This is a genomic window from Nocardiopsis sp. FIRDI 009, assembly GCF_003386285.1.
Classification (GTDB): domain Bacteria; phylum Actinomycetota; class Actinomycetes; order Streptosporangiales; family Streptosporangiaceae; genus Nocardiopsis.
In genome coordinates this window covers 56,700-110,476 of sequence record NZ_QPNC01000002.1, presented here as the reverse complement: position 1 = coordinate 110,476, position 53,777 = coordinate 56,700, and the positions used below count along the sequence as shown (strand labels likewise).

Annotated in this window: 47 protein-coding genes and 1 pseudogene; 30 read left to right on the top strand and 18 right to left on the bottom strand. The window is 72.8% G+C overall.

What is annotated here, in order from left to right:
* Nucleotides 1-138 (bottom strand): annotated as a pseudogene (locus tag DVR05_RS01975) (nucleotide sugar dehydrogenase); the annotation flags it as partial.
* A gap of 103 nt (nucleotides 139-241) precedes the next feature.
* Complete coding sequence (locus DVR05_RS01970) at nucleotides 242-1,990, bottom strand: glycosyltransferase family 4 protein (protein WP_232831927.1); 1,749 nt, start codon at nucleotides 1,988-1,990, stop codon at nucleotides 242-244.
* Between the two features lie 254 nt (nucleotides 1,991-2,244).
* On the opposite strand from DVR05_RS01970, the gene wecB reads away from it, so the two are divergent.
* The 3 genes from wecB (at nucleotide 2,245) to DVR05_RS01955 (ending at nucleotide 7,588) form a co-directional block, all read left to right on the top strand.
* Nucleotides 2,245-3,357 (top strand): non-hydrolyzing UDP-N-acetylglucosamine 2-epimerase, encoded by a 1,113-nt coding sequence (wecB, locus tag DVR05_RS01965; protein WP_116244057.1) that lies wholly within the window; start codon nucleotides 2,245-2,247, stop codon nucleotides 3,355-3,357.
* 192 nt (nucleotides 3,358-3,549) lie between these two features.
* On the top strand, nucleotides 3,550-5,322 hold the full coding sequence (locus tag DVR05_RS01960; RefSeq protein WP_116244056.1) for a hypothetical protein: 1,773 nt from the start codon (nucleotides 3,550-3,552) through the stop codon (nucleotides 5,320-5,322).
* Nucleotides 5,323-5,380: 58 nt separating this feature from the next.
* Nucleotides 5,381-7,588, top strand: a complete 2,208-nt coding sequence (locus tag DVR05_RS01955) for a glycosyltransferase (RefSeq protein WP_232831926.1) — start codon at nucleotides 5,381-5,383, stop codon at nucleotides 7,586-7,588.
* A gap of 242 nt (nucleotides 7,589-7,830) precedes the next feature.
* Here the strand turns inward: DVR05_RS01955 and DVR05_RS01950 are convergent, their stop codons facing one another.
* Nucleotides 7,831-9,117 carry a HAMP domain-containing sensor histidine kinase gene (locus DVR05_RS01950; RefSeq protein ID WP_116244055.1) on the bottom strand — a complete coding sequence of 429 codons (1,287 nt, stop codon included), beginning with the start codon at nucleotides 9,115-9,117 and terminating at the stop codon, nucleotides 7,831-7,833.
* A 62-nt stretch (nucleotides 9,118-9,179) separates the two neighbouring features.
* Nucleotides 9,180-9,848, bottom strand: a complete 669-nt coding sequence (locus DVR05_RS01945; protein ID WP_017570862.1) for a response regulator transcription factor — start codon at nucleotides 9,846-9,848, stop codon at nucleotides 9,180-9,182.
* Between the two features lie 369 nt (nucleotides 9,849-10,217).
* Between DVR05_RS01945 and DVR05_RS26875 the strand changes: the two genes are divergently transcribed.
* The gene (locus DVR05_RS26875; protein ID WP_198658996.1) at nucleotides 10,218-11,105 is read left to right on the top strand and encodes a hypothetical protein; all 888 of its coding nucleotides are present in this window, start codon (nucleotides 10,218-10,220) and stop codon (nucleotides 11,103-11,105) included.
* Nucleotides 11,106-11,282: 177 nt separating this feature from the next.
* On the top strand, nucleotides 11,283-11,705 hold the full coding sequence (locus tag DVR05_RS01930) for a hypothetical protein (protein ID WP_116244054.1): 423 nt from the start codon (nucleotides 11,283-11,285) through the stop codon (nucleotides 11,703-11,705).
* 95 nt (nucleotides 11,706-11,800) lie between these two features.
* Here the strand turns inward: DVR05_RS01930 and DVR05_RS01925 are convergent, their stop codons facing one another.
* Nucleotides 11,801-13,942: a bifunctional UDP-sugar hydrolase/5'-nucleotidase gene (locus tag DVR05_RS01925; protein ID WP_116244053.1), complete on the bottom strand. Its 2,142-nt coding sequence runs from the start codon at nucleotides 13,940-13,942 to the stop codon at nucleotides 11,801-11,803.
* Between the two features lie 254 nt (nucleotides 13,943-14,196).
* Here DVR05_RS01925 and DVR05_RS01920 point away from each other — a divergent pair, with 254 nt between their 5' ends.
* Nucleotides 14,197-14,760, top strand: coding sequence for a hypothetical protein (locus tag DVR05_RS01920; RefSeq protein ID WP_116244052.1), 564 nt, complete (start codon nucleotides 14,197-14,199; stop codon nucleotides 14,758-14,760).
* On the opposite strand, the gene DVR05_RS01915 is transcribed toward DVR05_RS01920, so the two are convergent.
* On the bottom strand, nucleotides 14,745-15,860 hold the full coding sequence (locus tag DVR05_RS01915; protein WP_116244051.1) for a serine/threonine-protein kinase: 1,116 nt from the start codon (nucleotides 15,858-15,860) through the stop codon (nucleotides 14,745-14,747). The two genes, DVR05_RS01920 and DVR05_RS01915, sit on opposite strands and share 16 nt — an antisense overlap.
* 197 nt (nucleotides 15,861-16,057) lie before the next feature.
* On the opposite strand from DVR05_RS01915, the gene DVR05_RS01910 reads away from it, so the two are divergent.
* From DVR05_RS01910 to DVR05_RS01875, 8 genes are all read left to right on the top strand, one after another.
* The gene (locus tag DVR05_RS01910) at nucleotides 16,058-17,266 is read left to right on the top strand and encodes a hypothetical protein (RefSeq protein WP_116244050.1); all 1,209 of its coding nucleotides are present in this window, start codon (nucleotides 16,058-16,060) and stop codon (nucleotides 17,264-17,266) included.
* 87 nt (nucleotides 17,267-17,353) lie between these two features.
* Nucleotides 17,354-17,758: an MmcQ/YjbR family DNA-binding protein gene (locus DVR05_RS01905; RefSeq protein WP_116244049.1), complete on the top strand. Its 405-nt coding sequence runs from the start codon at nucleotides 17,354-17,356 to the stop codon at nucleotides 17,756-17,758.
* A gap of 27 nt (nucleotides 17,759-17,785) precedes the next feature.
* Nucleotides 17,786-20,014 carry an ATP-dependent RecD-like DNA helicase gene (locus tag DVR05_RS01900; protein WP_116244048.1) on the top strand — a complete coding sequence of 743 codons (2,229 nt, stop codon included), beginning with the start codon at nucleotides 17,786-17,788 and terminating at the stop codon, nucleotides 20,012-20,014.
* Between the two features lie 2 nt (nucleotides 20,015-20,016).
* Complete coding sequence (locus tag DVR05_RS01895; protein ID WP_116244047.1) at nucleotides 20,017-20,433, top strand: (deoxy)nucleoside triphosphate pyrophosphohydrolase; 417 nt, start codon at nucleotides 20,017-20,019, stop codon at nucleotides 20,431-20,433.
* Nucleotides 20,434-20,545: 112 nt separating this feature from the next.
* Nucleotides 20,546-22,438, top strand: a complete 1,893-nt coding sequence (gene typA / locus DVR05_RS01890) for a translational GTPase TypA (protein ID WP_116244046.1) — start codon at nucleotides 20,546-20,548, stop codon at nucleotides 22,436-22,438.
* A gap of 95 nt (nucleotides 22,439-22,533) precedes the next feature.
* Nucleotides 22,534-23,190: a DUF6758 family protein gene (locus DVR05_RS01885; protein WP_116244045.1), complete on the top strand. Its 657-nt coding sequence runs from the start codon at nucleotides 22,534-22,536 to the stop codon at nucleotides 23,188-23,190.
* A gap of 63 nt (nucleotides 23,191-23,253) precedes the next feature.
* Nucleotides 23,254-24,129 (top strand): PHP domain-containing protein, encoded by an 876-nt coding sequence (locus DVR05_RS01880; protein WP_116244044.1) that lies wholly within the window; start codon nucleotides 23,254-23,256, stop codon nucleotides 24,127-24,129.
* A 282-nt stretch (nucleotides 24,130-24,411) separates the two neighbouring features.
* Entirely contained in the window at nucleotides 24,412-25,320 is a 909-nt protein-coding gene (locus tag DVR05_RS01875) for an MBL fold metallo-hydrolase (protein ID WP_116244043.1), read from the top strand.
* 138 nt (nucleotides 25,321-25,458) lie between these two features.
* On the opposite strand, the gene DVR05_RS01870 is transcribed toward DVR05_RS01875, so the two are convergent.
* On the bottom strand, nucleotides 25,459-26,367 hold the full coding sequence (locus DVR05_RS01870) for an alpha/beta fold hydrolase (protein WP_232831925.1): 909 nt from the start codon (nucleotides 26,365-26,367) through the stop codon (nucleotides 25,459-25,461).
* A 156-nt stretch (nucleotides 26,368-26,523) separates the two neighbouring features.
* Entirely contained in the window at nucleotides 26,524-28,050 is a 1,527-nt protein-coding gene (locus tag DVR05_RS01865; protein ID WP_116244042.1) for a DEAD/DEAH box helicase, read from the bottom strand.
* A 598-nt stretch (nucleotides 28,051-28,648) separates the two neighbouring features.
* Between DVR05_RS01865 and DVR05_RS01860 the strand changes: the two genes are divergently transcribed.
* From DVR05_RS01860 to DVR05_RS01850, 3 genes are all read left to right on the top strand, one after another.
* Entirely contained in the window at nucleotides 28,649-29,326 is a 678-nt protein-coding gene (locus DVR05_RS01860) for a ferritin-like fold-containing protein (RefSeq protein ID WP_116244041.1), read from the top strand.
* A 174-nt stretch (nucleotides 29,327-29,500) separates the two neighbouring features.
* Nucleotides 29,501-29,812 carry a DUF6401 family natural product biosynthesis protein gene (locus DVR05_RS01855; RefSeq protein WP_116244040.1) on the top strand — a complete coding sequence of 104 codons (312 nt, stop codon included), beginning with the start codon at nucleotides 29,501-29,503 and terminating at the stop codon, nucleotides 29,810-29,812.
* A gap of 261 nt (nucleotides 29,813-30,073) precedes the next feature.
* Entirely contained in the window at nucleotides 30,074-30,316 is a 243-nt protein-coding gene (locus DVR05_RS01850; protein ID WP_116244039.1) for a hypothetical protein, read from the top strand.
* A gap of 120 nt (nucleotides 30,317-30,436) precedes the next feature.
* Here the strand turns inward: DVR05_RS01850 and DVR05_RS01845 are convergent, their stop codons facing one another.
* The 3 genes from DVR05_RS01845 to DVR05_RS01835 all read right to left on the bottom strand — a co-directional run bounded on the left by DVR05_RS01845 (nucleotide 30,437) and on the right by DVR05_RS01835 (nucleotide 32,578).
* Complete coding sequence (locus tag DVR05_RS01845; protein WP_116244038.1) at nucleotides 30,437-31,225, bottom strand: hypothetical protein; 789 nt, start codon at nucleotides 31,223-31,225, stop codon at nucleotides 30,437-30,439.
* 325 nt (nucleotides 31,226-31,550) lie between these two features.
* Nucleotides 31,551-32,195 carry a TetR/AcrR family transcriptional regulator gene (locus DVR05_RS01840; RefSeq protein WP_116244037.1) on the bottom strand — a complete coding sequence of 215 codons (645 nt, stop codon included), beginning with the start codon at nucleotides 32,193-32,195 and terminating at the stop codon, nucleotides 31,551-31,553.
* Between the two features lie 155 nt (nucleotides 32,196-32,350).
* Nucleotides 32,351-32,578, bottom strand: coding sequence for a hypothetical protein (locus DVR05_RS01835; protein ID WP_116244036.1), 228 nt, complete (start codon nucleotides 32,576-32,578; stop codon nucleotides 32,351-32,353).
* Between the two features lie 282 nt (nucleotides 32,579-32,860).
* On the opposite strand from DVR05_RS01835, the gene moeZ reads away from it, so the two are divergent.
* From moeZ to DVR05_RS01810, 5 genes are all read left to right on the top strand, one after another.
* A complete protein-coding gene (moeZ, locus tag DVR05_RS01830) occupies nucleotides 32,861-34,021 on the top strand; it encodes an adenylyltransferase/sulfurtransferase MoeZ (protein WP_116244035.1) in 1,161 nt (386 codons plus the stop codon).
* A gap of 167 nt (nucleotides 34,022-34,188) precedes the next feature.
* Entirely contained in the window at nucleotides 34,189-34,602 is a 414-nt protein-coding gene (locus DVR05_RS01825; RefSeq protein ID WP_369974484.1) for an SPW repeat protein, read from the top strand.
* 92 nt (nucleotides 34,603-34,694) lie between these two features.
* Nucleotides 34,695-35,024 carry an MGMT family protein gene (locus DVR05_RS01820; protein ID WP_232831924.1) on the top strand — a complete coding sequence of 110 codons (330 nt, stop codon included), beginning with the start codon at nucleotides 34,695-34,697 and terminating at the stop codon, nucleotides 35,022-35,024.
* Between the two features lie 117 nt (nucleotides 35,025-35,141).
* A complete protein-coding gene (locus DVR05_RS01815) occupies nucleotides 35,142-38,321 on the top strand; it encodes an ATP-dependent DNA helicase (protein ID WP_198658997.1) in 3,180 nt (1,059 codons plus the stop codon).
* Nucleotides 38,322-38,387: 66 nt separating this feature from the next.
* A complete protein-coding gene (locus tag DVR05_RS01810) occupies nucleotides 38,388-41,822 on the top strand; it encodes an ATP-dependent DNA helicase (protein ID WP_116244034.1) in 3,435 nt (1,144 codons plus the stop codon).
* A gap of 48 nt (nucleotides 41,823-41,870) precedes the next feature.
* Here DVR05_RS01810 and DVR05_RS01805 read toward each other — a convergent pair whose 3' ends face one another.
* Nucleotides 41,871-42,419, bottom strand: a complete 549-nt coding sequence (locus tag DVR05_RS01805) for an EF-hand domain-containing protein (protein ID WP_116244033.1) — start codon at nucleotides 42,417-42,419, stop codon at nucleotides 41,871-41,873.
* A 191-nt stretch (nucleotides 42,420-42,610) separates the two neighbouring features.
* Here DVR05_RS01805 and DVR05_RS01800 point away from each other — a divergent pair, with 191 nt between their 5' ends.
* Both DVR05_RS01800 and nudC read left to right on the top strand, forming a co-directional pair.
* Nucleotides 42,611-43,993, top strand: coding sequence for a dipeptidase (locus DVR05_RS01800; RefSeq protein ID WP_116244032.1), 1,383 nt, complete (start codon nucleotides 42,611-42,613; stop codon nucleotides 43,991-43,993).
* Nucleotides 43,994-44,108: 115 nt separating this feature from the next.
* Nucleotides 44,109-45,059, top strand: coding sequence for an NAD(+) diphosphatase (gene nudC / locus DVR05_RS01795; protein ID WP_116244031.1), 951 nt, complete (start codon nucleotides 44,109-44,111; stop codon nucleotides 45,057-45,059).
* A gap of 312 nt (nucleotides 45,060-45,371) precedes the next feature.
* Here nudC and DVR05_RS01790 read toward each other — a convergent pair whose 3' ends face one another.
* Entirely contained in the window at nucleotides 45,372-45,827 is a 456-nt protein-coding gene (locus tag DVR05_RS01790) for an ANTAR domain-containing protein (RefSeq protein ID WP_116244061.1), read from the bottom strand.
* Nucleotides 45,828-45,988: 161 nt separating this feature from the next.
* Complete coding sequence (locus tag DVR05_RS01785; RefSeq protein WP_369974486.1) at nucleotides 45,989-46,249, bottom strand: mycoredoxin; 261 nt, start codon at nucleotides 46,247-46,249, stop codon at nucleotides 45,989-45,991.
* 326 nt (nucleotides 46,250-46,575) lie between these two features.
* Here DVR05_RS01785 and DVR05_RS01780 point away from each other — a divergent pair, with 326 nt between their 5' ends.
* Together DVR05_RS01780 and tesB are read left to right on the top strand one after the other, a co-directional pair.
* A complete protein-coding gene (locus DVR05_RS01780) occupies nucleotides 46,576-48,726 on the top strand; it encodes an ATP-dependent DNA helicase UvrD2 (protein WP_116244029.1) in 2,151 nt (716 codons plus the stop codon).
* On the top strand, nucleotides 48,719-49,609 hold the full coding sequence (tesB, locus tag DVR05_RS01775; protein WP_116244028.1) for an acyl-CoA thioesterase II: 891 nt from the start codon (nucleotides 48,719-48,721) through the stop codon (nucleotides 49,607-49,609). The genes DVR05_RS01780 and tesB overlap by 8 nt, the downstream gene beginning before the upstream one ends.
* A 19-nt stretch (nucleotides 49,610-49,628) precedes the next feature.
* Here tesB and DVR05_RS01770 read toward each other — a convergent pair whose 3' ends face one another.
* Nucleotides 49,629-49,955: a hypothetical protein gene (locus tag DVR05_RS01770; RefSeq protein WP_116244027.1), complete on the bottom strand. Its 327-nt coding sequence runs from the start codon at nucleotides 49,953-49,955 to the stop codon at nucleotides 49,629-49,631.
* A gap of 122 nt (nucleotides 49,956-50,077) precedes the next feature.
* Nucleotides 50,078-50,413 (bottom strand): hypothetical protein, encoded by a 336-nt coding sequence (locus DVR05_RS01765; RefSeq protein WP_116244026.1) that lies wholly within the window; start codon nucleotides 50,411-50,413, stop codon nucleotides 50,078-50,080.
* 323 nt (nucleotides 50,414-50,736) lie between these two features.
* Between DVR05_RS01765 and DVR05_RS01760 the strand changes: the two genes are divergently transcribed.
* The 4 genes from DVR05_RS01760 to DVR05_RS01750 all read left to right on the top strand — a co-directional run bounded on the left by DVR05_RS01760 (nucleotide 50,737) and on the right by DVR05_RS01750 (nucleotide 52,703).
* Nucleotides 50,737-51,117, top strand: a complete 381-nt coding sequence (locus DVR05_RS01760) for a hypothetical protein (RefSeq protein ID WP_116244025.1) — start codon at nucleotides 50,737-50,739, stop codon at nucleotides 51,115-51,117.
* A 207-nt stretch (nucleotides 51,118-51,324) separates the two neighbouring features.
* Entirely contained in the window at nucleotides 51,325-51,603 is a 279-nt protein-coding gene (locus tag DVR05_RS01755; protein ID WP_017596888.1) for a WhiB family transcriptional regulator, read from the top strand.
* A gap of 47 nt (nucleotides 51,604-51,650) precedes the next feature.
* Entirely contained in the window at nucleotides 51,651-51,815 is a 165-nt protein-coding gene (locus DVR05_RS26480) for a hypothetical protein (protein WP_157982373.1), read from the top strand.
* 318 nt (nucleotides 51,816-52,133) lie between these two features.
* A complete protein-coding gene (locus tag DVR05_RS01750; RefSeq protein WP_116244024.1) occupies nucleotides 52,134-52,703 on the top strand; it encodes a M48 family metallopeptidase in 570 nt (189 codons plus the stop codon).
* Nucleotides 52,704-52,762: 59 nt separating this feature from the next.
* On the opposite strand, the gene DVR05_RS01745 is transcribed toward DVR05_RS01750, so the two are convergent.
* A complete protein-coding gene (locus tag DVR05_RS01745; RefSeq protein WP_198658995.1) occupies nucleotides 52,763-52,933 on the bottom strand; it encodes a DUF397 domain-containing protein in 171 nt (56 codons plus the stop codon).
* Nucleotides 52,930-53,700, bottom strand: coding sequence for a helix-turn-helix transcriptional regulator (locus DVR05_RS01740; protein ID WP_116244022.1), 771 nt, complete (start codon nucleotides 53,698-53,700; stop codon nucleotides 52,930-52,932). Before DVR05_RS01740 ends, DVR05_RS01745 begins: the two co-directional genes overlap by 4 nt.
* Between the last annotated feature and the right edge of the window lie 77 nt (nucleotides 53,701-53,777).

The window sequence follows — 53,777 nt, the reverse complement described above, 5'->3', positions numbered from 1 at the left end:
GACCACCCGCAGCCCGGCGGACACGGCCTCGGCCGCCAGCGGCAGGCCCACATAGCCAAGACCCACGATGACGAGGTCACTGGCCCCGCCGGAGGACTGCTCGGGAACGGAGACTGGGTTGGAGGCTGCGGCATCCACGTGGCGGTCACACTCGCATTCGTTGGGTGAACGGGCGCACTGTCTCGGGAACGGCCTGGGAAGGGAAGGCGGGACCCCGAGTGTAGGCAGGTGTCGTCCCCGGTCACGGGATCTGGCCTGGTTCGGACATCTTCCGAATAAGAGCCCGGTACGCCTGGTTGTAGCGGTATGCGGCCTCCGCCCAGGTTCGGTCGGCGCTGATGCGCTTGCGACCGGCGAGGCCGTACGACATCCGTTTTTCCCGACTGTAGGCGAGTTCTGTCAGCACATCGGCGAGCCCCGCTGATTCGCCAGCCGGAATTAACTCACCGGTCACTCCCGGTTCCACGATCTCTCGCAGCGCGGGCAACGCGCTGGCCACGACCGGAAGCCCTCCCGCCATAGCCTCCACGGGTTTGAGCGGCGTCACCACGCGACACACCCGCTCGTCCCGACGCGGCACCACGAACACGTCCAGCGCCGCGTGGTACCGGCGCACGTCACCCGCGGGCACGCGCCCGGGGAAGTGCGCCGCCCCCGCCAGCCCCGCCGCCTCGGCGCGGGCGCGCAGCGCGGGCAGCTCCGGCCCGTCGCCGACCACCAGGGCGTGCACCCCCTCCCCGCGCTGGTGCATCAGGGCCACCGCGTCCAGCAGCACGTCCAGCCCCTCGTAGCCGAAACAGCTGGTCGTCGTGCCGACCACGTACTCGTCCGCGCCGATCCCCAGCGCCTCGCGCACCCCCTCGGGCGGCGGCAGCGGGTCGAGGAAGGACGCGTCCACCGCGTTGGGCACCACCAGCAACCGCTCCCGCGGCACCCCCCGGGCCTCGATGTCCTCCCGCATCGCCTCGCCCAGCGTCACCACCAGGTCGGCGGCCAGCATGCACTCCGTCTCGCTCGCCCGTTCGGCCTGGTAGAAGGCGTCCGACACGTTGCGCGAGGGATCCCGCGAGAGCCAGGACTCCTCCAGGAAGCCGCGCACCTCGTACACCACCGGAAGCCCGTGCCGGCGACCCAGCTCCAGGGCCAACCGCGCGTTGTGGTGGTTGCTCGCCGCGTGCAGCACGTTCGGCCGCAACGCCTCCACCAGCGGTTCCGCCAACCGCAGCCCCGCCGCCAGCTCCGAGGGCGGGTCGGCGGGCGCCGTCCACGGCAGCAGCCGGTGGTAGCCGATCCCGTCCACCCGGACCAGCGTGCGCGGGTCCGCGATCCCCTTGGTGAGCGGGTACCCGGCCCGGGTGACCACGTGCACGTCCATGCCCGCGTCCCGCTGCGCGACGGCGATGCGGTGCGTGCGCTGCGTGTACCCCGCGTTGGTGTGCGGTAGCGCGTTGGTGACCAGATGCAGCACCCGCAGTCCGGCCCCCGGCGCGGCCGGGTCCTCGGCCACACGCCACCGTTCACCGGCGGGGCGTGCCGGTCGCCGAGCGTTCACCGTGTCGTCGGACCGCGTTCGGTGACCACGGGTTAACGTGATCCGGTGATGGTCAGGCGATGTGGACGGGGACGCGGGAACAGCGCGTCCTGTCGCCAGAGCCGTCCGATACTCCGCCGCGTCCCGTCGCGGGCCCTCCGGGAGCTGTCCGATCAGCTCACGTGCGGTGTCCGCGTCGCCCGCGGCCAGGCTGGCGGACACCAGCCGGCCGACGCGGCGGGGGGAGGCGCCCTCCGCGGCGGCGAGCACCGCCGCGCGCGCCTCCCCGCGCAGGCCCCGGTCCCAGAGCGCGTAGGCCCGCGCCAGGCCGCCCCACCGGGTGGCCGCGGCCCGGACAGCGCGCCGCAGCGGACCGGGCGTCAACCGCAGCGCCAGCAGCGGCAACCGCGCGGGATCGGACCGCAGGTGTCGCCAGGCCAACGTGACGGTGAACGTCACCGCCCGCACCCAGCGGGTGCGTGGACGCGGGACGTGGGATTCGGAAGTCTGGGTGTCATGCACGGTCAGTCACACAACCACGCGGACGTGACCAGGTGGTGACACCACGGCGACACGGACGGGACGGCTCGGGCAAGGAATCCGGGCGGCCCGCCCCGGACTCGCACCGGTCACGGCGACCTCCACCAGGTCGGATCCGCCCCACCGACCCTCCCGGTGGGCACACCATCCCAACAGAAGGAAACGTGAGAGACGTGGCATCGAGCGCTCCCCTCGGGAGTCAGGACACCGGGATCGTGCACGTGGTCGGGGCACGACCCAACTTCGTCAAGGCCGCGCCCGTCGTCTCGGCTCTGCGCGGTCGCGGCGCGCACCAGGCGGTCGTCCACACCGGACAGCACTACGACGACCGCATGTCCGCCGTCTTCTTCCGCGACCTGGGCCTGCCCACCCCCGACGTCGACCTCGGCGTGGGCTCGGGTTCGCACGCCACCCAGACCGCCGCGCTCATGGTCGGACTGGAGAAGGAGTTCGCCCGGCGCCGACCCGGCATGGTCGTCGTCTACGGCGACGTCAACTCCACGGTGGCCGCCGCCCTGGTCGCCGCCAAGCTGCACATCCCCGTCGCGCACGTGGAGGCCGGGCTGCGGTCCTTCGACGACACGATGCCCGAGGAGATCAACCGTCGCGTCACCGACCAGCTCAGCGACCTGTGCTTCGCCACGAGCCCCGAGGCGGTCGGCCACCTGGCCGCGGAGGGCGTCCCGCCCAGCCGGGTCCACCTGGTCGGCAACCCCATGATCGACACCCTCCTGAGCAACCTCGACCGCTTCGACGCCGACGCGCTGCGCGCCCGCCTCGACCTGCCCGAGCGCTACGTGGCCGCCACGCTGCACCGGCCCGCCAACGTCGACGACCCCGGCACCGTGGCGCGCCTCGTCGCCCGTCTGCACGAGATCGCCGACACCACCGACGTGGTCATGCCCGTGCACCCGCGCGGCAAGGCCGCCTTCGACGCCGCCGGGCTCGGCGACCACCGGCGCGTCCACCTCCTCGAACCGCTCGGCTACCTCGACTTCGTCGCGCTCACCCGCGGCGCCGCCGCCGTGGTCACCGACTCCGGCGGTGTGCAGGAGGAGACCACCATCCTCGGTGTCCCCTGCCTCACCCTGCGTCCCAACACCGAACGACCGGTCACCATCACCCACGGGACCAACCAGCTCGTCACCGAGGCCGACCTCCGCCAGGCCCTCGGTAAGGTTCTGGACGGGCGCGGCCCGGAACGGCTCGGCGACGACGTCCCGCCGCTGTGGGACGGCCGCTCCGGAGAGCGGATCGCCGTCATCCTCACCCAGTGGACGAGGTGATCACCGTGCCACACTCCCACCGGCCGACCCCCGCCCCGCGCAGACGCCACGCGGGGTCCGCCACCCGCCCGACCACGGGCGTCCACGCCCGGCCCCGCGTACGCCCCCGGCACCGTCCGACCGTTCCAGCAGCCAGGCCCCCGAGGGACGCGGCACAGACGCCGATCCGATCAGAACACGAGGTGGCAGACCGTGAAACGGCGTGAACAGAGCCAGACCGAGCAGCTCAAGCAGGCGCTGGCCGAACGCGAGGCCCAGCTCCAGGAGGCGCGCGCACGCCTGGCCGCCGTGGAGGGGTCGACCTCCCTCCAGGTCGGCCGTGCGCTCACCGCCGCCGCCAAGAAGCCCGGCCGCTCCCTGGTCCGCCTCCCGCGCGACCTCTACCGCCTCTGGCGGCGCAGCGGCCAGACCAACCACAGCCAGCGGCGCCGCCCCGCCCACGAACCGGTCCGCTCCTTCGAGGCCGAACGCCAGGAGGCCCGGCTCCTCACCGGCGTCGTGGGCGGTCGCGAGGACCGGCTCATCGCCGCGACCGTCGTCGGCCCGGCCATCCAGTCCGCGATCGACCCCTACGTGCGCACGGTGCCGCTGCGCCCCCACGACGCGCAGATCGTCATGGACGGCGTGGACGTCGACCTCGTCCTGGTGTCCGCCTCGGCCGCCGCCCCGGGCTCGCCCTGGGCCCACGTGGGCGACCCCGCGGCCGCCGACCGCACCCGCGCCCTGCACTGGGTCCTGGAGTCGGCCGCCGCCCGCGGCATCCCCGCCGTCCTGCTCGACGACGCGCCCGCACCGCCCGCCCTGCGCGGGCTCAGCTTCGACCGCGTCCACACGGGCGACGCCGGGGTCCCCCTCCACCTGTTCAACCCGGTCGCCGCCGACCTCGCGCCCGGCCCCGCGGCGGTCTACGTCCGTGCCGCGCGCGACGAACCCGTCCCCGACGTCCTGGCCGACCTCGGCGTGCGCGTCGTCGACGCCGACGACGCCGACCTGCCCGACGCCCTGCGCGCGGCCAACGTCGCCGTGGTCCCCGAGACCTCGCCCGACACCGACGGTCTCCGCCGACGGGCCTGGGCCTGCGGCGCCCGCGTGGTCACCCACTCCCCGGTGCCCCGCCCCACGGGCGAGGACCTGGCGGTGTCCGTGCCGCGCCTGCGCGCCGAGCAGCCCACCGGCTCCGAACAGCGCGAACTCCTGCGCCGGGTGTTCCTCGACGAGGCCACCCCGGTCCGCCTGTCCGCGGTCCTGGAGGGGCTCGACTTCGCCTCCGGCACCTCCGGAGCCGACCTGCCGCTGCGCGGTCGCGCCGTGGCGGTCCTCGCCGATCCGGCGGGGGAGGCCGACGCCGACCAGCTCGCCACCGACCTGCTCACCGCCCGGCTCCGCCCCGCCGAGGTCGTCGTCCCCGGAACGGCCGCCAAGCTGGCCGGTGTCAGGCGGCTGCGGTCGGAGGGCGTGACCGTGCGCACCGTCCGCGTCAGCGCGCCCGACACCCCGGAGGAACTCACCCGGGAGGCCGATCCGGCCCCGGGCGACACGCACGGCGGACTCTCCCCCCAGCGCTGGGCCGCCCTGGCCGAACGCGCCGCCTCCCCCTGGGCGCACCCGTGGACCGGACCGCTCGGCGACCACCGGCTCGTCGACCTGGTGTGCGCCGCCGAGTGCTCCGGCGCCGACGCGGTCGGGACCGCGGACACCGGTCCGGCCACCGACGACCCGTTCACCGGGGCGGGGGAGCGCGGGTTCTTCGACCGCCCGGACACCGGCGGCCAGCAGTACGTGTTCGTCAGCGCCATCGTCCCGGAACTGGCCCGGACCGAACTCCTCCGCCGCGGCTGGCGGCCCAGGGAGTGGAACCGCCGCGGCAGCCGCCTCCTCGCCCTGGGCCCGGACCACGGCTCCGGCCCCGCCCCCGGCGGGGGCGGGTCCTCCCACTCCGCCGCCCAGACCGGCGCCGTCGGTTGACCCCCGACCGCGCCGACCGCCCCGCACGGGCAACCCGAAAGCATCCGAAGGGAAGAACGTGAGTACACCTCCTCCGCGCGCACTCCTGTACGGGGACGTGGACCTCAACATCATCGACGGTTCCGCGATCTGGGCGCAGTCGATGGCGCAGGCCCTGGCCGCCGCCGGATGCGAGGTCACCCTCCTGCTCAAGTCGCCCGTGCGCACCGACCGGTTGACCGCGCCCCTGACGGAGGTGCCCGGCGTCCGGCTGCTGCGGCCCTACGAGGACGGGCTCCTGCCCGACCTCGGCCCCAAGGGGCTCACCCCCGAACAGGCCGTCACCCTGATGACCAGGCAGGACGAGCGCAGGCGGTTCGACCTCGTGGTGGTGCGGGGCAGGCGCCTGGCGGGGCTGGCCGCCCAGGAGGAGTCCCTGTCCGGGCGGCTGTGGACCTACCTCACCGACTTCCCGCACGGCGTCGCGGAGTTCACCGCCACCGCCACCGCCGAACTCACCGAGATCGCGCTGGCCTCCCGGTTCCTGCTCTGTCAGACCGAGGAGCTGCGGGCCTTCCTGGAGTCGTCGGTACCCGCCGCCTGCGGGCGCTCGGTCCTGTTCCCGCCGGTGGTCGTGGTCCCCGACGACGTCCGCGCCGAGGGGGAGGTGCACGCCCGCGCCCGCCTCGCCTACACGGGCAAGTTCGCGCCCAGGTGGAACACCCTGGAGATGACCGAGCTCCCGGCCGAGCTGGCCCGGCTCGGCGTGGACGCCGAGGTGGTGATGATCGGCGACAAGATCCACTCCGACCCGCCGGACTGGGCCAAACGCATGCGCAGGGGGCTGGAGGACACCGAGGGCGTGGACTGGCGCGGCGGCATGTCGCGCGCCGACGCGCTCCGCCAGGCCGCCGAGTGCGACTTCGGGCTCTCCTGGCGCGACCCGTCCATGGACGCCAGCCTCGAACTGTCCACCAAGGTCCTCGAACTGGGCGCGCTCGGCCTGCCGGTGGTCCTCAACCGCACCCCGATGCACGAGACCATGCTGGGCGGGGACTATCCGCTCTTCGCCGGTACCGGGGTCGACTCGGTCGCCGCCGTCGTCGCCCGGGCGTACGCCGACCGCGCCGTCTACGCGGACGCGGCCGAGCGTTGCCGCCGGGCCGCGGCCGACCACACGCTGGAGCGCGCCGCCGAGCGGCTGCGCCGCTGCCTGACCGAGGCGCTCCCGCCGGCCCCCGCCGGGGCCGACCCGGAGCGTCCGCTCAAGGTGGTCGTGGCCGGGCACGACCTGAAGTTCTTCACCCGTCTGGCCGACTACCTCGACTCCCTGCCCGGGCTCGACGTGCGGATCGACCAGTGGGAGGGGCTGAGCACGCACGACCAGTACCGCTCCCGCGAACTGGCCGGGTGGGCGGACGTGGTGATCTGTGAGTGGTGCGGCCCCAACGCGCTGTTCTACGCCAAGTGGAAACGCCCCGACCAGCGGCTGGTCGTGCGCCTGCACCGGTTCGAGCTCTACGCCGAGTGGCCGCGCAGACTCGACGTCGACAAGGTGGACGCCGTGGTGTGCGTCAGCCCCCACTACGCCGACCTGACCCGTGAGATCACCGGATGGCCCGCCGACAAGGTGGTCGTGCTGCCCAACTGGGTGGACGACGAACAGCTGCGGCGGCCCAAGCTCGCGGGCGCGGAGTACTCCCTGGGCATGATCGGGATCGCGCCCTCGCGCAAGCGCCTGGACCGCGGGCTGGACGTGCTCGCGGAACTGCGGCGGATGGACCCCCGGTACACGCTGTCGATCAAGACCAAGCAGCCGTGGGACTACTGGTGGATCTGGAACCGACCCGAGGAACGCGCCTACTTCGAGGGCGTCTACCGGCGGATCCAGCGCGACGATCGCCTCGCGTCGGCCGTGGTCTTCGACCCGTTCGGTCCGGACGTGGCCACCTGGCTGCGGCGGGTGGGCATCACGCTCTCCACCAGTGACGACGAGTCGTTCCACCTGGCGCCCGCCGAGTGCGCCGCCTCGGGCGGGGTCCCCGCGCTGCTGCCCTGGCCGGGCGCGGACACCATCTACGACCCGCACTGGATCCACGCGGACGCGGTGGAGATGGCCGAGGCCATCCACACGGTGGTGTCCGAGGGGCGCTTCGAGGAGGAGGCCGAGCGGGCCCGCACGGAGGTGACCGGGGCCTACGGACTGGCGCGGGTGCGTTCGCTGTGGACCGACCTGGTGGTGCGCGGGAAGGTGCCCCGGACGGCGTCGACCCCGACGGTGGCGTAGCCGTGTCCTTTTGGGTCAAAGTGGGGCGGTCACCCCAGGGTGCCGCCGTTCGAGCGTCGGCAGGGTGCTCATGGATAGGGCCGCGCCGTAGGCGTCCGTTGAGGGTGGTGGAGGGAGACGGGCGGGCGAGGCGAGCCGCGTAGCGAGGAACGAGCGATAGGCGCCGCCGAGGATGAAGCATCCCTGCCTCTCGGGCGCGCGAACACGGTCCGAAGCGAAGCGGAGGACCACAGCAGACACGGTCAGACCGGGCCGGTCATCTTCGACAGACCGCCCGCCCCCGCGGGCAGGAACAGCGCGAAGGTGGTCGGCCGGGTCTGCACCAGCTCGATCCGGGCCCCCTCCGACTCGGCGATGTGCCGGGCCAGGGCCAGCCCCAGACCGGTGCCGCCGTCCCCGCTGACCTCGCGGTCGAAGATCCGTCCCGACAGGTGCTCGGGGACGCCGTCGCCCTCGTCGCTGACCTCGACGCGTACGGACTGGCCGGTGTCCAGACGGCGGATGGTCACCGTGCCCGCTCCGTGCTTGTAGGCGTTCTCGACCAGGGTGGCGAGGATCTGCGCGAGGTCGCTCGGCACGGTCATGGCGGTCAGCCCCGGATCGCCCGCGACGACCAGGTCGCGCTTCTCCTGTTGGAAGACCGGGGCCCACTCGGCCTGGAGGTGGTTGAGCACCGGGTCGAGTTCCACCGGTTCCACCTCGGGGTTCTGGCTCTTGCGCGCCCGCCCCAGCAGGCTCTCGACGGTCTCGACGAGGCGCTCGGTCTGGGCGAGGGCGGCCTCGCCCTCCTCCCGGACCGTCTCGGGGTCGTCGGCCACGGCGACGATCTCCTCCAGGCGCATGGTCAGCGCGGTGAGCGGGGTGCGCAGCTGGTGGGAGGCGTCGGTGGCGAAGTGGCGTTCGGTGGCGATGAGACCGGCGATGCGTTCGGCGCTGCGGTCGAGCACCTCGGCCACCCGGTCCGCCTCGGGGATGCCGTAGCGGTGGCCCCAGGGGGTGGCCACGCCCGAACCCAGGCGCTCCGCGGTGGCGGCCAGGTCGGCCAGGGGGAGGGTGAGCCTGCGGGCCTGGAACATCGACAGGCCGACGGCCACACCGATGGCGAGGAGGGACAGCGAGCCGATGCCGAGCCAGGCGCGGACCACGCTGCGCTGGACGTTGTCCGCGTTCGCCCACACCTGGACGTGCGTGCCGCGACCGGTGGTGTCCGTGGCCCGGAGCAGGCTCGGCGCGTCGGGCGTGGCGGGGTTCAGACCGGGGTCCCCCGCCGTGGCCGAGGTGGTCCCCCCGGGAGGCGTGATGCGTATGAACCGGTCGGGATGCTCGGAGCTCAGTTCGGCGAGGTCGAGTTCGCCTTGGAGTTCGAGCATGTTGTCGCTCTCCGCGCCGATGAGTTCCGCCTCGCTCCGGAGCTGGCGGCTGGCCTCGTCGTGCACCATCTTGTACGTGAGCGCCCCCAGAGGCAGGCCGAGCAGCATGACGGCGATGACGGTCACCACGAGGGTGGAGAAAACCATCCGCCTGCGCATGTCACCTCATCCGTGCGATCCCGGGCGGCCGATCGCGGTCAGCGCGTCGGCGCGCGGTCGGGTCAGTCCCGTTCGAAGCGGAAGCCCACGCCCCGCACGGTGGTGATGTAGGACGGCTGGTTGGCGTCGTCGCCGAGCTTGCGGCGCAGCCAGGAGATGTGCATGTCCAGGGTCTTGGTCGACCCCCACCAGTTGGTGTCCCACACCTCGCGCATGATCTGCTCGCGGGTCACCACCTTGCCCGCGTCGCGGACCAGGACGCGCAGGAGGTCGAACTCCTTCGTGGTCAGCTGGAGCTCGCGTTCACCGAGCCAGGCGCGACGGGAGTCGTTGTCGATGCGGACTCCGTGGACGACCGGTACCTCGGCCCCGCCGCGCCGCAGGAGGGCCCGGACCCGGGCGAGGAGTTCGGCCAGGCGGAACGGTTTGGTGACGTAGTCGTCCGCTCCCGCGTCGAGTCCGACCACGGTGTCGACCTCGTCCGCGCGGGCGGTGAGGATGAGGATGGGCGTGCCGTGACCCTCGGCGCGCAGCCGACGTGCCACCTCGAGGCCGTCCATTTCTGGCAGCCCGAGGTCCAGGACCATCAGGTCGATGTCTCCCGCACGGGCACGGTCGAGTGTCTCAATGCCGTTGACGGTCACGTCCACCGTGTAGCCTTCGCGGCGGAGCGCGCGCGCGAGGGGCTCGGAGATCGAGACATCGTCTTCGGCCAGCAAAACGCAGGTCATGGTCCCGATCGTAGGTCTGGGGTCGCGCATTTCCCTATTATGCGCGCCGGATGGCCCAAGGTTGGCCGAAAATACGCTATTCCCATACCGGGCAAACCGTTCATTCATCTATATTGTGCATTTTCTTTGCTTTTTCTTGGTGATACTGGGATGCTGGTTGCCGCGTGCGCGCGGAAGCCCCCTCGCACCGTGTGCGTTTCCGGGGCGACCCTGGGCGACCCCCGTCGTGGGCAGGTGGGACACTGCATCACGCGACGGGACACGGGGGCGGCCCCGGTGGACGTCGACGCGGAGTCGGGTCCGCGCTCGGTCGTCGGCCCCCTCCGAGCGCGACCATCCCCAGTTCCCCAGACATCGAGGAGCCCCTTCGTGAACGATCACACCCCCGACCCCGGGGGCGGCTTCGGTCCTCCGCCCCAGGGGCCGCAGAACCCCCAGGGGGGACAGGGGCCGCAGCAGCCCCACTACCCCCAGGAGTTCCTGGACCCGCGGGCGCAGCAGCCCCAGCAGCCCCAGTACTGGCAGAACCAGCAGGGGCCCCAGCCTCCCCAGGGCAATCAGGGACCCCAGCCTCCCCAGGGCAATCAGGGACCCCAGCCGCCGCAGGGCCCGCCCCACGGCCCACCGCCCCAGGGGCCGGCCGGGCCCACCCCGCCCCCTCCGCCGGGACGCGGGCGCTACGGCACCGGCGTGCTGGCCGTACTGGCGGTCATCGCGGTCCTCGCGGGAGCCTCCTTCCTCGGCGGCGGCCTCCTCCTCGGCCGGACGCTGGTGGGCGGCCTCGCCGCCGACCCGTCGCCCGAACCCACCGAGTCCCCCTCCCCGTCGGAGGAGCCGACCGAGGAGCCCACCGAGGAGGAGTCCGAGCCGACCGAGGAGCCGGAGCCCACAGAGGAGCAGTTCGAGCCCGAGGAGCTGCTCACCTCCACCGAACTGCTCGACGAGCTGTCGGCCGACTTCGACATCACCGACCGGTTCGACGCCACCGGCGACATCTGCGAGTCCGACGAGAGCGAGGGCGCGCTCTTCCCGTGCACCTCCGCCGTCGACACCAACCTGGTGCGAGTCGTCGCCTTTGAGAACGTCGGCGCCGCCGCCTTCATGGAGGGGTTCCTGGGCGCGGACGAGGAGGGCGACTCCGTGGACGTGCAGAGCGCCTGCCACTTCGTGCTCATCTGGTTCGAGGAGAACGGCCTGGACCAGGGCGAGCGCGACGACATGGCCGCCGCGGCCGAGGAGATCGTCGGCTGCTTCTGATCCGCGTGCCGGGCGCCCTCCCGTCCGGGGCGCCACCTCGTGTCGTTACGCGCGTTAGAGATCACTCTGGGTGACAATGGCCTTGTTGGTGCGGTCCGCCGGGCTTGCGTGTCCGGGCACCGCTCCACCGAGCACATCCACCCCCGCCCCGTGCCCGGGGCGGGACGAGGAGCGGCGATGGCCAGCAGACGATTCCTGACAGCGACGACGGCGGCCCTGGGGCTCGCGGCGCCCCTGGCGCTGGCGGCCCCGGCCGCCACGGCGGAGAGCGGAGCCGCGCGGACGCCCGTCTCGGCGCCGTCGGCCACGGGGGCCAGGACGGAGTCCGCCTCCCCGCGGCTGTACTACACGACCTGGCGGGACGCCAGTACCTACTGGTCCGCGGACACCCGCTACGCGACGGGCGGGTGGCTGTGGCCGGGGCGGCACTACGTCTTCTGCCAGGCCAAGGGGCAGCCGCACACCGACGGCCAGGGCAACGACACCATGTGGTGGGTGCTCACCGACGACGACACCGGCAACAGGGACGTGTTCGTCAGCGCGACCGCCTTCGACGCGGCCGAGCCGTGGCAGCCCATCGAGGGCCTGCCGCGTTGCTGACGTCCCGGCCACCGGTCGGCGGCGCGCCCGCTCCGGAACGGCGGTCGGGACGGCGCCGCCCCTCCGCCCGCGGGCGGAGGGGCGGCGCAGCCGGGTCAGCCTCCCTCGACCTCGAAGGTCGCCGGTCCGGCCAGGACCCTTCCGTCGCCGTCGAGCAGGTATGCGGTGAACGTACCGGCCCCCAGCGGGTGCGTGCTCACGGGGACGTGGCCCCACTCGCGGCGGGCCCTGCGCGTGGTCAGCGGCTCCTCCGCGCCGGGGGAGACACCCTCGGCGAACACCGCCACGTGGTTGTCGCGGCCCGGTGAGTCGGTGGAGTAGCGGAAGATCGCCGCCGAGGGCGCCCGGACCGGAGCGCGGCGCAGCTCCAGCGTTCCGGTCACCGGGTCGGTGGCCTCGTCGCCGACCACGATCCGGCCCGAACCGCCCTCGGGGTAGCGTTCGGCGGTCACCCGGCCCGCCAGGGTCCCTGTCAGGTACTGCTCCAGGGCGCCCTGGTAGGTCGCGCCCACGACGGTGAAGTCGGCGCCGCGGAACGGGTACATGTCGCCGCCGCGCGCGGAGAAGTCGATCGTGGCGACCGTGATCGGGTCGCCCTCGACGACCTCGCCGTCCGCCACGACGACCGTGCCGTCGTGCAGGATCACCTCGCGGATCCGTTCACCGGGCGTGACCACCCGGCCGTCCGCGTCGACCTCCTGGGCGGCGCGCTCCGGGTCGTAGGCGAAGTTCACCCCGCCGACCTGCATGAAACCGCCGTTGGCCGCCGGGGCGGCGTGCACACCGTGTTCGAGCAGCTCCTTGATCTGCGCACGCGGGATGTCCGGCACCACCACGACCTGGTTGGCGAACGGCGCGATCCCGTAGGTGTCCAGCGCGGTCAGCGGACCCGCCGGGATGACCGACGAGTTGCGGATACCGCCGCCGTTCTGGATGCCGATCTGCGGTTCCGGGACGCCGTACTCCGCCGCGTTGCGCCGCCCGGTGTCCAGCAGGGCGTCGGCCATCAGGTTTCCGAGGTTGGTCTCCTGGGTGCGCACCCCCGGGTCGCGGGTGCCGTCCAGGGCGACCTCGCTCTCGGCGACCACGGTCTCGTCCAGGGCCGCCACGTGGGCGGAGACCGGTTCGGTCACCTGGCCGTGGACCCCGGCGTGCGGCTCGACGGCGTCGTCGCCGGTACCCGAGACCCGGACGGTGCCCGAGCGGTCGGAGACGGAGGACACCCGGCCGTCGGCGTCGAAGTTGACCACCAGGCGGCCGACGTACTTGTAGTCGCCGCCGGTGGTGACGATCGGCAGGTCGGCGCCCTCGGCGTCGCTCGCCCACAGCGGGTAGGAGAGGGGCTCGCCGGTGGACGGGTGCGCGGTCACCTCGTCACCGGGGACCAGCGGGGTGTCCGCGTCCGCCATGACCTCGTGGCCGCCGCCGGAGACGATCGCGTCGACGTCGGTCAGTCGCCCGGCCACGCTCTGCTCGTAGCCGATGTTCTGCAGGTGGGAGATCATGATGATCTTGTCGACGCCGTCGGCGGTGAGCCGGTCGACCTCGTCCTGGACCGGCCCGACCACGTCGTGCAGGACCATGTCGCGGGGGCTGCTGATGCTGTGCAGCTCCGGGTAGAGGGCGCCGACGACGCCCACGCGCTCGCCCGCGACGTCGACCACCGCGCTGGGCGCGATGCGGCCCGCGTCGGCCAGAGCGGCCAGGCGGGGCTCGCCCGACACGTCCACGTTGGCCGCGACGACGGTGGTGTCGCCGGTCAGCTCTTCGAGGAAGTCGGCGTACACGTCCGGGCCGAAGTCGAACTCGTGGTTGCCCATCGACACCGCGTCGTAGCCCACGTGGTTGGTGGCGATCGCGTCGTAGAACGGCGCCCCCTCCTCCATCGAGGCGGAGAACTCCGGACCGGGCAGGTAGAGGTCGCCGGAGTTGACCGACAGCACCCCCCGCTCGGCGGCCTCGTCGGCGCCCGCGCCGACGCCCGCGTTCTCCGCGTCGCGTAGCCGTTGGAAGAGGGTGGTGTAGCGGGCGGCGCCGCCGAAGTCGGGCTGTGCGGAGGCGTGCAGCAGCGCGGACTCGGGGTCGTTCCCGTGCAGGACCGTCAGGGTGAAGTCGGCTCCGGCCTGGGTGCCGGGGGTCTCGCGGGGCGCGGTGTCCGCCGCGGAGACGGATACGGACGAGGCGACCAGGCCGCCCGCCAGTACCAGCGCGCCGGACGCGCGCACGAGTCTGGTCATGCTCCGTGACTCCAGTTTCTCGGGGGATCGGGGACGGCGGGGGCCGCCCCTGAGGGGGTGGAAGGCATCACCTTAGAGGACAAAAGGCTCCCTGGCACGGGGTCGGGGGTGACGACGCGGAGAACCCGCGGTGCCGGGACGGGTGCGCCGCCGGGTGAGCGCCCGTCCCGCGACTCGGGTGCGCGTACCACCGCGTCGGGGGCTGTCACGCCTTAGCATTGGTGCACACGCCCATCAACCCCTCGGAGGACCCCGTGCATCCTTCTGGCCAGGACCCCCACGACTCCGACGGGGTGCGTGGCGCGGGCGGTGTCCCGCCGCAGCGCGGGCTGTTCGGTTTCGGGGCGCACCTGGACGCCCTGCACCCGAACGCCCCCACACCCCGGAAGGTCGCGGTGGTCCGGGCGCTGATGTTCGTCGGCGGCGCCTGCGGCCTCGGCCTGTCGGCGCTGTTCCTCATGGCGTTGAGCATTCCGCCGGAGACGATGGACGAGGCCCTCCGGGAACAGGCCGACCTGGCCGCCGAGCAGGGCGTCGAGATGGCGGTCAGCATCGACGTGATGCGCTCGCTCATGGCCGTGCTGGCGCTGGTCACCGGCGTGTACGGGGTCCTGTCCACGCTGCTGGCGGCCCGGATCCGGCGCAGGACGGTCGGGGTGTTCTGGGGCGTGGTGGCCTTCCAGGCCGCCGCGGGGGCGCTCCTGGCGTGGAGCGTGAGCGGCGGCGCGTGGCAGTACCTCGTGCCGCTGGGTTTCACCGCCACGATGGTGGCGTTCATGTTCTCCCGGGAGGGGCGCGCCTACTACGGGCTGCTCTGAGACCCGGTGTCCGACCCCTCGGCGTCCCTCCCCCGTCCGAAGAGGCGCGGCCCCTCGCGCGGGGGCAGCGGGGGGCGGACCGCGACCTGGGTCCACTGGCGTTCGAGGAGGGCCCGCACCGCGCCCGGTCCCGCCGGTCCCGGTCCCCCGGCGTCCTCGGGCGGGCGCACGCCGCCCTCCTCGTTCTCCAGGGCCAGACACTCCCGCAGCAGTTCCGCCGCGTCGGGACGGTCGTCGGGGTCCTTGGCCATCGCCGCCGTCACCAGCCGTTCCAACCCGGGCGGCAGGTGGTCGAGGTCGGGTTCCTCGAACATCACCCGGCGCGCCATCTCCTTGGGGTGCGCGTGCCCGAACGGGTCGTGTCCGACGGCGGCGAACCCGACCGTCGCCCCCCACAGGAACACGTCCGCCCTCTGGGTCGTGGGCTGGGCGCCGTACTGTTCCGGGCTCATCCACCCCGGAGTGCCGAGCCGGTCCCGCTGCCGGGCGGTCCGCTCGTCGGCCAGCCCCTCCGGGGACGGGAGCCGCAGGTCGCGGTAGGCGCGGCGCATCCGGCGGAGCCTGATCCACTTGGTCGGGTCGGGATCCTCCACCGGGTGGGCGATCCCGAAGTCGAGCAGCTTGGGGCCGCGGTCCGACAGGACGACGTTGCTCGGTTTGAGGTCGCGGTGCACCACGCCGGCGTCGTGGATCGCCCTGAGGGCCTCCGCCGTCCCGACCGCCAGACCGAGCAGCATGCCGCGGCGCAGCCGGCCGAAGCGCTCCACGTGGCGGCGGAGGGTGGGGCCGGGGACGTACTCGGTGATCATCCACGGCAGGTCGGCCTCGACGTCGGCGCGCACGAACCGGGCCACCGACGGGCTGTTCACCCTGGCCAGGAGCCGTGCCTCGTGGGCGAAACGGGTCCGGAACCGGGGGTCGGCCGCCTGCTCGGGGTGGACGACCTTGACCGCCAGGTAGCCGTGGACCCCGGGGGAGTCGGCGGCGTAGACCGTGCCCATCCCGCCGGAGCCGATCCTGCCCCTGATCCGGTGCCCGCCGACCGTGCGCGGGTCTCCGGGTTCGAGGGGTGCGAGTCTGCGGATACCGCGCGCCTTCATGGGTCTTCCGTTCCGTGGGGGACGCGTGTGCCGGGATCCTATCCCCCGTGTGTCGCGGCGTCGGGTCACGCGTGTGGCCGGCGCCGGTCCGGGCGGCCCCGGGGCGCCCGGGATCCGGTACAACCCCGGACACGGTTCGCGCGTCGAATCCGGCGAGAGGTACGCCCGCGCGCGGGCCGAACGCCGGAAAGGACGACATGGAGTTCAACCTCGCCGACGGCACCACCGTACGGATCACCGCTGTCACCTCCCGCGCGCTGCGCGCGGCGGTGCCCGTGCCGGGGCGTCCGGGACTGCTGCGGTTGCGGAGCCGCATCCCGGGTGAGGCCGTCCGCGCGCTGGCCGACCAACGGCTGGCCGCCCGGGACCGGCACCTGGGGGTCTGGGTGCTCACCGAACGCGGTGCCGGGGTGCGGGACCTGCTGGCCAGCGCACCCGGGACGGCCTTCGGCGGCGGGGACGACTGGGACGGGCACGAGCCCACCCGGCTCACCGTCCACCCGGAGGTCGACGACGGCACCGCGGTCCGGCTCAACGCGGCGGCCCTGCGCCGGAACCGGCCCGCGCCGCCCCGGCCGCCCCTGCCGTCCTGGCGGTCCGACGCCCCGCTTCCCGCGAACGACCACTGGCTCTACCCGGTCGGCGGGGCGGTGGTCGTCGGCCTGTTCCTGCTCCTGCTGCCGTTCTTCGGGATCCTCGCCGCCGTGTTCCTCCTCCTCGGCCTGGGCGTGGCGGTGGTCACCGCGTTCGCGTTCCTCGTGGCGAAGGCCGTCAGCGGGCCGTCGGCGCGCCCCCTGCCGGGCGAGGCCGAACGCGCTCTGGAGGAACGGTTGCTGATGGACTGGCGGGACTGGTACGTCAGCCCCGACATGCTCGACACCCCGGCCCGCGCGCTGCTCGGCCGGGCCCAGGCCGCCGTCGACTCCGTCCTGGCCTCCTCCCTCCACGACCAGGGCCTGCTACTGGACACGGTCCGCAACCGGGTGGTCCTCGCGGACGTCGAGTGGGGGCTGGCCAGGAGCCTGGCCGGGCACACCCGGACCCGCCGCGCGATGGCGAGCACCCCCACCCCGGGGGAGCACAGTCGCCGGGCCGCCGCGCGCGCCCGGGAGGTCCTCGACCAGGACGTCGCCCGGGTGACGGAGCGCGTCCGCGTCCTGGAGGACTACGCGAGCAAGGTCCGCGCCGCGGAGATGGAGCGCTACGACCGCCGCGCCGCCGAGCGGCTGGACGCCCTGGCCGTGGAGGCCGGGTCCGACCACCAGCAGCAGGACGAGGCGCTGTCCACCCTCGTCCAGGCCCAGGAACTGGCGCTGCGCGTGGCCTCCCTCACCAGTGAACTCGGATACCCCGGCCACCCGGACCCCCTCGACGGGCCGGAGGAGCCGGGGCCTCCGCGGGGGTGAGCCCGGTCCGCGCCGTCCACCGGTTCCCGGCGGCCCTCCCGTTCGTCGGCGCCTTCTGGCACGCTCGATGTGAGAGGAGGGCCCCACATGACCCCGGAGCAGTTCATCGACGCGGCCCTGTGGTTCCCGGAGGCGTCCGAGACCGAGCCCTTCGGTCCCGGACCCCTGGTCTACAAGGTCGCCGGCCAGAAGATGTTCGCGCTGCTCATGGAGCGCCCCCAGGGGCCGGTGGCCAACCTCAAGTGCGACCCGGAACTGGCCCTGGAGCTGCGCGACCAGTTCCCCGGCGTCACCCCGGGCTACCACATGAGCAAACGGCACTGGAACTCCGTGCTCCTGGACGGCTCCGTCCCCGACGACGAGATCGCGGAGATGCTGAGACACTCCTACGTACTGGTCGCCCGGAGCCTGCGCCGGGCCGACCGGGACCGCGTGCTCGCCGTCCTCGGCGACGACGCCCCCCGATCCGGGGGAGCGCACGCCACCGTGTGACCGATCTCGGGAGGGAGCGTTCATCCCGTGTCCGACAGGACCTTCCGGCCCGCCGTCGTCCAGGGCGTCCTGGAGCGGATCACCTACGCCAACGAGGACAACGGGTACACCGTCGCCAAGGTCGACACCGGGAACGGGGCCCACGACCTGCTCACCGTCGTCGGCGCCCTGGCCGGCGTCCAGCCCGGCGAGGCGCTGCGCATGCGGGGCCGCTGGGGATCGCACCCCCAGTACGGACGCCAGTTCCAGGTGGAGAACTACACCACCGTCCTGCCCGCCACGGTCCAGGGCATCCGCCGCTACCTCGGCTCCGGGCTCATCAAGGGGATCGGTCCGAAGATGGCCGAGCGCATCGTCGAGCACTTCGGCACCGACGCCCTGGACGTCATCGAGGACGACCCCCAGCGGCTCATCGAGGTCCCCGGGCTCGGCCCCAAGCGCACCCGGCTCATCGCGGACGCCTGGGAGGAACAGAAGGCGATCAAGGAGGTCATGGTCTTCCTCCAGGGGGTCGAGGTCACCACCTCCCTGGCCGTGCGCATCTACAAGAAGTACGGCGACGCGTCCATCGACGTCGTCCAGAAGGAGCCCTACCGGCTGGCGTCCGACGTGTGGGGGATCGGGTTCAAGACCGCCGACACCATCGCCCAGGCGGTCGGCATCCCGCACGACAGCCCCCAGCGGGTCATGGCGGGCATCCAGTTCACCCTCTCGGAGTCCACCGGCGACGGCCACTGCTACCTGCCCGAGGAGCGGCTCATCTCCGCCGCCGTGAAGATCCTCGGGGTGGAGGCGGGCCTGGTCATCGAGTGCCTCCAGGAGCTGGTCGCCACCGAGGGCGTGGTCCGCGAGACACTCCCCGGCCCGGAGGGCGAGCCGGTGCGCGCCGTGTACCTCGTGCCGATGCACCGCGCCGAGATCGGGCTCGCCTCGGGACTGCGCTCCCTCCTGGAGGCCCCCGACGACCGGCTCGCCTCCTTCGCGGACGTCGACTGGGACGTGGCCCTGGGCTGGCTGCGCGAGCGCACCCGGGTCGACCTCGCCGACGCCCAGCGCGAGGCCGTGCGCACCGCGCTCACCCGGAAGGTGTGCGTGCTCACCGGCGGTCCCGGCTGCGGCAAGTCCTTCACCGTGGCCTCCGTCGTCACCCTCGCCGCGGCCAAGCGCGCCCGGATCATCCTGGCCGCGCCCACCGGGCGGGCCGCCAAACGGCTGACCGAGCTCACCGGGGTGGACGCCTCCACGGTGCACCGGCTCCTCGAACTGCGCCCCGGCGGTGACGCCGCCTACGACCGCGACAACCCCCTCGACTGCGACCTGCTCGTGGTCGACGAAGCCTCCATGCTGGACCTGGTCCTGGCGAACAAGCTGGTCAAGGCGGTGCCCCCGGGAGCGCACGTCCTCTTCGTCGGCGACGTCGACCAGTTGCCCTCCGTCGGCGCCGGACAGGTGCTGCGCGACCTCCTCGACGACGGTTCCCCGATCCCCAGCGTCCGCCTCACCCACGTGTTCCGGCAGGCCCAGCAGTCGGGGGTGGTCACCAACGCCCACCGCGTCAACACCGGTGCGCCGCCCGAGTTCCAGGGTATGACCGACTTCTTCCTCTTCCCCTGCGACGACGCCGAGGAGGCCGCCGAACTCACCGTCGACGTGGTCGCCCGCCGCATCCCGCGGCGGTTCGGACTCGACCCCCGCCGCGACGTCCAGGTCCTCACCCCGATGAAGGGCGGACCGGCCGGATCCGCCCAGCTCAACACGGCTCTCCAGGCCGCCGTCACACCCCCGGGGGAGGGCGTGGCCGAACGCCGCTTCGGCGGGCGGATCTTCCGCGTGGGCGACAAGGTCACGCAGGTCCGCAACAACTACGAGAAGGGCGCGAGCGGGGTCTTCAACGGGACGCTCGGCGTGGTCACCGGCATCGACCCGATCGCCCAGGAGGTGTCGGTGCGTACCGACGAGGACGAGGAGGTCGACTACGACTTCGCCGAACTCGACGAACTGGCGCACGCCTACGCCGTCACCGTCCACCGCTCGCAGGGCAGCGAGTACCCCTGCGTGGTGGTACCGGTCACCACCAGCGCGTGGATGATGCTCCAGCGCAACCTGCTCTACACCGCCATCACCCGGGCCAAGAAGCTGGTGGTCCTGGTGGGTTCCCGCCGCGCCCTCGCCCAGGCCGTCCGCAACGCCTCCTCCGGCCACCGGTACACCGCCCTGGCCCACCGGTTGGGTAACGCCAGCCACTACGCTGGTTGACCGTGCGAGAGACCCTGATCGTCGTCGGCGCCGCCATCATCCGGGACGGCCGCGTGCTGGCCGCCCAACGAGCCGAGCCCGCGACCCTGCGCGGCCGGTGGGAGTTCCCCGGCGGCAAGGTCGACGACGGGGAGTCACCCGTCGACGCGCTGACCCGCGAGTGCCGGGAGGAGCTCGGCGTCACCGTCCGACCCCTGCACCCGATCGGAGCCGACGTCCCGTTCCCGGACCCGTCCGGTACCCGTACCCGTGACGCCGTGCTGCGGCTGTGGCGGGCGGAACTGGTCGACGGGGAGCCCGAACCGCTGGAACACCTGTCCCTGCGCTGGCTCTGCGCCGCCGACCTGCGCGCCGTCGACTGGCTGCCCGCGGACGTCCCCTTCCTGGACCCGCTCGCACCCCTGCTGGTCAACCCGTAGTGACCGGGTTGACCTGCACGTTTCCCAACCAGACACCTCTTACCGCATAAACTGGCAACGGGCCGTGGCACTCTGCGGTCTCTACCCAGTACCAGGAGATCGAGACTTTCCCATGTCCAGCGCCATGCCCGTCGAGGGCTCCGCACGCCGCGGCGACATCCGCAACGTCGCCATCGTCGCCCACGTGGACCACGGCAAGACGACGCTCGTCGACGCCATGCTCTGGCAGTCCGGTGTGTTCCGTGAGAACCAGGACGTCGACGACCGCGTGATGGACTCCAACGACCTGGAGCGCGAGAAGGGCATCACCATTCTCGCGAAGAACACGGCCGTCCACTACACCACGCCCGAGGGCGAGGACGTGGTCATCAACATCATCGACACCCCCGGCCACGCCGACTTCGGCGGCGAGGTCGAGCGCGGCCTGTCGATGGTCGACGGCGTCGTCCTGCTCGTGGACGCCAGCGAGGGCCCACTCCCGCAGACCCGCTTCGTGCTCCGCAAGGCCCTGGCCGCCAAGCTCCCCGTCATCCTCGTCATCAACAAGGTCGACCGGCCCGACAGCCGGATCGCCGAGGTCGTGGACGACACCTACGAGCTGTTCATGGACCTGGACGCGGACGAGTCGCAGATCGAGTTCCCGATCATCTACACCTGCGCCCGCGACGGCAAGGCGTCCCTGGAGCGCCCCGAGAACGGGCAGGTGCCCGACAACGACAACCTCGTTCCGCTGTTCACCACCATCCTGGAGACCATCCCGGCGCCCGAGTACACCCCGGGCGCGCCCCTGCAGGCCCACGTCACCAACCTGGACGCCTCCCCGTTCCTGGGACGTCTGGCGCTGGTGCGCGTCCAGCAGGGTGAGCTGCGCAAGGGCCAGCAGGTCGCGTGGATCCGCGCCGACGGCACCACCCAGCAGGTCAAGATCACCGAGCTGCTCATGACCGAGGGGCTGGAGCGCCAGCCCGCCGAGAAGGCCGGCCCCGGCGACATCGCCGCCATCGCGGGCATCCCCGACATCATGATCGGCGAGACCCTCGCCGACCCAGAGGACCCGCGCCCGCTGCCGCTGATCACGGTGGACGAGCCCGCCATCTCCATGACCATCGGCACCAACACCTCGCCGCTGGTCGGCAGGGTCAAGGGCGCCAAGGTCACCGCCCGCCTGGTCAAGGACCGGCTGGACCGCGAGCTGATCGGCAACGTGTCGCTGCGCGTGCTGCCCACCGAGCGTCCCGACGCCTGGGAGGTGCAGGGCCGCGGTGAGCTGGCGCTGGCCATCCTGGTCGAGCAGATGCGCCGCGAGGGCTACGAGCTGACCGTCGGCAAGCCGCAGGTGGTCACCCGCGTGATCGACGGCAAGACGCACGAGCCGGTCGAGCGCCTCACCGTGGACGCCCCCGAGGAGTTCATGGGCGCCATCACCCAGCTGCTCAGCGTCCGCAAGGGCCGCATGGAGAACATGGTCAACCACGGCACCGGCTGGGTGCGCATGGACTGGCTGGTGCCCTCCCGCGGCCTCATCGGGTTCCGCACCGAGTTCCTCACCGAGACCCGCGGCACCGGCATCGCCCACCACGTCTTCGAGAAGTTCGAGCCGTGGTTCGGCGAGCTGCGTACGCGGCCCAACGGCTCCCTGGTCGCCGACCGGGCCGGGTCCGCGATGACCTACGCGATGTTCAACCTCCAGGAGCGCGGCGTCCTGTTCGTCGAGCCGGGCACCGAGGTCTACGAGGGCATGGTCGTCGGCGAGAACTCCCGCGCCGACGACATGGACGTGAACATCACCAAGGAGAAGAAGCTCACCAACATGCGCTCGGCCACCGGCGACGAGCTGGAGCGCCTGGTGCCGCCGCGCCGACTCTCCCTGGAGCAGGCCCTGGAGTTCTGCCGTGAGGACGAGTGCGTGGAGGTCACGCCCGAGAACGTGCGCATCCGCAAGGTGGTCCTCGACCACAAGGAGCGCGCCCGCATGGCCGCGCACAAGAAGCGCCAGTCGCAGTAGCGGGGGCGCTGTGGGCGCCCGCGGGGGCGGTCGGTGGACACCGACCGCCCCCGCGGCGTTTCCTGCCAGGTCAGAGGGGTAGACCGCTTAGAGCTATGAAGTCCGAGCCCTCGTGTCCTCGATGCGGGCGCACGGTCCAGCCTCCGGGGCTGTGGACCAGCGCCTGGCAGTGTGACGTCCACGGTGCGGTGGTGCCCCTCCAGGGGGTCAGAGCCCCCGGGGCCAGCAGTCTCGACGCCCTGATTCCGCAGGCCCGCGTCCCGGTCTGGGTCCCGTGGCCGTTGCCCACCGGGTGGGTGGTGACCGGGTTCGCCGAGGCCGGCGACGACCGCAGTGGCGTGGTGGCCGCCGCCGTCGCCCTGTCCGGACCCAACCCGCTCGGTGGGGTCGGCGAGGTGGTCATCGTCGCCGAGGACCCCGGGGTGGGGCTCGGCGCCCGGCTGTCCGGCCTGGAGGGGCCCGACCCCGGCGACGGGTTCGACTCCGCGGCCGCCGACGCCAAGGTGCGCTTCGACGGCCACGAGATCGCCCTGTGGAACCTCGACGTGGGCCGCGACCGCGCGGTCTACGCGGGCGAGGCGCTCGCCCACTGGCTGTGGTTCGTGTTCGCCTCACCGGACACCGCGATCCTCATGTGCGAGATCAACGCACTGCGGGACCTGCGCGACATCAAGGACGGCGGCGTCGCTTTCGAGCCGCCGTTCGGGGCGCTCAGCCCCTTCCTCACCGGGCGGCTCGCACCGCTGGACTGAGCGTGTCGGTCGTGCTCGGGAAGCACCCCGACACGCTGAACGGGACTTACGTACAATCGGGCAGTGACCCGAATCGACCTGCACTCGCACAGCTCCGTCTCCGACGGGACCGACACGCCCGCCGAGGTCCTCCGGGAAGCGGTGGCCGCCGGGCTCGACGTCCTCGCTCTGACCGACCACGACACCGTCGGCGGGATCGCGGAGGCGGCCGAGCACATGCCGCCGGGGCTCACCCTCGTTCCCGGGATGGAGCTGTCCTGCGCCCACGCCGGGTCCAGCGTGCACCTGGTCTCCTACCTGTTCGACCCCGCCGACCCGGGGCTGGCCGCCGAGCTGGGCCGGATCCGCTCCGACCGGGCCTGGCGCGCGAAGGAGATGGTGGCCAAGCTGCGCGACCTCGGCGTCGACGTCTCCTGGGAACGGGTCCTGACCATCGCCGGGGCCGGACGGGACGAGTACGCCGACGCCAACACGATCGGCCGCCCCCACCTGGCGCGCGCGATCGTCGAGGCGGGCGCGGCCCGGGACGTCCAGGACGCCTTCGACCGGTGGATCGGTTCGGGCGGGCCCGCCTACACGGCGCGGTACGCCCTCGACCCCGTCCGCGCCGTGGAGTTGGTGCGCGCGGCGGGCGGCGTCTGCTCCCTCGCCCACCCGGCGCGCGCCGAGGGCGCGCTCAACGGGGCGGTCCCGATCGACCTGGTCGAACGCATGGTGGCCGCGGGTCTGGGCGGGATCGAGGCCGACCACCCCTCGCACAACCGGGCCCAGACCAAGGAGTGGCGCGGGGTGGCCGCCGACCTGGGCGTGGTGGTCACCGGTTCCAGTGACGACCACGGCAGCCTGACCGGACACCGCCTGGGCTGCCGCACCACCGCGCCCGAGGCGTTCGAGGAGCTCGTGGCGCCCGCGACGGGGGCCGCGCTGATCCGGGGCTGACCCGTGGGCCCCGTGCTCGTCGTGGGCCTGCGCTGCGCTTCGGCCCGGGTTCGGGCGCCCCTGCGGCCGGGGATTCCTCCTCCTCGGCGGCGCCTGTCGCTCGTCCCCCGCCCGCGGCCCGCCTCGTCGTGCACAACCCCGGCGGCGCCCGGACGCAACCCGTTGAGTGGCCGCGTCGGACGACGGAACCGCGCGTTCGATACGGTACGGACCACTGCCGGAGAGCGCGACAATGGTCGCAGCGAACCACCCGAACCTGGACGATGCGAAAGGTCTGACGCCGTGTTCTGGAAGCGGAAGCCGAAGAAGCAGGACGGCCAGGAGGCCACCGACTCCGCCGCGGAGGAGCGGGAGTCCGCGGAGGACGTCGAGGAGGAGGCCGCCTCGGCCGTCTCCGAGGACACGGCGAAGACCTCGGACGACGTGGCGGAGGGGGACTCCGCGGAGGACACCGCCGACGAGAGCGCCGGGGCCGCCGACGACGGCGGGACCGAGGGGGAGTCCGAGGACGAGGCTCCCGCCGACGTGTTCGCCGACGACACGGAGGAGCCCGGCGTGACCGGCCCCGACGGTGACGGGATCACGCGCGTGCGGGCCTCGGGCAGCTTCGAGTTCGACGGTCAGACCTACGAGATCGTCAGCAACACCTGGATCGTCCAGGCCGATGACGAGGGCGTCGTCGTCATCGACCCCGGGTACGACCCCGAGGCGATCCTCAAGGCCGTCGGCGATCGCGAGATCTACCTCGTGGCCTGCACCAACGGCTACACCCCGCACATCGAGGGCGCGCTGCGCGTCGCGGAGGAGGCCGAGGCCGAGATCGCCCTGCACCCCCGCGAGATGCGCGCCTGGCGCCGCAGGCACGGCGCCGAGCGCCGACCCGAGATCGAGGTCGAGGGGCAGGGCGCCTTCGACATCGGCGACCTGCACATCGACGTCCTGGCCCTGCCGGGCACCTCGCCCGGCACCGTGGGCTACTACATCAGCCAGCTCGGCGTGGTCTTCAGCGGCGACACCCTGCGTAAGGGCGAGCCCGGCATGGTCGGCGACACCTACATCGACTACACGACGCAGCTCGCCTCCATCGGCGAGTCCCTGCTGTCGCTGCCGCCGACCACCCGCATCCTGCCCGACAGCGGCCCGGCCACCACCTCCGGCGCGGAGAGCAAGAACTTCGACGACTGGGTCTGACCCGGACCGCCGTCCGCCGCGCCGCTTCAGCGGCGCGGCGGACGGACACGGTGGGCACCGTGCCGTCGGCGTCGGTCCGGGGGCGGTGGCGGGCGGCGGACGGGCCGAAGCGGAGCGGAGGCCCACGACGGGCCCCGCCTAGCGCCGTCCCACGGACTCGGTCTCGTTCCAGAAGGCGGTCAGGGCGCTCGACGTCGTCTCCGGGGCCTCCACGTTGGGGGAGTGGCCGGCACCGGGCACCACCAGTCGCTGGGCGTCGAGCCGCTGGGCCATCTCGGCCTGCTCGTCGGTGGTCCAGGTGTCGTCGTTCTCGCCGTACAGCACCAGGACGGGCAGGTCCAGGGCGGCGAGTTCGTCGACCCGGTCCGCCGTACCCAGCAGGTCCTCGGCGGTGCGCATGAGCCCGGTGGCGCTGCTCGACACCAGTCGTCGGCGGAGGAAGTCCTGGATGCGCGGGTCGGCGGTGCGCTGGCGCGCCTCGGAGGCGAACTGCTCGTCCCACAGCTCCTGGAGCCGCGCGGTGGAGGGGTCCATGGACAGCGCGGCGATGAGGTTGCGGGCGCCGGTCGCGCGGTCGCCCGTCAGCGCGCCGGGGCCGCTGCACATGAGGGTGAGCGAGGCCAGGGGCGCGCGCTCGGACAGGGCGGTCTCCCGGGCCACCAGACCGCCGAACGAGTGTCCGACCAGGTGGACCGGTGAGCCGTCCCCCACCTCGTCGACGACCTCGGCGACCACACCGCCGAGGGAGGAGAGGCGGTAGTCGGGGAGTTGGACGCCCGGAGGGGCGGTGAGGGTCTCCGGTCCGGGCGATTCGTAGGTGCCGGGCAGGTCGATCGCGACCACCTCCCGGCCGGCCTGCGCCAGGCTCTGGAGGAGGGCGATGAAGTCCTCCTTGCTGCCGGTGAATCCGTGCACCAGGACGGCGGGCGCCAGTTCGGCGCCGCCGGACGTCGGCAGCGCGCGCAGGGCCGCCACCGGGCCGTGGGACAGGTGCAGGTCCGCCCGCCGCACACCGGGCGGCGGGTCGAGGAAGGTCGGTGTACTCACGTCGGGCAACCCTAGGGCATGTCTCCGACCGCCCGTCCGCCACCTGGGCGGACGGTCACGGTGCCCGGACCCGTCGCCCCCGGGCCCTCCCGGGGGAGGGGCCGACCGCCGTGGGTGGACGGCGGTACCGCGGTGCGGTCGGCGACGGGAACGGGATCAGGTGTTCTCCGGGTCCCGGCGGGCGGCGCTGGCGCCACCACGGGTACGGCGACGGCGGCGGACCCGCTTGGCGCCCTCCTCACCGGAGGGCTGGCCCCCGGAGCGGGCGGGCTGGCTGGGCGCCTTCTCGGCTCCCGCGCCCTCGGCGGCGGCCACGGCCTTGCCGCCACGGGTACGGCGGCGCGAACGCTTGCGGCCCCGGCTCCGGCTCTCCTCGCGGTCGCTCTCACCGCGGTCGCTCTCGCCGCGGCCGCGGTCCCGGCGTCCGCCGCGCTCGGCACGCGGGCCGCCGGTGTCGCCGATGTCCTCGACCTCCTCGGCCTCCAGGCCCGCGTGGGTGCGCTTGTCCGCCGCGAGCTTGCCCTTGGTGCCCGGGGGGATGTTGAGGGCGGTGAAGAAGTGCTCGGAGGTGGAGTAGGTCTCCTCCGGGTCCGGGAACGGCAGGTCCAGGGCGGCGTTGATCAGCTTCCACCGCGGCATCTCCTGCCAGTCCACGAAGGTGACGGCGGTGCCGCTGCGTCCGGCCCGGCCGGTGCGGCCGATCCGGTGCGTGTAGGTCTTCTCGTCCTCGGGCGTCTCGTAGTTGACGACGTGGGTGACGTCGTCGACGTCCAGGCCCCGGGCGGCCACGTCGGTGGCGACCAGGATGTTGATCTTGCCGTTGCGGAAGGCCCGCAGGGCGCGCTCGCGCTGGCTCTGGCCCAGGTCGCCGTGGACGGCCGCGGCGGCGAACCCGCGCGCCTTCAGGTCGCCGGCGACCCGGTCGCAGGCGCGCTTGGTCTGGCAGAACACCATGCTCTGGCCGTGGTCCTCGGCCTGGAGCAGGCGGGCCAGCATCTCGATCTTGTCCATCTGGTGCGTGCGGAACGCGTACTGGGTGATCCGCCCGGTGATGGAGGAGCCGTCGATCTCGTCGTCGTCGCTCGCCCGCACGTGGGTGGGCTGGCGCAGGTACTTCCGCGACAGCGCGACGATCTCGCTCGGCATGGTGGCCGAGAACAGCATGGTCTGGCGCTCGGCGGGGGTCTTGGTGAGGATCCGCTCGATGTCGGGGAGGAACCCGAGGTCGAGCATCTTGTCGGCCTCGTCCAGGACCACCGCGAAGACCTGGTCCAGCCGCAGGTGCTTCTGGTTCTCCAGGTCCAGCAGGCGGCCGGGGGTGCCGACGACGACGTCCACGCCCTCCTTGAGGCCGTTGATCTGCGGCTCGTAGGAACGGCCGCCGTAGACGGTGAGGACACGGAGGCCGTTGCGCTTGCTGGCGGTGGTCAGGTCCGCGGCGACCTGGATGGCCAGCTCACGGGTGGGGACCACGACGAGGGCCCGGGGGCGCTTGGCCGAACCCGGGGCCTCCTGTGCCCGCTGGAGCAGCGGGAGTCCGAAGGCGAGGGTCTTGCCGGTGCCGGTGCGGGCCTGACCGATGATGTCGCTGCCGGCCAGGGCGATCGGGAGCGCCAGTTCCTGGATGAGGAAGGGCTCGATGATCCCCTCCGCCTCCAGGGCGTCGGCGATCTCGGCGGTCAGGCCCAGATCGCGGAAGGTCGTTCGGGGCTGTGCGGTCTGTGTGGTCTGTTGTGTGCTGCTCAGGGCTCAAGCCTCCATCTTGCGGGCCGGGGCGTCAGCGTGGCCGCGGCGGGGTGCGGTCGCGGGCGGCTCCTGGCCGCCGCGGAGGGCGCGGCTCACCGCTGCTCCACCTTTCCGGTGAGGGCGCGGTGGCGCTGCCGCCTGGAGTCCGTGCGGGCCGGGGTGTACCCCGCCCGCGGACCGGCTCCATCCGCAGTTCTGTGTCGTGTACGAGGGGTCCGTCCCCGCGTGTGAGGGCGCTTCGAGGGCCGCTGTGTTCCAGACCGGCACCGATCGCCGCCTCGTGGTGGCCGGGTGACCGCCCCCGATCGGGCGAGGGTTGGTCTGGCTGTCTGCACACGCCGGTCATCACGCAGAGTCTAGCTGGTGACTCAGCCGGTGGACATAGCAGTTCACCAGGCTGTGGACTGCCGGGGACCTACCCGTTCCCAGCCGATGCAACCGTCCGCGCCCCGTGTTTAGTCCCCGGGGCCGTCTCGGCACCGGGGTGACTCGCCCCGGTTCGGCGCCCCGCGCACCGGGCGCTACCCTGACGGGCATGACGCAAGGCCCTTCCACCGACCCCGGCGTGATCGATCTCCTCGGGCTGCTCGCCTACGCCGAGCTCGGCTCCTTCTTCCGGCTCGCCGACGACGCCGGGCTCGCGCCGACCCTGCGGGCGAAGGGTCAGCTGGCCGCCCTCGCCGCCACGGAGCAGGCCCACTACCAGGCGCTCCGGGACCGGCTGGAGGAGCTCGGAGCCGACCCCGAGGAGGCCATGGCGCCCTTCGTCGCGCCACTGGACGCCTGGACGGAGCGCACCGAGCCGCGGAGCTGGCTGGAGAGCCTGGTCAAGACCTACGTCGGCGACGGCATCGCCGGTGACTTCTACGCCCGTGTCGCCGGTCTCGCCGACGACGAGACACGCCTCCTGATCGAGGGCGTGCTCGCCGAGACCGGCCGCGCCGAGTTCGTCACCGAGACGGTGCGCGGCGCGTTGGCGGAGGACCCCACGCTCGCGGGACGCCTGGCCCTGTGGGCGCGGCGCCTGGTCGGCGAGGCCCTGAGCCAGGCGCAGGCCGTGGCCGTGCAGCGCCCCGCACTGGCCAGGCTGCTGGCCGGGGGCGGGTCGGAGACCTCCTCGGACGTCGGCGACCTGGCCGCCGTGAGTAGGATGTTCGCCTCATTGACCGAGGGGCACTCCGCGCGCCTGCGGGCGATGGGGTTGGCCGACTAGCCCCGCCGGCGGCCGGGTTCCGCCCGCCGGGAGGGCGGTCTGGGGCGGTCGCCGCCACCGCCTCGCACGTGGTCGGACGGGGTTCCCGGTCAACACTTTCATGACGATTCCTTGGTCAATGCACGTATAGTCGATGACGTTTCCCGTCTCCTGACCACGCGAGTAGGTACTTCCATGCCCCGTGGGACCTCCGTGCGCCACCCGCTGGCCGGACTCACCCGTGACTTCCACAAGCTCGGTCCGCTCGACTCCCCGATCGAGCCCGGTATGGCCGCTGAGCTGGACCAGCACGCCGCGGAGGTGTGCGACGCGATCACCTCGTCGGGAGGGCGGCTCACGGCGCGCAGCCTCGGCACGTACCTGCACGGCTTCATCGACGGGTGCCTCGAACGGGGCTGGGACTCCGAGGCGGTCGAGTACGACTGGGAGACCCTCCGCATCCTCGCGATCTGCCGCCTGGCGAAGGAACGGGGCTTCGTCCGCTAGGTTGGTGGCATCCGCGGGCGGTCGTGCATGCCTGACGCGAGGATGCTCGCTGCGGCCGGGCCCACCCGTTCCCCAGCGAAAACCCGGAGCTCGGCGTAGGCTGAAGGTAGCCGGTGACGATCGAGAGGCCGACGATCGGCCCCGTCGCCGAGGCTGGTCCAGGGCCCTGCGGAATGCAACGTGGGACACGTGGTGCCGGTGCGCAGTGGCCGGGACCGCGACTGGCGGAGCGGCCCGCAGAGCCGCGAGAAAGGAATGCGCATGAGGAGCGGTCGGCATGGGGCGGCGCGTCCACCGGTCGGCGTTCTGATCCAACAGGAGCGCCTCGACTTCGCGCTGTTCGCACTGATCATCGTGGTCGCGCTGGTGTCGATGGTCTTCTCCGGGCCGGGCAGCGTGGTCTTCTGGTTGGCGTTCGTCCCGATCATCGCCTCGGGCGTTCTCGCGTTCCGGAGGATCGAGCACCTGTCGCGCATGGAGCTTCGCGACTCCGAGCTGCTCTGAGGCCCGCGCGCCCGGGTGCCGGGGCCCGGGCGCGACGCGAGGGCGGGGCCCGTCGGCCCCGCCCCCTACCTGCATCCCTTTCCTCCGGCCGACGAACGCGGCCGCAGGTCTCGTGCGCGGCTACGGGGCGGATCCGCCCTCGCCGCTCCGCCCGGGGGCGGTCCTGGCCTCCGGGCTCTCCTTCCCCCGCTCCTCGGCGGGGCGGCGCATCGCCGCTTCGCGTCCCGCCTCGTAGCTGGGGCCGGCGCCCATCTGGCCGGTCTCGCGCTCGACCACGTCCAGCCAGCGCGCCCATCGGGACTGCATCGGTTTGATGAGACCGCCGCCGACACCGACGACGAGGATGCCGCCGACCGTGGCGAGGACGGCGATCAGGACGGGCATCGTGACGCTCATCGCCACGCCCATCTGGTTCAGCGCGGCGATCACACCGAGCGCCATGATGGCGACGGCTGCGATGTTGCTCAGGAGGCGGCCGTAGGACAGTCCGCCGAGCGCCCCGATGAGGACGTCCCGGGCGGCCTTGGCCACCATTCCGGCCACCACGAGGATCACCAGCGCCACGACGCCGCGCGGGATCCAGGCGATGACCTCACTGAGCAGCTGGCTGACCGGGTTCGGGCCGAAGACGTTGAACGCGAGCGTCAGCACGAACAGCAGACCGACGAAGTAGACGATCTTCCCGCACAGCTCGCTGGCGCCCCAGCGGCTGCGTTCGAAGTACTCCCCCACACCACCGCGGTGCAGTGCCCGGTCGAGGCCGATCGAGTGCAGGCCCTTCGCGACGAGCTTGCCGAGGACCCAGGCGACGAACCAGCCGACCACCAGGATCACGAGGAAACCGACCAGCAACGGCACGAAGGTCGCCACCATCTCCCAGGCCGCGGTCACGCCCTGACCAATGTCCATAACGTCTTCACCCCCGAATCGCGTTGTCCGCCGGGGCACGGATCTAGCCCGGACGGGTACGGCGAACAAAAGTGCCGTACTTCTCATTTCCGCGATACCCGACCTTCGGGGATTGAACCTTTTGCCCGCCTTGTCAGGGGATGGTTGCCCTTTCTTGGATATTCCTTTTCAGAAATATGGAATAATCCCCGGAGTGTCGTTCGGACAACGTTCCCTTTCGTCCGCGGACGCGAAAAGACCCCCGGGGCGCGCTCGGCGCTCCCGGGGGCCCGGTGGTCCGGATTCCGGAGGAGGGGCCGCGGCCGGAGCCGTCGGCCGGGCGGGGTTACCGCTCGTCCCGTTCCTCGGGCTGCCGGTGCAGGTCCCAGCCGCTGATGCCGCGCCAGGCCAGACGCGCGACGAGCTGTTCGGCGGCCTCCTTGGGCACCTCACCGTAGTTGTTGAGCCAGTAGCGGGCGCTGGTCTCGGCCATACCGACCAGGCCGATGCTCAGCAGGCGGGCCTCCTCGTCGGAGATGCTGGTGTCCTGGCGGATCACCTCGCCGATCAGCTCGGCGCAGCGCTGGAAGGTCCGCTCGCTCTTCTCGCGCACGGCCGGCAGGTTGCGCAGGTCGGACTCGAAGACCAGGCGGAACGCCTCACCGTCGCCCGCGACGAAGTCGAAGTAGGCGCGGAAGCTGGCGATCACGCGCTGGCGGTTGTCGTCCGTGCTCTCCAGCGCCTCGCGCTGCTTCTCGACCAGCGCCTCGGAGTGCTCCTCCAGGAGAGCGAGATAGAGCTCCAGCTTGCCTGGAAAGTGCTGGTACAGGACGGGCTTGCTGACTCCGGCGCGGTCGGCGATCTCGTCCATGGCCGCGGCGTGGTACCCGCGGGCGACGAAGACCTCCTGGGCCGCGGCCAGGAGTTGGCGTCGGCGCCTGACCCGGGGCAGGCGGGTGCCCCGAGCGCGGGCGTCTGAAGGAGCTGTCACACCCACACCCTCCGAAATCGGCATGGCAGATGCCCGCCACCTCGAACATCTGCGTGGCTAGTGCTGTCCGGCGCGACACAGTGTCGCGCCCCACAGCCTTTCCCTCATCTTACTCCGGCGTAGGTTCGGTGGGGGCGGTCAGCGGCGGGCCCGGGTCACCGGTGCTCGTCCTCGTCATCGGCGCCCAACTCGCGCAACTGCTCGACCAGGTCCGCCTCGTTGGCCTGGTCCAGACCCCGACCGGCCGGCCTGTCCAGCCACTGGTCGTCCTCCTCCTCGGTGGTCTGCGCGCTCTGCTCGGCCGCGTCCGCCTCGGGGACGGAGTCCGACGGGTCCTCGTCGATCCCCAGACGTCTCTTTCCGGCCCGGTTCTGTGCTGTCACGGAAGCCTCCCGGCATCGTCGCTGCGCGTACGGACGACACTACCCGCACCGAAGTCGCCGGTGCGGGAACCGGGTGGCGGAACCCGTGGGCGCCGAGGGGCGGCGGGGGTACGTTGGGGCATGTGGGCGGGGGTGTGTCCCACGCCTCCCCAGGGTGGGAATGCAAAACCCCACCCGTTAGGTTGGGTATAAGTGCAAGCGCGCTTCGCACCCCGCCCCCTCGGCCGGACGCCCTTCGGTCCGGGCGGTGCGGAGCCACCTGAACAGACCTGAGGAGTCACCGTGTCGCTGCCGCCGCTGGTGGAGCCAGCTGACGAGCTGACCGTGGACGAGGTGCGCCGTTACTCGCGCCACCTGATCATCCCCGACGTGGGTATGGACGGGCAGAAGCGCCTGAAGAACGCGAAGGTCCTGGTCGTCGGCGCCGGCGGTCTGGGTTCCCCGGCACTGCTCTACCTCGCCGCCGCGGGTGTGGGCACGCTCGGCATCATCGACTTCGACGTCGTGGACGAGTCCAATCTCCAGCGCCAGATCATCCACGGCCAGAGCGACGTCGACCGGCCCAAGGCCGAGTCCGCGCGGGACAGCATCAAGGAGGTGAACCCCAACGTCGAGGTCGTCCTGCACCAGGAGCGCCTGGAGTCGGACAACGCGCTGGACATCTTCGCCGGCTACGACCTGATCCTGGACGGCACCGACAACTTCGCCACCCGCTACCTGGTCAACGACGCCTGCGTGCTGCTGAACAAGCCGTACGTGTGGGGTTCGATCTACCGGTTCGACGGCCAGGTCAGCGTGTTCTGGAACGAGTACGGGCCGCAGTACCGCGACCTGTACCCCGAGCCGCCGCCGCCCGGGATGGTCCCCTCCTGCGCCGAGGGCGGCGTGCTGGGCGTGCTGTGCGCGTCCATCGGGTCCGTCATGGTGAACGAGGCCATCAAGCTCATCACCGGCATCGGTGAGCCGCTCGTCGGCCGGCTGCTCATCTTCGACGCCCTGGAGATGACCTGGCGCGAGGTCAAGGTCCGCAAGGACCCCGACACCGAGCCGGTCACCGAGCTCATCGACTACGAGGCGTTCTGCGGCGCGGTGTCCGAGGAGGCCACCGAGGCCGCCGCCGGTTCCACGATCACCGCGGCCGAGCTCAAGGACCTCCTGGACAAGGACGAGGACATCTTCCTGGTCGACGTCCGCGAGCAGAACGAGTACGAGATCGTCAACATCCCGGGCGCGGTCCTCATCCCCAAGGGCGAGTTCCTCAACGGCAAGGCGTTCGAGCGGCTGCCGCAGGACAAGCGGATCGTCCTGCACTGCAAGTCGGGCGCGCGTTCGGCCGAGGCGCTGGCCGCGGTCAAGGCCGCCGGGTTCAACGACGCCGTGCACGTCGGCGGCGGGGTGCTGGCCTGGATCAACCAGGTCGACCCGAGCCTGCCCGTGTACTGACCGGCCTGGCCCGGACGACGGGGGACGGAGCGGAACGGCCCGCTCCGTCCCCCGTCGCCGTCGTCCACAGCCCCCGGTGACCCGCGGCATCACCGCCCGCGAGTGGGTACAAGTCCCCCAGGGACCGCCCACACCGTCGGAGCGGTCCGCCGCTGGGAGGTGGCGTGATGCGCGTGATGCGAGAGAAGGCACGCTGGGCGGACTGGGTGGCCGTCGCCGCCGGTCTGGCCCTCGGAGTGAGCTGGATGTGGCACGGGATGTACGGCTGGGGCGGCGGGCTGATGTTCGTGCTCGGCCTGGTCGTGATCGTGGCGGCGGTCCTCTCCCTGACCCGGCCGGGGGCGGTGTCCGGGGAGATCGCCATGATGGCCATCGGCCTGCTGACCATCGCCCTGCCGTGGATCCTGGACTTCACCCACGAGACCGCCGCGTCGTGGAGCGCGTGGCTGATCGGCGCGGCCATCGCGCTGCTGGGCGTCTACGGGCTGATGAAGGCCGCCCAGACCCGCAGGGACGACCCGGAACTCGCCTGGACCGTCCACCGCAACGAGCTCGGCGGGAGACCGCCCGGACGGATGTAGGCGCGGCGGAGGCGCCCGAGGGCCCCGTGCCGTCGCGCGGGGCCCTCCGCCGACCGGGGACGCGGCCTGCCCGCGGTAGTAGGCTCTCCGGTGTGCTGGACGACTTCGACGACCCCCACACGGGCCCGGACGACTACGCCGAAGAGGTCCTCTCCGTGGCCGAGTCCATCCCGCCCGGCATGGTGATGTCCTACGGCGACATCGCCGAGTACGTCGGTCGGGGCGGCCCTCGCCAGGTCGGCTCCGTCATGTCCACCTGGGGCGGCGCCGTCCCCTGGTGGCGCGTCGTGCGTTCGGACGGCCGTCCGCCCTCGGGGCACGAGGTACGTGCGCTGTCCCACTACGCGGCGGAGGCCACCCCCATGCGCCCCGGCGCCGACCGCGTGGACATGCGTCGGGCCCGGTGGGACGGGCGGAGCTGAGCCCTCCCGGACCGGCGGGGCCGCCCCGTGCGGAGCGGACGGATGTGTCCGTTCTGGATGAGAAGGTCCCCGACCTCTGGTGAACTGTTGGTCGTGGACCATGCCCGATACCGACTCGTGCGGCGCGCCAACCGGGCGCAGCCGCCGCCGGTGCTGGACGACAACCAGCGGCGTGTGGTCGAGCACGCGGGCGGCCCCCTCCTGGTGCTGGCCGGGCCCGGAACCGGGAAGACCACCACCATCGTCGAGGCCGTCGTGGACCGCATCGACAACCGGGGGGTGGACCCCTCGCGCGTGCTCGTGCTCACGTTCAGCCGCAAGGCCGCCCAGGAACTGCGGGAACGGATCACCGCCCGGCTGCGCCGCACCACCCGCGAGCCCCTCGCGCTCACCTTCCACAGCTACGCCTACTCCCTCATCCGCCGTGAGTTCCAGCGCATGGGCGACCTGCCGCCACGCCTGCTCTCCGGGCCGGAACAGCTCATGGAGGTGCGCGAACTCCTCGCCGGCGAGGCCCTCGACGGCGCCGAGCACTGGCCCGAGCGGCTCCGTCCCGCCCTGCGGACGCGCGGTTTCGCCGAGGAGCTGCGCGACTTCCTCATGCGCGCCCAGGAGCGCGGTCTGGGGCCGGCCGAGCTCGACCGGCTCGGCCGTGAGCGCGGCAGGGACGACTGGGTGGCCGCGGCCGGGTTCCTCGACCGCTACACCGGCCGGTTCGACATCGCCCCCGTGCCCACGCTCAACTACGCCGAACTCGTCCGCGTCGCCGCCAACATGCTCTCCGACCCCGAGGTGCAGGAGCGCGAGCGCGCCGCCCGCGAGGTCGTGTTCGTCGACGAGTACCAGGACACCGACCCCGCCCAGGAGGAGCTGCTGCGCGCCCTGGCCGGGGACGGCCGCGACCTCGTCGCCGTCGGCGACCCCGACCAGTCCATCTACGCCTTCCGCGGCGCCGAGGTCGACAACATCCTGGAGTTTCCCCGCCGCTTCCGGACCGCCGACCGCTCCGAGGCCCCCGTCGTCGCGCTGCGTACCTGCCGCCGGAGCGGGTCCGCGCTGCTGGCCGCCTCCCGGGGGGTGACCCGGCGCCTGCCCGCCGTCGCGTCGGCGGGCGGACACGTCAACGAGCACCGCGACCTGACCCCCGGCGAGAACGTCCCGGACGGGCGGGTCCAGGTCCTCCTGGCGGACAGCGTCGCCCAGGAGGCCGCGGTCATCGCCGACACCCTGCGCCGGGCGCACCTGATCGACGGCGTCCCGTGGTCGGACATGGCCGTCCTCGTGCGCTCCTCCACCCGCCAACTGCCGGCCCTGCGCCGTGCCCTGGCCGCCGCGTCGGTCCCCGTGGTCGTGGGGGCCGACGACCTCCCGGTGGCCGCCGAGCCGATCGTGCGCCCCCTGCTCGCGCTCATCCGCTACGGCCTCAACCCCGGCGAACTCGACGACGAGGCCGCCCGCGACCTGATCACCGGCCCGTTCGGGGAGGCCGACACCGTCCGGCTGCGGCGGCTCCTGCGGGCCCTGCGCCGCCTGGACCTGGACCGGGTCGCCGCCGCGCGGGCCGAGGGCGCCGACGGAACCGCCGAGGAGGACGCCGAGGCCGCCCGCCCCGACGGCTACCGGCCCGCGTCGCGCCTGCTCGTGGACGCGCTGCGCGACTCCCGCGACCTCGCCCTCGTCGACCCGCAGGTCGCCGCGCCCGCCCTGCGCATCGCCGAGGCCCTGGCCACCGTCCGGACCCTGGCCGCCCAGGGCGCCGACGCCGAACAGGTCCTGTGGCGGCTGTGGCGCGACAGCGGCCTCGCCGACCGCCTCCTGCGCGCCAGCCAGGCGGGCGGCCGTCGGGGAGCCTCCGCCGACCGCGACCTGGACGCCGTCGTCGCCCTCTTCGAGAGCGCCGCCCGCTACTGCGACCGCCTGCCCCCCGGCACCCCCGCCGGTTTCCTGGAGGACCTCGCCGCCCAGGAGATCCCCGGCGACAGCCTCGCCGAGCGCGCGCCCGAGGGCGAGGCGGTACGCATCCTCACCGCCCACCGCTCCAAGGGCCTGGAGTGGGGGCTGGTCGTGGTGGCCGGGGTACAGGAGGGCGACTGGCCCGACCTGCGGCTGCGCGGATCGTTCCTGGGCGTGGAGGGGCTCGTCGACGCCGACGCCCACTCCGCCGACACCTCCGGCGCCGCCCTCGCCTCCAAACTCCTGGACGAGGAGCGCCGCCTGTTCTACGTCGCGCTCACCCGCGCCCGGCACACGCTGGTCGTCACTGCCGTGGGCGGGGAGGAGACCGACGAGCGCCCCTCGCGCTTCCTCACGGAGCTGGGCGTGGGCGATCCCGAGCCGGTCAGCACCGGCCGCCGCTGGCTCTCCCTGCCCGCGCTCGTCGCCGACCTGAGGTCGGTGGTCACCGATCCCTCCGCGCCCGACCCGCTGCGTGAGGCCGCCGCCGTCCACCTGGCCCGGCTGGCCGAGGAGGGGGTGCGCGGAGCCGACCCGTCCGAGTGGTACGCGCTCACCCCCTTCACCGACGACCGGCCGCTGGCGGGGGAGGGGGACACCATCCGCGTCTCCCCCTCCCAGGTGGAGAGCTTCACCAACTGCCAGCTGCGGTGGCTGCTCGAACGCGCCGCCGGGGCCTCCTCCGGCGACTCCGCCTCCGCCCTGGGCACGGTCGTGCACGCCGTCGCCGTCCTGGTCGCCCGGGGCAGCTCCCCGGACGAGATCCACAAGCGCATGGACGAGATCTGGTCCGACCTGGACTTCGGCGGACCCTGGCAGGCGGACAAGCAGCGCGAGCGCGCCGACGAGATGGTCGGCAGGCTCCTGGACTGGGACGCCGCCAACGACCGCGAGCTGGTCGTCACCGAGGAGGGCTTCCGCGTCGACGTCGACGGCATCGAGATCACCGGCCGCGTCGACCGCCTCGAACGCGACGCCCAGGGGCGCGCGTTCGTCGTCGACATCAAGACCGGCACCGCCAAGGCCGACGACCTGGCCCGCCACCCCCAGCTCGGCGTCTACCAGATGGCCGTGCTCAGGGGGGCCTTCGCCAGGCTCGGCCTCACCGAGCCCGGTGGCGCCGCCCTCGTCCAGGTCGGTGGCGCCGCCCTCGCCCGCAAGGCGCGCGAGCAGCCCCAGCCCCCGCTCGGCGAGGACCCCGACCCCGGCTGGGCCACGGCCCTGGTCCGCGAGGTCGCCGCCGGGATGGGCGGCTCCCGCTTCACCGCCACCCGCAACAAGGGCTGCAACGCGTGCGCCGTGCGCGCCTGCTGCCCCGTGCAGGACGAAGGCCGGCATGTCTGAGCCCGCGCCCCCGCCACGCTGAGGAACGCCGTAACCGAACCTCCCCCACCACCCCGAGAGCCCACCATGCCCGAACCCCTGACCGACCCGGCCGACGCGCGGCCGCCGTTCCCCCGCCTGACCCCCGCCGAGCTGGCCCGCCTGCTCGGCCAGCCCGAGCCCACCGCCGAGCAGTCCGAGGTCGTCTCCGCGCCCCTGGAGCCGGGCGTGGTCATCGCGGGCGCCGGGTCGGGCAAGAGCGAGACCATGGCCTCCCGCGTGGTGTGGCTGGTCGCCAACGGGCACGTGCGCCCCGAACAGGTGCTCGGCCTGACCTTCACCCGCAAGGCCACCGCCGAGCTGGCCGAGCGCGTCCGCACCCGGCTCGACCAGCTGCGCGCCACCGAGCAGCTGCCCCCCGAGGTGCTCGACGGGGAGCCGACCGTGTCCACCTACAACGCCTACGCCGGGCGGATCGTCGCCGACCACGCCCTGCGCGAGGCGGTCGAGCCCACCGCCCGACTGCTCAGTGAGGGCCAGTCCTGGCAGTTGGCCGCCCGCGTCGTCGGCGAGTACGACGGGCCCATGGACCACATCACCGTCGGGGCCGACACCGTCACCCAGCGGGTCCTGCACCTGTCCGGGGAGATCGCCGACCACCTGACCACCACCGACCGGGTGCGCGGGATCGGCCGGTGGATCCAGGCCGAGGTCGACGCGATGACCCGCAAACCCACCAAGGAGACCCGCGACCTGGTCGCCGCCCAGCGCCGCCGCGAACAGCTCCTGCCCCTGGTGGAGCGGTACGACCACGCCAAGCACGTCCGCGAGGCGATGGACTTCGGCGACCAGATGGCGCTGGCCGCGCGCATCGCGCAGAACCACCCCGAGGTCGGGCTCATCGAACGCGGCCGGTTCCGCGTCGTGCTCCTGGACGAGTACCAGGACACCAGCCACGCCCAGCTCGTCCTGCTGCGGTCCCTGTTCGGCGAGGGGCACCCGGTCACCGCCGTCGGCGACCCCTGCCAGTCCATCTACGGGTGGCGGGGCGCGATCGCGGCCAACCTCACCCGGTTCCCCACCGACTTCCCGGCCGCTCCGGGGCGGCCCGCCCCCGTGCGCCGCCTGTCCACGAGCTTCCGCAACGGCGAACGGGTGCTGGGCGTGGCCGAGCGGATCTCCGAGCCGCTGCGCGCCGAGGCCGCCGAGGTCCCCGTCCTGCACCCGGGGCCGGCGCGCCGCGGCCGCGGCACCGCGCTGGCCGCCCTCTTCCCCACCGAGACCGCGGAGGCCGCCTGGATCGCCGAGCAGGTGCACAGCCTCGTCCACGCCCGGCCGGGGGAGCCGGGCGACGCGCACACCGCCCCCGACTTCCTGCCGTGGCCCGCGGGCGAGTCCGGCGGCGGCGCGGACGGCGGGATCAGCCCGGGCGACATCGCCGTCCTGTGCCGCAGGCGATCCCAGTTCCCCCCGCTGCGGGAGGCCCTGGAGGCGCGCGGCGTCCCCGTCGAGGTGGTCGGGCTCGGCGGGCTCATGCTCGTCCCGGAGGTCCGCGACATCATCGCCACCCTGCGCGTGGTGCACGACGCCTCGGCCGGCAACGAGCTGGCCCGCCTGCTCACCGGACCGCGGTGGCGGCTGGGCCCGCGCGACCTCGCCGCGCTGGGCGCCCGCGCCGCGGAGCTGGCCCGGCACACCCGCCGCGACCTGACCGCCCCCGACCCCGGGGAGGAGCCGGAGGACGACATCCTGCGGCGCACCGTCCTGGACCTGACCGCGGAGAGCGGCAGCCTGGTGGACGCCGTGGACGACCCCGGGCCCGCCGAGAACTACTCCGAGGCCGCCTACGAGCGCCTGGGACGTCTGGCCGAGGAGCTGCGGTCGCTGCGCAAACAGATCGGCCAGCCCCTGCCGGACCTGGTCACCGAGGTCGAGCGGATGCTCGGCCTGGACATCGAGGTGGGCGCCCGCACGGGTCGCGACCCACTGTCGGCCCGCGCCGACCTGGACGCCTTCGTCGACCACGCGGTCCGCTTCGTCGGCAACAGCGAGGACCCCACCCTGGGCAGCTTCCTGAGCTACCTCAACGCCGCCGAGGAGAACGAGAGCGGCCTGGCGCCCGGCGAGCGGATCGGCGCATCCGACAGCGTCAAACTCATGACCGTGCACGGGTCCAAGGGGCTCCAGTGGCCGGTGGTGATCGTGCCCGGGTTGTGCGCGGGCCGGAGGGCGCCGCTGTTCCCGGCCAGGGCGCGCGACTCGCTGGCCTGGGTCAAGGCCGACCACCTGCTGCCGTACCCGTTGCGCGGTGACCGCGCGAGTCTGCCCGTCCTGGCGGGGGTGACCAAGGAGGACATCGCCGACTTCAAGGCGGCCGAGGAGGAGCGCCACCTCATGGAGGAGCGGCGGCTGGCCTACGTGGCCGTGACCCGCGCGTCCTTCGCGCTGCTGTGCACCGGCCACTGGTGGGGGCGGACGGGGAGTTCGCCGCGCGGTCCGTCGGTGTTCCTGGAGGAGGTCCGCGAGGCGTGCGAGGCGGGGGCGGGGTCGGTCGTGGCCTGGGCGCCGCCCCCGGACCCGGAGGAGACCAACCCGCACGACGCCGAGGAGAACTCCGCCGTGTGGCCTCCGGTCCACGCCGAGGACGCCGCCGAGGACGCCGCCGAGGGCGTCCCGGGGCCGGACGGGGACGCGGCGGGACGGCGGTCGGCGGACACCCGGCGGGCGGAGATCCTGGCGGGCGCCGCCCTCGTCGAGCGCGCCCGGGAACGCCTGCGCGCGGGTACGGCCCCCGCCGAGCCCGCCCCCGCCGGCCTGCGCCGACGCCTCCAGGGGTGGGAGCGCGACACCGAACTCCTGCTCGCCCATCGCCGCGCCGCGGCGGCCGGGGCGGGGGACGGGCCGATCGAGGTCGAGCTGCCCGCCCACCTGTCGGTGTCGTCCATGGTGTGGCTGGCCCGCGACCCCTCCGCCCTGGCCCGGCAGATCCGTCGGCCGCTGCCGCGTCCGCCCGCGCCGCACACCCGGCGCGGCACTGCCTTCCACACGTGGCTGGAGCAGCGTTTCGGCCGGGACGCCACGCTCCTGGACGAGCTGCCCGGCGCCGCCGACGAGACCGCCGACCAGGACGAGGACCTGGCCGAGCTCAGGAGCCGCTTCGAGCGGAGCGAGTGGGGTTCGCGCGTCCCGATCGAGGTCGAGACGCCCTTCGAGACGGTCATCGGGGACCGGCTCATCCGGGGGCGGATGGACGCGGTGTTCCACGACCCCGAGACCGGCCGCTACGACGTCGTCGACTGGAAGACCGGCCACCCGCCCACCACGGAGGCCGAACGGCGCGCGGTCGGCGTGCAGCTGGCCGCCTACCGGCTGGCGTGGGCCGAACTGGCCGGGGTCGACCTCGACGAGGTCCGGGCCGCCTTCCACTACGTCCGGGCCGAGGAGACCGTCCGGCCCGCCGACCTGCTCGACGCCGAGGGCCTGGCCGCGCTCATCGCCTCGGTGCCCGAGCCCGGGCGGTGACGAGGACCGCCGCGCCGGTGCCGACCCGGCCCGGGCCGCCCCGCCGGGTCAGACCATGCCGAAGACGAACCCGCCCGCGGAGTCGGTGTCCGCGCCGAAGAGGAACTCCCGGCCCGACTGGATGAACTCCTCGCGGCTGATGGTCCCGTCGCCGTCGGTGTCCAGGGCCCTGAACCGCTCCCACGCGGTGTCGACGGTCGCCCCCAGGACCTGTGCGTACTCGACGTACTCGGCCTCGCTGATCGAGCCGTTGTCGTCGTCGTCGAGGAGGTCGAAGACCGCGTCGGCCAGCGCCTCGGTCGGGTTGGACCGGCTCGTGTCCTCGGACACCGCGCGCATGGCCCCCACGAACGCCTCCCGGTCCAGGCCGTCGCCGTCGGTTCCGGAGCGGCGGACCAGCTCATCCCACAGCCCGCGGTAGGCGGCGCGGATCGCCCCGGCCCGGGCGTCGTCCGCGTCCAGGGAGTATCCCTCGGTGTAGCGGCCGACCAGGCGCTGGTAGTCGTCCCAGGCCAGGGTGGCGTCGTTGTCGCTGTCCAGGGTGTCGAAGAGCGTGCCGAACCGCTCGGCGATCGCGGCGGAGGGAGCGGAGTCCACGGGCGTTCCTCTCGTCGTGGGGCGGGGCTGTCCCGCCCGCTGCACTCTTCGAGTCTCCCGCGCCGCGAACGGTTCCCGGTACGGTTTCGCGCGTCCCGGGGCCACGGGTCGCGCCCCTGGTGTCCGTGGGCGGTCGGCGCGGCGCCTAGGCTCGGAGCGGACAAGGACGTCAAGGAAGGAACGGGACTAACATGGACGTACGCGGTTACATCGAGGCGCACAGGGACGAGTTCCTCGCCTCCCTGAAGGAGTGGCTGGCGATCCCGTCGATCTCCGCCGACCCCGCCCGTGCCGACGACGTCCGCGCCTCGGCCCGCTGGCTCGCCGACCACCTCACCGCGACCGGCTTCCCGACCGTCGAGGTGTGGCAGACCCCCGGCCTGCCCGCCGTGTACGCCGAGTGGCCCGCCGCCGACCCCGACGCCCCCACCGTGCTCGTCTACGGCCACCACGACGTCCAGCCCGTCGACCCGGTCGGGGAGTGGGAGACCGACCCCTTCACCCCCACCGAACGCGGCACCTCCCTGTACGCGCGCGGCGCCTCCGACGACAAGGGCCAGGTCCTGTTCCACGCCCTGGGCGTGCGCGCCGCCCTGGCCGTCTCCGGCGCCGACGCCCCGCCCGTCACCCTCAAACTGCTGGTCGAGGGCGAGGAGGAGTCGGGCTCGGTGCACTTCGCCGAGCTGATGCGCGCCAACCGCGAGCGCCTGGCCTGCGACGTCGCCGTCATCTCCGACACCACCATGTGGGCGGCCGACACCCCCTCCATGTGCGTGGGCATGCGCGGCGTCACCGACGTCGAGATCGCTCTGTACGGCCCCGACCGCGACCTGCACAGCGGCTCCTTCGGCGGCGCCGTGCCCAACCCGCTCAAGGCCATGAGCGATCTGCTGTCCGGTCTGCACGACGCCGACGGGCGGATCGCCGTCCCCGGCTTCTACGACGGCGTGGTCGAGGCCAGCGACGAGGAGCGCGAGCTCATCGCCCAGCTGCCGTTCGACGAGCAGGAGTGGCTGGCCACCGCCGCCTCCACCGCCACGTGGGGCGAGGCCGGGTACAGCACCCTGGAGCGGATCTGGCTGCGCCCGACCGCGGAGATCAACGGCATGTGGGGCGGGCACACCGGAGCGGGCGGCAAGACGATCGTCCCCCGCTCCGCGCACGCCAAGGTCAGCTTCCGCCTCGTGCCCGGCCAGGAGCCCGCGCACGTCCAGGAGTGCGTCCGGGCGTTCGTCGAGGCGGGCGTCCCCGACGGTCTGCGCGCCGAGCTGGAGTTCGGCGGCCCCGGCGTGCGCGCGTGCGCCTCGGACCTGACCTCCCCGGAGCTGCGCGCCGCCCGCACCGCGATGGAGCGCGCCTTCGGCACCCGGGTGCTGTACACCCGCGAGGGCGGCAGCGGTCCGGAGGCCGACATCGCCGACATCCTGGGCGCGCCGCTGGTGTTCGTCGCCGTCGGCCTCGACGAGGACCGCATCCACGCGCCCAACGAGAAGGTCGAGGTCCCGCTCCTGCTCAAGGGCGCCGAGAGCGCCGCCTACCTGTGGGAGGAGCTGGCCGCCGTCCGTCGCGGCTGACCGGCGGCCGACGAGGACACAGGAGGCCACCGGGCATGCTCCGCCGCCCCGGTGGTGTTACCTGTAGGGCGAGGGCCGTATCCCCACGGCCGGACCGATCACCCCGGAAGGACCCATGGACGCCGACGCCATCCCCTCACTGTCCCGATCCACGGTCGACCCCGCGGGCCACCTGCGCGCGGACGCCGCGTGGCTGGAGAAGGCGTGGGCGGACCCCGGCACCCGGGTGCTCGTCCTGGAGGGCGGCGACCCCGGCAGTTACGGCTGGCAGGCGGTCATGAACAAGCAGTCGCGCGCGCTCGTCACCACCGGCCGGGCGCCCGGACTGGTGTTCACCGGCCCGGACCGGGCCCCCGAGGGCGAGCGGTACCTGCTGGGCGTCCAGGACGGCACGGCCTACTTCGCGGTCCGCTCCCTCCGGGAGCTGACCGCCACCCCGACCGCCGAGCCGGCGTCGCTGCGCCAGATCGGCGCCCTGCTCGACGACCGCGACACCGGGCTGATGACCCGGGCGGTCGCGCTGGCCAACTGGAACGCCTCGCACGGCTTCTGCCCGCGTTGCGGGTCGCGCACGAGGATGGCCGCGGCCGGACACGTGCGCGTGTGCGAGGAGGAGGGCACCGAGCAGTTCCCCCGGATGGACCCGGCCGTGATCATGCTGGTGCACCGCGAGCGCGACGGCCGCGAGGAGGCCCTGCTGGGCAACAACCCCAAGTGGGGTCCGCAGCGCTTCTCGGTCCTGGCGGGCTTCGTGGACGCGGGGGAGTCGCTGGAGCAGGCGGTGGTGCGCGAGGTGGCGGAGGAGGCCGGGGTCGTCGTCGAGGCCCCGCGCTACCTATCGTCGCAGCCGTGGCCGTTCCCGCGCAGCCTCATGGTGGGGTACACGGCGCGGGCGGTCGGGGAGACCCGGCGCACCGACGACGAGATCGCCGAGACCCGCTGGTTCACGCGTGAGCGCCTCTTCGCGGACGTGGACTCCGGCGAGGTCGCACTGCCCGGGCGCGCCTCCATCGCCCGTACCCTCATCGAGCACTGGTACGGGGGCGAACTGCCCGGCGAGTGGTGACGCCCGAACACGGTCCGAAGCGAAGCGGAGGCTCCGTTCTTCCGTGTAAGCGGCCCCTGTGGGTGGGCCCTGAACGTGCGCTCCAGGGGGTTTCGTTCGGGTGCCGGCAGGGTTCTGCAAGACGAGGCAAGCCGCGTAGCGAGGGACGAGCGACAGGCGCAGCTGAGGATGAAGAATCCCTGCCTTTGGGGCGCCCGAACACGGTCCGAAGCGAAGCGGAGGACCAAAACAAGCACAGCCCCGCACGTCCGTCCCCCGGATCGGTCGTGCGGGGCCCGGCCCCGCGTTCCCCCGCCGCCGTCGGCGGCGGCCTCAGTTCACGTCGGTCGAGGAGTTCAGCTCGTCCGGGAGCGGGGTCAGGGGGCTCGTGCTGCTCTCCACCACGTCCCGCGCCAGGTCCGCGACCTTGCGCCCGCGTGAGCGCGCCGAGGACCGCAGCTTCTCGAACGCCTCTCTGGGCAGCAGTGTGTGCCGCTCCGCCAGGACACCTATCGCCTGCTCGACGGTGACCCGCGAGTGCAGCGCGTGCTCCAGCTGCGCGACCGTGTGGCGCAGCCGCTCCACCTCGCTCGCGCCCTCCGGCGCGCGCCCGGGCGACCGCGTGCGCGGCCGCGGTACACCGGCCTCGTTCGACAGCAGGTCCGCCAGGACCATGGCGCTCACCAGGTCGGGCAGCTCCTGCCCGCCCTCGACCCGCCAACCCGTCGGGGTACGGCGCACCACGCCGACGTCCAACGTGTCGGCGACCGCGCTGTCATGAGACCTCATGTCGTCCCCCAACTCAACACTCCCCGTCGTCTTCGTCCGACCAGAGGTCGGCCGTGCCGGTCGCCGGACGGTGCGCGGATGCCCCGGGGCCCGCGGCCCCGGGGGAGGAGTCCCCGCGGTGCGGACCGCGCCCCGAGGGGGACCGCGGCCCGCGCACCGACCTACGCCAACTCGGTCAGTTTCTTCTTCACCTGAGCGAGCGACGGGTTGGTCATCGCCGCGCCGTCGCTGAAGACCAGCGTGGGAACGGTCTGGTTCCCGCCGTTGACCCTCATCACGATCTCCGCGGACTCCGGGTGCTCCTCGATGTTCACCTCACGCCCGGTGATCCCCTCGCGGGCGAGCTGGCTCTTGAGCCGCTTGCAGTATCCGCACCACGGGGTGGTGTACATCGTGAACAGCTCGGTGCCCGTCTTCGTCATGTCGCTCATATCCACTTCCTGTCAGGCGCTCGGTGGGGATCGGTCGATCCACCACGTGTCAACACCGCGTGGCGCGACCGGCTTCCCGCGACCGCCAGACACATCGTGGGACGCCTCACAGGCCGGACTGGTTCCGGATTGTGTGGCGGCACTCCGAACGGGCGCGGTGCCGATCCGCTCCCGGTGACGCCTGATACTTGAGAGACTGTGCCCCCAGGGCCCGCCCGTCGCCCGCGGGGCGCTCCGCGCGTCGGGCGGCCCACCACCCGCGACGGACGGCCTCCGGCCGCAGCGCCCCATACGCCCCGACCACACGCAGGAGCAGCATGGATCCCGACCGCGTCCTGGAGGGACTGGACCCGGAGCAGACCCAGGCGGCACGTGCCCTGCGCGGGCCCGTGTGCATCCTGGCCGGCGCCGGGACGGGCAAGACCCGCGCCATCACCCACCGGATCGCGCACGCGGTCGCCAGCGGCGTCGTCGGCGAGCAGCAGATCCTCGCCGTCACCTTCACCGTCCGCGCGGCCGGGGAGATGCGCGGCCGCCTGCGCGGCCTGGGCGCCCCCCGCGTGCAGGCCCGCACCTTCCACGCCGCGGCCATGCGCCAGCTGTCGTACTTCTGGCCGCAGGTGATCGGCGGCCCCCTGCCCACCCTGATCGAGAGCAAGATCAAGGCGGTCTCGCGCGCCGCCCACTCCGTCGGCCTCCAACCCGAGGGCACCACCGGCCTGCGCGACCTGGCCAGCGAGATCGAGTGGGCCAAGGTCACCCAGGTCCGTCCCACCGACTACGACAAGGCCGTCGCCAAGGCGGGCCGCCAGCCGCCGATGCCCGCCGGAGAGGTCGCGCGGGTGTTCGAGGCCTACGAGGAGCTGCGCCGCGAGCACAACCTCCTCGACTTCGAGTCCATGCTCGAACTCACCGCGGGCATGATCACCGAGTACCCGGCGATCGCCCAGCGGGTCCGCGACCAGTACCGGTACTTCGTCGTCGACGAGTTCCAGGACGTCAACCCGCTCCAGAAGCTGCTGCTCGACGCCTGGCTCGGCGACCGCGACGACCTGTGCGTGGTCGGCGACCCCAGCCAGACGATCTACTCCTTCGCGGGCGCCACCCCCGCCTACCTGACCGGGTTCGCGGCCCGCTACCCGCACGCCACCGTCGTCGAACTCGTCCGCGACTACCGGTCCACCCCCCAGGTCGTGCGGGTGGCCAACCACGTCATCGGACAGGCGCGCGGCAGCACCGGCCACCTCACCCTCCAGGCCCAGCGGCCCGACGGCCCCGATCCGATCTACCAGGAGTACGACGACGAGCCCGCCGAGGCCACCGGGGTCGCGCGCAAGATCAGCCTGCTCATCGAACAGGGCACCCCGGCCAGCGAGATCGCCGTCCTGGTGCGCACCAACTCCCAGTCGGCCGCCTACGAACAGGCCCTCTCCGACGAGGGGGTGCCGTTCACCGTACGCGGCACCGCGCGCTTCTTCGAGCGTCCCGAGATCAAGCAGGCCGTCCACACCCTGCGCGGCGCCCGGCACGGCGCCGCCGACGAGGACGGTGAACCGCTCGTGCGCACCGTCCGCCAGCTGCTGGGCCCGCTCGGGCTGACCGACCAGGCCCCCGAGGGCCGCCAGGCCCGGGAACGGTGGGAGTCGCTGTCGGCGCTCGCCCAGCTCGCGGAGGACATGGCGGCCGTGCCCGCGCCCGACGGAGGGCCCGCGACCGTGGCGCACTTCGTCGAGGAGCTCGACGCCCGCATGGCCACCGAGCACGCCCCCGGCTTCGAGGGGGTGACGATCGCCTCACTGCACTCGGCCAAGGGCCTGGAGTGGGACGCGGTGTTCCTGGTCGGGCTCACCGAGGGCATGATGCCGATCATCTACGCCGAGACCGACGAGCAGGTCGAGGAGGAGCGCCGCCTGTTCTACGTCGGGGTCACCCGTGCGCGCCGGAACCTGTCCATGTCGTGGTCGCTGGCCCGCTCCCCGGGCGGCCGTCGCACCCGCAAGCCCTCGCGGTTCCTGGACGGGTTGCGGCCCGCCTCCCCGTCCACGTCCGGGCGGCGCAACGAACGCCGCAGGGGCGGCCCCGTGCGCTGCCGGGTGTGCGGGGTGACCCTCGCCGACGCGGCCGAGCGGAAGCTGGGCCGCTGCCTGGGCTGCCCCTCCAGCTACGATGAGGCGCTGTTGGAGCGGTTGCGCGAATGGCGTCGGGCCGCCGCCCGGGAGCGGAAGGTGCCCGCGTACGTGGTCTTCACGGACGCCACCCTCCAGGCCGTCGCCGAGCAGGAGCCGTCGAGCCTCGCGCAGTTGTCCGCCGTGTCCGGTGTCGGCCAGGCCAAGCTCGACCGCTACGGTGAGGCCGTACTCGCGCTGGTCGCGGGCGCCGACCCCGCCGACGTCCTGGAAGGGGCCGAGGCGGTCGGTGAGGGTGCGGACGTCGTGGCCGAGGACGGGGAGGAGCCGGTCGATGGATGAGCGCGCGGAGGTCGAGGGCGGCGGTCAGTCCCTGGCCGATCTGCTGGAGGTACTCGACCTGGAGCGGATCGAGGACGACATCTTCCGGGGGAGCAGCCCCGAGGAGGGGCCGCAGCGCGTCTTCGGTGGTCTGGTCGCGGGCCAGGCGCTGGTGGCGGCGGGCCGCACGGCGCCCGCCGAGCGGCACGTGCACTCCCTGCACGCCTACTTCATCCGCCCCGGCGACCCCCGGGTGCCGATCGTGTACGAGGTCGACCGGGTCCGCGACGGGCGTTCGTTCACCACCCGCCGTGTGGTGGCGGTGCAGCACGGCAAGGCGATCTTCACGCTGTCGGCCTCCTTCCACAAGGAGGAGCCGGGGCTCGACCACCAGATCCCGATGCCCGACGTCCCGCCGCCGGAGGACCTGCCGAGCACGCGTGAGCGGCTCCAGGAGGCCTTCGGGAAGGTCCCCGGGTTCGTCCGGTGGCACCCGATCGAGCTGCGCCCGGTGGGTCCGCTGTCCTTCGAGGCCGAGCGGAACCCGCAGCTGCGCACGGCCAGCAACCCGGTGTGGCTCAAGGTCGACGGCAAGCTCCCCGACGACCGGCTCACGCAGGTGTGCCTGATGACCTACGCCTCGGACATGACCCTGCTCGACACCGTCCTGCTCAGACACGGGAGATCGTTCGCCGGGATCTCGATGGCCAGCCTCGACCACGCGATGTGGTTCCACCGGCCGTTCCGCGCCGACGAGTGGCTGCTGTACGCCCAGGAGGCGCCGACCGCGCAGGGCGCGCGGGGGCTGGCGCGCGGGCTGGTCTACACGCGCGACGGGCAGCTGGTGTGCTCGGTCGTGCAGGAGGGGCTGATCCGCGTCGTCGACGCCGAGGGCTGGGCCTGACCCCGCCCCGCCCCGGCCGCTAGTCCTCGGGGACGCGGACGCTCGCGGTGAAGACCCGGTCCACCGGGAGGCCCGCGCCGGGCGGCAGGGTGCTGCTGATGCCGAGTTGGGCGGAGTAGGCGCAGGGCGCGCTGTTCAGCGTGACGTAGGCGTCGGTGCCGTTGCGGACCGCCCAGGTGCCCTCCGGGAGGTCGACGCAGCGGACGGGATCGTCGTGGACGACGGAGCCTCCGCCGGAGGTGAGGAAGACCAGCCGCCCCGTGGCCGCGTCGGCGGGTGCGGCGGTACCCAGGGTGAGCGCGGCCGCGGCGGCGAGGGCGCTGAGCGCGGTGGCTGATCGACGCACGTCGACTCCTCGTGACGGGGCGGACGGCGGGACCCCGGCCGGAGCCCCGTGGAACGACCCGCGGTCCGGGGTCGTCCCCGGCGGCCGCCCCCACGCCGCGTCGGCCGGGGGCGGAACGCGCCCTAGCTCCAGACGATGAGGCTCCCGGTGTCGCCGGGCAGCGAGTCCAGGCCCCCGGCGGGCACGCTGTCGACGACGCGGGGGTGGAAGGCGCACGACGTGGTGGACACGTAGACGCGGCGGTTGGTGTCGTTGAAGAGCGCCGTGGGACCCTCGGGGGTCGTGATGCAGCCGACGGGGTCCTCGTACTCCACCAAGTTCCCCCCGCTGAGGAAAAGGACGAGCGTTCCGTCGGCCGCGCTCCGGTGGGTCGGCGCGGCGGTGGCGGGTGCGGTCGCGGCCAGGGTGAGCGCGGCCGTCGCGGCGAGCGTTCCGAGTACTGCGGCGGTTCGTCGCATGTCACTTCCTTCGGTGCCTTTTCCATGACACTCTGTCATGGACCCAGGTGAATGCCTATCACCGAGGGGTGGAGTCGTGCACGTGGCGGTCGTGGCATGGCCCGGCTCGCGGTGCGCCGAAACCCCGTCCGGCGGCCGCGCGGCAACACTCCGGAGCCCGTCGGCATTCCCTCGCACCCGTGGCCGGATGCGGACGTTTTCGCAGGTCAAAAATAGGTTGCTGATTTTCGCGGCCACCCCATAGTCTGTACATCGTCGTCATGACCGCCCCCGGCGCAGGTGCGAGACCCTGCCGCCCGACCGTGAAGGAGGTGCCCAATCTGATGAGCAACACCACGCAGTCCACCGGCTTCGTCGCTGTTTTCGCCATGCCTTCGCGTCAGCGTCCGGTGATCGTTGCCCAGGGCACCGCCTCGGCTGGTCACCGTGACGCCAACGCCGTGTTCGGCGAGTTCACCACCACCGGTAACGCCATCGCCGGCGGTCGCGAGAGCGGCCTCGGCGGCTTCCTCGGCATGACTGGTTCCCGGGGCTCCCAGCCCCTCGCGCTCCAGGCCGCCAAGGGCGATACCCGTACCGGCGGACGTGTCTGCGCTGAGCGCGAGCTGGCCCTGGCTTGGGGCGAGCCGCTGGCGAACCACGCCGAAACCACCCCGCGCCGTTACGGCGCAGTGGGTAAGTGTCCACGGAGGACTCCGGCCTAGAGCAGGACAGGCCGAGAGTTTCGACCGTGGCCGCGGACCCCACTCAGGGGCCGCGGCTTTCTTTGTATCTCCGTAGTCGGACTCCGTCCCCCAGGGGCGGTGGACGGCCTCGGCGGCATCGCAAGTCCAGGTCCCGCACCGGACTCGTCCGGTGAAGCAAGCACCGACCGCGTTGTACGAAACGAACAAAGATCTTGGAGGGCACCGATGCTTGCGTCGGTCCTGCAAACGCCCTGGCTGGGTGAGACCGAAGTTCCCTGCCGACTCCAGCCCGACCTGTTCTTCGCCGAGGCCCCCGCCGACGTCGAGGCCGCCAAGGCCGTGTGCGGCTCGTGCCCCGTCAAGGAGCAGTGCCTGGCGGACGCGCTGGAGCGCAAGGAGCCGTGGGGCGTCTGGGGCGGGCAGCTGCTCGTCGCCGGTCAGGTCGTGGCGCGCAAGCGTCCGCGTGGCCGCCCCCGGAAGAACCCCGCCCCGGTCGCCGCCTGACCCCCACCCCGATCCCGAACACACGTCCCACGAAGGAACGAAGAACGATGATGCTGATCCAGGAAATCATGCGCGTGGTCGAGAGCGCGGAAGTCGACCCCCGTCGCCGGGAGGACCTCCGGCTCGGAGCCCGCCAGCTGCGCGCGCGTCAGCGGCAGGAGCGCCGTTTGGAGGAGGCGCTCATGGAAGTGGCGTGGTCCAGGCTGTGTTGACGCACGGCTGACCGGTGGGAGGGCGACGGACGGTAGGCCCTCCACCTGATCACTCACGCGCGGTGTGGGGCCGGGCGGTGACCCTCGGGTGGGATCACCGTCCGGTCTCGTTTGTGTTGCGAACAGATCATGGAACCGTCGCGCCGAACGCCCGTGTGCTGCTCCCACCGGCCGCGGTGTCGCCCTGATCGGGGTGGAATCCGCCACACCGTAGGGCTTTCCGTGCGCGTCAGGTCATCCGTCCATCACGGAACCGACAGACAAATCTCCACAAGACACACCTGTGCTACGGGGCCCGGCTCGGCTACCGTAAAGTTCGTGCCCTCGAACACCAAAGTCGAGGTACGCCGCAGTCCTCGTCGTCGACGCACGGTGTCGGCCTACCGGGACGGGGACACCACGGTCGTCCTCGTGCCCGCGACGTTCTCCCGCGCTGAGGAAAAGCGCTGGGTGGGACGGATGCTGCAACGGCTGGAGGCCCGTGAGGGCCGACGCCACTCCGGCGACCGCGAGCTGCACGAGCGCGCGTTGGAGCTGGCCCACCGGTTCCTCGGCGGGACGGAGCTGCCCGAGTCGGTGCGCTGGGTGGACAACCAGAACGCGCGCTGGGGTTCGTGCACCCCCGAGACCCGAACGATCCGCATCTCCCGACGGCTGGTCGGCATGCCCTCGTGGGTGCTGGACTACGTGCTCGTCCACGAGCTCGCGCACCTGTTCCACGCCGACCACGGGCGTGAGTTCTGGGAGTTGGTGCGGCGCTATCCCAGGACCGAGCGCGCCCGCGGCTACCTGGAGGGGTTCAGCGCGGCGTCCCGCCTGGAGCCCTGTGACCAGAGCGAGGTGCCCGAGGAGGAAGAGGACACCGCGGGGGTCGCGGCCGAGGACTGACCGCGCTCAATCGGGGTGAAGACCGTACCGGGACGACCCGGTACGGCCCCTGCCGGGGGTCAGGCGCGCTGGGCGAGGGTGACCAGGGCCTGCCATTCGTTCCGGGGGAAGGTCAGGTGGCCCGCGTCGCGGTTCTGGGTGTCGCGAACGTCAGCGCCCGTCGGGTGCTCCCGTACCTCCACGCACTGCGCCCCCGAGTGGCTGTAGCTGGACTTGTGCCAGTCGTTCACAGTAGATCTCCTAGTACCTGCAATGACTGCCGGGCGGGGAGGGCGCATTCCAGAGCGCGCTTCACCAGGCCGTGCAGGCGGTCATACCCGGTGGAATCCTCATGGAGCACGTTACCGGCAACGTGATCGGACGAAGCAACCTTGTCCCCTCCGGGTAGGTGGAACATGATGAAGGGACTCGTCACTCCGATGAGAAGGGTCCCCTCTGGTACGAGATTGACGCGTACCTTCCCGTTTGCGGCGAGCGTCATCAAATGTGCAACTTGTTCCTGTTTGACGGCGTCCGGGGTCCAGCTCAGTGCGGTGGCCGGAAACATCGCGGTGATGACGGGGTTGTTCTTCGCGCGCAGGTACTCGTAGCGTCCGCAGCGGTGCGCCACCAACCGTTCGATCTCGCGGTCCGACCCGGCCAGCCCCTCCTCGAAGACCAAGCGCGCGTACCGGGGTGACTGCAAGGTTCCTGGAACCATCAGCGGTGACACCAGTTCGATGGTCTCGGCGCGTTCCTCCAGCCGCTCGATGTCCCGCATCCAGGGCGCGAGTGCGGTCCCACTGGTATCCAGCTCCCACACACGCACCAGGCGCCCCCGCATCCCGAGCACGTCGTCCAGGCGGTGCACGGTGTCTCTGCGTGGAGTGGACTTTCCGGACTCCCAACGGCAGATGCTGCTGGCCGCCGCGCCGACGCGGGAGGCCAGTTGTCGCTGTGTGAGGCCCGCGATTTCGCGCCCCTTCGCCAGGTGTGAGGGGAAGGCGTGTTCCGTCATGCTCCAACTTTTATCAACGCCGTTCCGTTGTGCGCTATGTCGTTGGGGATACATGACGCTTGCTCGCGCAACACGAA

Coding starts and splice junctions, on each gene's coding strand:
- DVR05_RS01950 (WP_116244055.1), bottom strand. CDS start 9,117: ATGCGCAGGCGGATGGTTTTCTCCACCCTCGTGGTGACCGTCATCGCC.
- DVR05_RS01945 (WP_017570862.1), bottom strand. CDS start 9,848: ATGACCTGCGTTTTGCTGGCCGAAGACGATGTCTCGATCTCCGAGCCC.
- DVR05_RS01930 (WP_116244054.1), top strand. CDS start 11,283: ATGGCCAGCAGACGATTCCTGACAGCGACGACGGCGGCCCTGGGGCTC.
- DVR05_RS01925 (WP_116244053.1), bottom strand. CDS start 13,942: ATGACCAGACTCGTGCGCGCGTCCGGCGCGCTGGTACTGGCGGGCGGC.
- DVR05_RS01915 (WP_116244051.1), bottom strand. CDS start 15,860: ATGAAGGCGCGCGGTATCCGCAGACTCGCACCCCTCGAACCCGGAGAC.
- DVR05_RS01910 (WP_116244050.1), top strand. CDS start 16,058: ATGGAGTTCAACCTCGCCGACGGCACCACCGTACGGATCACCGCTGTC.
- DVR05_RS01905 (WP_116244049.1), top strand. CDS start 17,354: ATGACCCCGGAGCAGTTCATCGACGCGGCCCTGTGGTTCCCGGAGGCG.
- typA (WP_116244046.1), top strand. CDS start 20,546: ATGTCCAGCGCCATGCCCGTCGAGGGCTCCGCACGCCGCGGCGACATC.
- DVR05_RS01885 (WP_116244045.1), top strand. CDS start 22,534: ATGAAGTCCGAGCCCTCGTGTCCTCGATGCGGGCGCACGGTCCAGCCT.
- DVR05_RS01860 (WP_116244041.1), top strand. CDS start 28,649: ATGACGCAAGGCCCTTCCACCGACCCCGGCGTGATCGATCTCCTCGGG.
- DVR05_RS01855 (WP_116244040.1), top strand. CDS start 29,501: ATGCCCCGTGGGACCTCCGTGCGCCACCCGCTGGCCGGACTCACCCGT.
- DVR05_RS01850 (WP_116244039.1), top strand. CDS start 30,074: ATGAGGAGCGGTCGGCATGGGGCGGCGCGTCCACCGGTCGGCGTTCTG.
- DVR05_RS01845 (WP_116244038.1), bottom strand. CDS start 31,225: ATGGACATTGGTCAGGGCGTGACCGCGGCCTGGGAGATGGTGGCGACC.
- DVR05_RS01825 (WP_369974484.1), top strand. CDS start 34,189: ATGCGCGTGATGCGAGAGAAGGCACGCTGGGCGGACTGGGTGGCCGTC.
- DVR05_RS01810 (WP_116244034.1), top strand. CDS start 38,388: ATGCCCGAACCCCTGACCGACCCGGCCGACGCGCGGCCGCCGTTCCCC.
- DVR05_RS01800 (WP_116244032.1), top strand. CDS start 42,611: ATGGACGTACGCGGTTACATCGAGGCGCACAGGGACGAGTTCCTCGCC.
- nudC (WP_116244031.1), top strand. CDS start 44,109: ATGGACGCCGACGCCATCCCCTCACTGTCCCGATCCACGGTCGACCCC.
- DVR05_RS01790 (WP_116244061.1), bottom strand. CDS start 45,827: ATGAGGTCTCATGACAGCGCGGTCGCCGACACGTTGGACGTCGGCGTG.
- DVR05_RS01785 (WP_369974486.1), bottom strand. CDS start 46,249: ATGACGAAGACGGGCACCGAGCTGTTCACGATGTACACCACCCCGTGG.
- DVR05_RS01780 (WP_116244029.1), top strand. CDS start 46,576: ATGGATCCCGACCGCGTCCTGGAGGGACTGGACCCGGAGCAGACCCAG.
- tesB (WP_116244028.1), top strand. CDS start 48,719: ATGGATGAGCGCGCGGAGGTCGAGGGCGGCGGTCAGTCCCTGGCCGAT.
- DVR05_RS01765 (WP_116244026.1), bottom strand. CDS start 50,413: ATGCGACGAACCGCCGCAGTACTCGGAACGCTCGCCGCGACGGCCGCG.
- DVR05_RS01760 (WP_116244025.1), top strand. CDS start 50,737: ATGAGCAACACCACGCAGTCCACCGGCTTCGTCGCTGTTTTCGCCATG.
- DVR05_RS01755 (WP_017596888.1), top strand. CDS start 51,325: ATGCTTGCGTCGGTCCTGCAAACGCCCTGGCTGGGTGAGACCGAAGTT.
- DVR05_RS26480 (WP_157982373.1), top strand. CDS start 51,651: ATGATGCTGATCCAGGAAATCATGCGCGTGGTCGAGAGCGCGGAAGTC.
- DVR05_RS01740 (WP_116244022.1), bottom strand. CDS start 53,700: ATGACGGAACACGCCTTCCCCTCACACCTGGCGAAGGGGCGCGAAATC.